Source organism: Streptomyces sp. NPDC040405 (assembly GCF_055595765.1).
Genome location: NZ_JBVIVI010000015.1, coordinates 127,897 through 185,567 on the forward strand (window position 1 = coordinate 127,897; position 57,671 = coordinate 185,567).

The window sequence follows — 57,671 nt, forward strand, 5'->3', positions numbered from 1 at the left end:
GAACTGCCCCTAAGAGAGGGTCCACTCAGAAGCGGACACAAGTCCTCCGGCCCCCCCCCCCCTCCCCCCCCGCCCCGCTTCGTGCTGCTGCGGGTGCCTGGTTGAATCCCTGTCATGAGCATTGTGGTATGCCTGGCGTACCTGGTATACCACTTGCCATGACGTCTTGGACCGCATCGACAACCACCCCTTTGAACAGCACCGATGAGGCATATCTGCGCATCCGCGAGCAGTTGCTGTCGGGGGCCCTTCCTCCCGGAACTCAGCTGTCGGAACGGCAGTTGGGGGCAGAGCTGAGCATGAGCCGCACTCCGGTGCGGGAAGCGCTGACCCGGCTGGAGCGCGACGGCCTGGTGGTGCGCGGGCGGGGCGGCGCGGTCGTCGCGGGCCTGAGCGCCGCCGAGGTGCGGCACATCTACCAGTGCCGCGAGGTACTGGAGGGCCTGGCCGCGGAGCTGGCCGCGACCCGTTCACGCGATGGCGAACTGTCCCGGGTCCAGCTCACCGAGCTGACCGGGCGCGCGCAAGCGGTCGAGACGTCGTCGGCCGCCGGGGACCAGCGCGGCGCGTCGGCCGCGAATCTGCGGTTCCACCAGTGGATCTGCGAGCTGGCCGCGAACCCGTATCTGACCGACGCGCTGAACCGGCTGTGGGACCGGATCGAGGTGTCCAGCCTGAGCAACCTCACCTCCGACGCCGCGTGGAGCGACGAAGTTCACGACCACCACCAGGAGTTGTGCCGGACGATCACCACCGGCGACGCCCCGGCGGCAGCGGCCGCCGCCCGCCACCACATCCACCGTGCCGCCGAGGTCTACAGCGGCAGCCATCCCCAACCAGAGAGGTGACACATGAACTCCCTCATCGGCCTCAGCGGCCTCATCGACCTCAGCGTCGAGGTGACCGCCGGAACCCCTGGACCGCCGTCGACCAGCCTCACCCTGGAGCTGGAGGAGCACCACCGCGGCCCCGGCTTCTGGCAGGTGAGCACCGCGCGGGTGATGCCCATCCACCTCGGCACCCACATCGACACGCCACTGCACGTGTTCGAGGACGGCGGCACCACCAGCGACGTGGCCCTGCCGGACATCTGCGGCGAGGCCGCCCTGTTCGACCTGACCGGAACGGGTGCCTCGGAGCCGGTCACCGACGACGACCTGGCCAAGGCCGACCCGGGGCTGACGGCCGGCCAGGTCGCCGTGCTGCACACCGGATGGTCGGACCGGATGTGGGGCCACTTCCCCGACTACTACACGGCCTCCCCGTGGCTGGCCGAGTCGGCCGCGCACTGGCTCGTGTCCCGGCGCCCGCGCGCGGTGGTCTTCGACTTCTTCGAAGAGGAATGCGCGCGCAACCACGACTTCACCTCCGAGGAGTTCGTGGTGCACCGGATCCTGCTGGGCGCCGGGATCTACCTGGTGGAACACGCCACCAACCTCGGTGCGCTGGCGGACAAACGGGCCACCATCTATCCCGCCTTCACCCGGATCGGCAACATCGAGGGCGCCCCCGCCCGCCTGTTCGCCCGGACGGAGGACCACTGATGAGGCTCGCCACCGTTTCCCACCGCGGCGGGACCTCCGCCGCCCTGGTCAGCGGCGACACCGTGGCCCCCGTACGCGAGTTGCCCGGCCGCGACGACGCCACCGACGTCGCCGCGCTCATCGCCCGCCCCCTGACACCGGACGAGACCGCCGCCCTGCGCGACCGGGGCCGGTCCCTGGCCGACACGGTGTGGCTGCCACCACTGCCCCGGCCGCCGAAGAACATGCTGTGCGTGGGCAAGAACTACCGGGAACACGTCGAGGAAGGCGCCCGCGCCGAGGGCCTGACGACGGCCACGATGCCCGCCGAACCCATCTGGTTCACCAAGCCCCGCACCGCCCTGCTCGGCCACCGCGGCACCCTCGTCACCGATCCCGCCTTCACCCGGGCGCTGGACTACGAGGGCGAACTGATCCTGGTCATCGGCCGGACGGCCCGCCACCTCACCCGGGACAACGCGCTGGACTGCGTGTTCGGCTACACCATCGGCAACGACATCACCGCACGGGACGTCCAGCAGGGCAGGACCCAGTGGTTCACCGGCAAGAGCGCCGACGGCTACGCCCCGCTCGGCCCCTGGGTCGTCACCGCCGACGCCCTCCCCGACCCGCAGGACCTGCGTATCCGCACCCGCGTCAACGGAACCCTGCGGCAGGACGACACCACGGCGAACATGCTCTTCGGCCTGGCCGACCTGCTGGCCGACCTCACCCGGTCCCTCACCCTGGAACCCGGCGACCTCGTCGCCACCGGCACGCCCCAGGGCGTCGCCTGGGGCATGGCCGAGCCCGTCTTCCTCCGGCCCGGCGACACCGTCGAGGTCGAGATCGAGCACCTGGGCACCCTCAGCACCACCATCGCCGCTCCCGCCGCCGCGCGGCCGGACAGCCGATGGCAGACCCCCGAGGGAGTCTCCGCACCAGGCGGCACACCACGTTAGGACGGTCCTCATGGCAACCATCGCCGCCAGCGCCTTCACCCCGCATCGCCGGCACACCACGAAGCTGACGATGTTCGGCGTCCTCCTCACGGCCTACATCGTCAACGCCATGGACCGTCAAGTCTTCCCCGTCCTGCTCCCCAACGTCCGCTCCGAGTACGGCTTCAGCCCCGCGGACGCGGGCCTGCAGTCCACCATCTTCGCCCTGGGCATGGGCCTGTTCGGCATACCTTCGGGCTACCTCATCACCCGCATCCGCCGCCGGACCCTGCTGCTGGTCGGCACCCTCGTGTTCTCCGCGGCCACGCTCCTGACCACCGTCTCCATCGGGTTCTGGGACATGCTCGCCTGGCGGACCCTGTCCGGCGTCGGCGAGGCGATGCAGCTCACCGCGCTGCTGGCCATCGCCGCGACCGCGTTCCACAAGTACCGCAGCACGGCCGTCGGAACCGTCAACGTGGCCTTCGGCGCCGGGGCGTTGATCGGCCCCGCCATCGGCGGACACCTGCTGGCCACCTACGCCACCTGGCGCGTCCCGATGGTCCTCTTCGGCCTCCTCGGGGTCCTCGCCGCACTCGTGGTCCTGGCCACCGTCCGCTGCTGGTTCACCGAGATACGCGAACGGTCCGGCACCGAGCCCCAGCACACCGGCGGCGCCACACGCCTGCTGAACCGCAACACCGTCACTCTCGCCCTGGCCACCGTGGCGGGAGGGCTGATCGAGTTCGCCTACATCGGCGTATACCCGACGTTCCTGCGGGACCAGCTCGGCTACAGCCCCGGACAGGCCGGACTCGCGGTCGGCCTGGCCGGTCTGGCCGCCATGTTCTCCAGCCTCGGCGGCTTCCTCGGCGACCGGTACGACGCACGTCTGGTCCTCGGCGGCTGCTTCCTGTTCAGCGCCGCCGCCGCGGCCGCCCTCTTCGCGGGCCCGGCCGCACTGTGGTGGCAGTCGGCCTGGTCCTTCGTCCTCGGCGCGGCCTTCAGCGCGGGCGCCTTCGTGAACCTCGCCGGGTACCTCATCATCTCCGTACGCTCCGACCTCTCCGGCCGCGCCTCCGGGCTGTTCATCACCGCCATCTACATCCCGGCCGCGTTCGCGGGCTACCTCCTCAGCCAGCTGGCCTGGCACACCGGCTGGCGGACGGCCGGTCTGCTGCAGCTCTCCGCGCTATCCCTCCTTGCCGGGCTGCTGTGCGCCTTCGGCCTGCGGCCGGAGAGATTCAGCCGCCCCACCGCCGCCACCACACCGCCCGACCGGACACCGAGAGAACACTCCCACCCCGAACGAGGAGTCTGACCATGACCAGGCAATTCATCACCGCCGGAGCCGACCCCGACGAGATGCCCTTCTCCCCCGCCATCGCCACCGAAGGGGGACGGAGCATATGGCTGTCCGGCGCGACCACGTACCCACTGGTCCACAAGCACCCGCACGACGAGGAAGAACTGCGTGTCCCTGACAGCGTCGCCGATCAGACCAGAGCCTGTCTGACGAACCTGCGCACGGCGCTCGAAGCCGCCGGAGGGACGATCACCGACATCGTCGAGGTCACCATCTACAACACCGACATGACCACTCAGGACGAGGTCAACGCGGTCTACACGGAATTCTTCGGCGCCCACCGGCCCACCCGGACCCACATCGGCGTCAACGCGCTGGTCGGCCCCGATCTGAAGATCGAGATCAGCGCCCACGCCGTGCTCGCCACCTGACGCACCGGCGCGGTCCGCCGACCGGTGGCACGTACCGCTGTGAGGTCCTGTGACGGTCCCGCTTACCCTGACGTGACTCGTATTCTTCGATGATCTGTTCGGTCGAGCGGCGTGACAGGAGTGCACCATGGCCACCTCCACCGATGTGGAGCCTCGCCCCGAGGCCCCTGCGGGCGGGCGTCTGCGGGCCTGGCTGCTGGAGGGCCTGTCCGATATGGCCAAGCAGCAGCCCGGACCGCATGCCCAGGTTCCCGAGGGGCACCGGGGCCAGCGGTGGTGGCGGGTGATGTGCCTGACCGGCGTGGACTACTTCTCCACCCTCGGCTACCAGCCCGGCATCGCCGCCCTCGCCGCCGGGCTGCTGTCGCCGATCGCCACCCTCGTGCTGGTGGCCGTGACCCTGGCCGGGGCGCTTCCGGTGTACCGGCGGGTGGCCAAGGAGAGCCCGCATGGCGAGGGGTCGATCGCGATGCTGGAGCGGCTGCTGTCGTTCTGGAAGGGCAAGCTGTTCGTCCTGACGCTGCTGGGGTTCGCGGCCACCGACTTCCTGATCACCATCACCCTCTCGGCCGCCGACGCCTCCACCCACCTCGTGGAGAACCCGCACTTCACCAGCGTGCTGCACGGCCACGAGGTGATCATCACGCTGGGGCTGGTCGCCCTCCTCGGGGCCGTCTTCCTCAAGGGCTTCATGGAGGCCATCGGGGTGGCCGTGGTGCTCGTGGGCGGCTACCTGGCGCTGAACGTGGTCGTCGTGGCCGTCGGGCTGTGGCACGTGGCCACCGCGTCGCATGTGATCACCGACTGGTCGCAGGCGCTGACCGCGCAGCACAGCAATCCGCTGGTCATGGTCGGCCTCGCGCTCGTGGTGTTCCCCAAGCTCGCGCTCGGCCTGTCCGGATTCGAGACCGGCGTGGCCGTCATGCCCCATGTGGAGGGCGGCCCCGGCGACACCGAGGAGCGGCCCACCGGACGGATCCGGGACACCAGGAAGCTGCTCACCACGGCCGCCGTGATCATGAGCGCCTTCCTGATCACCACGAGCTTCATCACGACCGTGCTCATCCCGCAGGACGAGTTCAAGGCCGGTGGCCCGGCCAACGGACGCGCGCTCGCCTACCTGGCGCACCAGTACCTGGGCTCCCTCTTCGGCAGCGTCTACGACGCCGCGACCATCGGCATCCTGTGGTTCGCGGGCGCCTCGGCCATGGCCGGACTGCTCAACCTCATGCCCCGCTATCTCCCCCGCTACGGCATGGCCCCGCACTGGGCCCGCGCCGTGCGTCCCATGGTGCTCGTCTTCACCCTGATCGCCTTCCTGGTCACCTGGATCTTCGACGCCGACGTGGACGCCCAGGGCGGCGCGTACGCCACCGGCGTGCTGGTCCTGATGACCTCCGCCGCCGTCGCCGTCACCATCGCCGCCCGCCGCGCCGGGCAGCGGGGCTGGACCATCGGCTTCGGCGTGATCTCCGTGGTCTTCGTCTACACCACGGCCGTCAACGTCGTGGAACGCCCCGACGGTGTGAAGATCGGCGCCTGCTTCATCGGCGGCATCATCGCGGTGTCCCTGCTGTCCCGGCTCGCCCGCGCCTTCGAGCTACGGGTCACCGACATGGACCTGGACAACCTGGCCGAGCGCTTCGTCCGCGACTCCGCCACCCGCCGCATACGGTTCATCGCCAACGAGCCCGACCACCGGGACCCGGCCGAATACCGCGACAAGATCCAGCAGATCCGGGCCGACAACGACATCCCGGACGAGGAGGATCTGATCTTCGTCGAGGTCACCGTCCGCGACCCCTCCGACTTCGAGTCGGCGGTACGGGTGCGGGGCGAGGTGCTGCACGGCCGCTACCGCGTCCTGACCCTCGACGGCTCCAGCATCCCCAACTCCCTGGCCGCGCTGCTGCTGCACGTACGGGATGTGACCGGGTGCAGGCCGCACATCTACTTCGAGTGGACCGAGGGCAGCCCCTTCGCCCAGTTCCTGCGGTTCTTCCTGTTCGGCCAGGGAGAGGTCGCCCCGGTCACCCGCGAAGTGCTGCGCGAGGCCGAACCCGACCGCGCCCGGCGCCCCCACGTCCACGTCGGCTGAGCGCCGGGATCCGTCAAAGGCGCTCACCAGTTGGCGGGTTCCGCCAGGCTGTACGAGCTGGCGATGCGTGCCTGGTCGTGGAAGACGGAGAGCTCCCGGGGCCCGGCGGGCAGATTCTCGCGCCAGCCGGTGCAGTAGATGCCGGATGACCAGCGGACCGTTTGGGACGTCTTGGGCAGCACGGGGACCCCGGTCTTGCTGTACACCTTCGCGCCGTTGACCCAGATCTCGATGGCGCCGTCGGTCGCGTGGAACTTCAGGCGTGTGACGATCCGGATCCATGTGCCGCGCAGATTCGTGACCTTGGCGAGGTTCGCGCTGAAGCCACCGGAGCCGCCGATGCGCAGGTCGTCGTTCTGGATGAACATCAGCTCCCACGGGCCCTCGGGATCCTCGGGCGACCACTGCTGGAACGTCACGTTCTGGTTGTGGAACTGCCAGGTGGGGGCTACGTAGACGGCCTGGCCGTAGTAGCGGTCCTGGCCGACGGCCTGGGTGGACGCCTGAATGGTCTCGGAGTGGTAGCCGCCGCCCTCGTCGATGTAGGTCTGCTTGGCCTCGATGGCGTTGCCGCCCTTGTAGGCGGGGGTGGTCACGTTGCGGATGACGCCTTGCTTCTGGGGCTTCTGGGGATAGTTGGACCAGCCCTGGACAGTGCCCTCGTCCTGGAAGTACACCCCGGCGGGCAATGCCTGGGCTCTCGTCTCGACGCGTGTACCGGCTTCGGCGGACCCGCCGGTCAGGGCGAAGCCCGCGGCCACCGCGACAGCGCATACGGCGTGGAGCCATTTCCGAATTGGCTTCTTTAACATCCGATCACTTCCCTCCGAACCGCGAAACTAGGGAAGTAATCCTCATTAGTCCAGACCTCTGGAGCAGAAAGGTCCGATGAATGATTCAGGGCCTGCCATGTACGGAGACGGCGTACTTCCCGTCCGTGTAGGGGTCGCGGGACCAGGTCGCGTACCTGGCTTCGACGGTGAGCCCCGCCGCGCGGCAGTGCGCGTCGTAGTCGTCCAGCGTGTAACCGCGGTCCAGGGCGAAACCCGCGATGAGACGGCCCGCCGGACGCACATGGGCCGCCACCCCGGCCACCAGAGCCGCTTCCGTTCCCGGCGGGGTGAACAGGGGGACGTTGCCCGCCAGCACCACGACATCGAACGACAGCCCCAGATCGAGCTTGCTCAGATCCTGCTGGTGCCAGCGGATCTCCGGGGCCAGCCGCCGGGCGGTGGCGAGCATCGACTCGTCGATGTCCACGCCCGCCACGTCGATCCCGTGACGGGCCAGCTCGATGGCCACCCGCCCGGTGCCGCACCCCGCGTCGAGGACCGTGGCGGGCCGGAAGGAGCGGACCAGCGCGGCTTCGCCGTGGATGTCCCCACCCCCGGCGGCGATGCGGTCGAACCGGGACTGATACTCGTCGCCGTTCCACGTCATGCGGCCAGAGTGCCACATGCCTCCGACCCGGCTCGGCCCCTCCCCTCGACGGCCGCTTGGCACACTATTTCAGAGCGCGGACCGGGAGGTGGTGTGAGCCGTCCGGCCCCGGGTCAACGGCTGGTGATCCGTCCGTGGCCGGGCGAAAAGGCCGTCTTGCCCGGTGCATGCCAATGGTGCGAAACTTCGGAAACCAATGCCTGTCCGCGAGCCGTTCGGCGAAGCGGGCACGACCCACGCTCAGCCGGCTGGTCCCGACAGCAAGCGACAGCAAGGGAGTGGCGTGTTAGGCGCACCGAGGTTCAGGCATGTGTCCATGGCGGCGACGGCGGCCGTCCTCGCGCTCCTTCTCCCCGCATGCGGCGGCGACGGCCAACCGGGCGGAAGCGGCCCCGCCGCCTCCGCGTCGCTCGACCCCGAGGCGGACTTGTCCAAGCAGCGGCTCACCGTCTCGAACTGGGACGGCTATATGCCGAAGGACCTTCCCGCCCGGTTCAAGGCGGCCGTCGGCACACCCATGACCGTCGCCAAGCACAGCACCAACGAGGAGATCGTCGCCAAGCTGACCGCCTCCGCCGACAGCGGCATCGACGTGGCGTTCGTATCGGGCCAGTACGCGCAGGCGCTCGCGGCGCAGGGGCTGCTCGAACCCATCCACCACGATCTGGTCCCGCACCTGAAGAACCTGGACCCGCTCGCCGCCCGGCTCGCCCATGACAAGGGCAACGTCTATTCCGTCCCGTACACCTGGGGCACCACCGGGCTCTGCTACCGCAAGGACCTCCTCGGCTACACCCCCGACAGCTGGAACGACCTGCTGAAGCCGCGCGCCGCGGCCAAGGGCAAGGCCACCATGCTGAAGACCGAACGCTGGCTCTTCCTCCCCGCGCAGAAGGCGCTCGGCTACTCGGTGAACACCACCGACAAGCAACAGCTCGCCCGGGTCAAGAAGTCGCTGCTCACCGCGAAGGACGGGCTCCTCGCCTACGACGACACCACGTTCGGCGACCGGCTCATCTCCGGGGAGGCCGTGCTGGCGGAGGCATGGGACGGCTGGTGCCCGACCGACGACAAGAGGATCGGCTTCGTCGTCCCCAAGGAGGGCAGCGACCTCTGGACCGACACGATGGTCATCCTCAAGTCGTCGAAGAACAAGGAGGCGGCGCACGCCTTCATCGACTACGTCCTCGACGCGAAGACGCACTCCTGGGTCGCCTCGAACATCTTCTACAAGGTCCCCAACACCGCCGCCATGGCCGAACTCGACCCGGCCCTGCTGAAGCGCTACCCCGCACTCGCCATGACCCCCGGGCAACTGGTCAAGGGGGAGTCCGTCGTCGACCTCGGGAACGACGCGGCGGCGTACACCCAGATCGTCACGGAAGTCACCGCGGGCTGATGGCCCGTCGGGGGAAGGCGGCGGCAGGACCACGCGTGCGGGCCCGGCTCGTCCTGCTCGGCCCGGGCCTGTCCTACCTGGCCGTGCTGCTCGTGCTGCCGCTGGCCCTGCTGATCGGCTATACGGCCTTCCGGCGGGGCCGCTTCGGCGGGATCGCGTACGAGGACGGACGTACCGGCGAGAATTTCGCGCGGCTCGCCGACCCCCTCTACGCAGGCGTCCTCACCGACTCGCTGCGCATCGCCGCCGTCACCACGCTGCTCGCGCTCCTCCTCGGCTACCCGACCGCGTACGCGATCAGCCGACTGCCCGGCAGCTGGCGCACGGTCGCCCTGGTCCTGGTCGTGCTGCCGTTCTGGACCAACTTCCTGATCCGTACGTACGCCTGGATCGTGCTGCTGTCCGGCCAGGGCGTGGTCAACTCGGCCCTCACCGGCATCGGGGTGATCGACCGGCCGCTGAAACTCCTCTACACGGAACCCGCCGTGGTCCTCGGCCTGCTCTACGCCTATCTCCCGCTGATGGTGCTGCCGCTGTACTCGGCGATCGAGCGGGTCGACCCCCGGCTGTGTGAGGCCTCGGCCGATCTGGGCGCCCGCCCGGCCCGCACGTACTGGAGCGTGACCCTCCCGCACACCCTGCCCGGCGTGCTGACCGGCTGCCTCTTCGTCTTCGTGCCCAGCCTCGGCAACTTCGTCGTCCCCGAACTGCTGGGCGGCGGGCACACGGTCATGGTCGGCAACCTGATCAGGGACCAGTTCCTCACCGCACGGGACTGGCCATTCGGCTCGGTGCTCGCCCTCTCCCTCCTGGCGTTCCTGGTCCTGCTGCTGATGGCGCAAGCCTGGGCCGGGCGACGGCTGGGCGGCCGCTGATGCGCCGGGCGATGCTCCTCCCCCTGTGGCTGACGTACGCGTTCCTCTACACGCCCGTCGTGGTGCTCGTGGTGATGTCCTTCAACCGCTCGGCCAGCCCCTACCGGTGGTCCGGGTTCAGCACCGCCTGGTACGGCACCCTCGCCGGCGACGGCGAGGTCCTGCGGGGCCTGGCCAACACGCTGATCGTGGCCGCGGGCGCGACCGCCCTGTCCACCGTGCTGGGCACCCTGCTCGCCGTGGGGCTCGCCCGCCACGCGAGCCGGTCGCGGCTGCTGCCCGCCCTGTCGGTGCTGCCCGCCGTCCTGCCGGACATCGTGCTCGCGATCGGCCTCCTCGCCCTCTACTCGCTGGTCTCGGCCACCCTTGGCCTGCACTCGGTGCTGCTCGCCCACACCGTCTTCGGCCTCGCCTTCGTCACGGCCGTCGTGCGCACCCGGATCGCCCATGTCGACCCCGCCCTGGAGGAAGCCTCGCGCGACCTCGGCGCGGGAGAGGTCACCACGTTCCTCCGCATCACCCTGCCGACCCTCGCCCCCGGCATCGTGGCGGGCGCGCTGCTGACGTTCACGCTCTCGCTCGACGAGTTCGTCATCGCCTTCTTCACCGCGGGACCGAAGGATCCCACCCTGCCGATCGTCATCTACTCGATGATCAGGTTCGGCGTGACCCCGGAGATCAACGCGCTCGCCACCCTGCTGCTCGCGGTCAGCTTCACCGTGGTGATCGCCGCCCAGCGCGTCAGCCGGCTGACGGAGGCGCTGTGATCCGTATCCATGCCGTCACCCGGCGGTTCGGCGAGATCACCGCCCTGGACGGGGTGAGCCTGGAGATCGCGGAGGGCGAGTTCTTCGCCCTGCTCGGCCCGAGCGGCTGTGGGAAGACGACCCTGCTGCGCGTCCTCGCCGGGTTCGAGGCCCCGGACAGCGGCACGGTCACGCTGGACGGCCGTGACCTGCTGGGCGTGCCCGCGCACCGGCGGCCGGTCAACCTCATGTTCCAGTCGTACGCGCTGTTCCCGCACATGAACGTGGAGAAGAACATCGCGTACGGGCTGGCGCGGGAAGGACTCCCCCGGGCGGAGATCGGCGAGCGGGTCGCGGCCGTACTCGAAACCGTCGGGCTGACCGCGCAGGCCCGCAGACGGCCGCAGCAGCTGTCCGGCGGGCAGCGGCAGCGGGTCGCCCTGGCCCGTGCCATCGTCAAACGCCCGCGGGTGCTGCTGCTCGACGAGCCGCTGTCGGCGCTCGACAAGCAGGTCCGCGCCGAAATGCAGTTGGAGCTCAAGCGCCTCCAGCACCAGGTGGGCATCACCTTCCTCGTCGTCACCCACGACCAGGAGGAGGCCATGTCGCTCGCCGACCGGATCGCCGTCCTGGACGCCGGGCGCGTCCAGCAGGTCGACACCCCCGTCGAGCTGTACCGGCACCCTCGGGGCCGGTTCGTCGCGGGCTTCGTCGGCGCCAACAACGTCTTCTCCGGGCGGCTGCTGCCCTCCGGCGGACTCGATGTACCCGGCGTCGGCGTCCTGCCCGCCCCGGCCGGGAACGCGGCCGGGCTGGTCGGCGTACGCCCGGAGGACATCCGGCTCGCCGCCGGGGACGCGGACGCTTCGGTGCCCGGCACGGTGGTGGACGTCAGTTACTTCGGCGGCTCCTCAAGGATCGCGGTCACGGTCGCCGGTCTGGACCGGCCGGTCCTGCTGACCGTTCCGGGCCCGGCCACGGTGGTCTCGGGGGCCCGCGTCGCGCTGTCGTGGGACCCGGAGAGCGCGGTACTGATCGAGACGACGGGAGACACCCCTTGAGCGGACCCCTGACCATCCTCTTCGCGCCGGAGAGCGCCTACGGTCCCACCAACAACTGCATAGGAATTGGGGACGTGTTACGCCGCCGCGGCCACCGCGTGGTGTTCGCGGCGGAGGCGTCCTGGAAGGGCAGGCTCGCCCCGCTCGGCTTCGAAGAGGAGCTGGTCGACCTGGCCCCGCCGCCCGAAACGCCCCAGGAGGCGGGCCAGTTCTGGAAGGACTTCGTACGGGACACCGCCCCCGAGTTCCAGAAGCCCACCATCGAACAGCTGGGCACCTGGGTCAGGCCGGTCTGGGAGGAGCTGATCGCCGGTGCCCGGTACTGCGAACCCCAGCTCAGGGGAATCGTCGGCCGGGTCCGGCCGGACGTGATCGTCGAGGACAACGTCGTCTGCTTCCCCGCGCTGACCACGGCGGACGTGCCCTTCGTACGGATCGTCTCCTGCAACCCGCTGGAGGTGAAGGGCGAGCACGTTCCCCCGCCCTTCTCCGGGTACCCGGCCGGTGACCGCGCGGGCTGGGCCGAGTTCCGTGCCGCGTACGACCGCACGCACCGCGAGGTCTGGGCCGAGTTCAACGCCTGGGTCGTGGACCAGGGCGCGAGACCGCTGCCCGACCTGGAGTTCATCCACGACGGCGAGCTGAACCTGTACCTCTGCCCGGAGATCGCCGACTACGCCGAAGCGCGCCCGCTGAAGCCTTCCTGGCACCGGCTTGACTCCTCGGTCCGCGAGACCGACGAGGAGTTCACCCTGCCGCCGGAGTCGGCCGAACGGCCCGAGGGCAGCGCGCTGATCTACTTCAGCCTGGGCTCCCTCGGCTCCGCCGACGTCGGCCTCATGCGCCGGATCATCGCCTCCCTGGCGCGCACCCCGCACCGCTACATCGTCTCCAAGGGGCCGCTGCACGACGAGATCGAGCTGCCGCCCACCATGTGGGGCGCGGAGTTCCTCCCGCAGACGCGGATCCTCCCGCTCGTCGACCTCGTGATCACCCACGGCGGCAACAACACGACCACCGAGAGCCTCCACTTCGGCAAGCCCATGGTCGTGCTCCCGCTGTTCTGGGACCAGTACGACAACGCCCAGCGGGTCGCCGAACTCGGCTACGGCGTCCGCCTCGATCCGTACCGCTTCACCGACTCCCAACTCCACGGCGCCCTGGCGGAGTTGCTCGGGGACACCCGCCTGCGGCACACGCTGGCGGAAGCCTCCACGACCATCCGGGCCCGCGACGGGCTGCGCACCGCCGCCGACCTCATCGAGCGGCAGGGCCACGGCCACCGGCATGAAAGGTACGGAACATGAGACTGCCCTTACGGCTCGGCCTCGGCGTCGCCGTCCTCGCGTTGCTCTCCGCCTGCGCGGACGGGCCCTCGTCGTCCTCCGGCGGCGGCCCGGGCGCCCGGGCCACGCTCCGGCTCGCCGTCCCCTCGGCCGTGTTCGCCCCCAAGGAAGAGGTCGCCACCTACGCGGTGGGCGACGCCGAGGGTTATCTGGCCGAGGAGAAGCTGAAGGTCGACGTGCTCAACACCGACGGGTCGGTGGCAGCCGTCCAGGCCGTCGCCTCGGGCAGCGCCGACATCGCTCCGGCCGACGCGGGGGCCATCCTCGCCGCACGCGAGAAGGGCGTCCCGGTGAAGGCCATCGGGGGCCTGGTACGGAACTGGCCGTGGCGCATGGCCGTCCGGCCCGGCAGTGCGGTCCGGAACCCGGCCGACCTCAAGGGCAAGAAGATCGGGGTCATCAGCCTCGCCTCCGGCTCGGCGCCCTACGCCCGCGCGTACGCGAGCGACGCCGGACTGGACGCGGCCAAGGACGTCGACCTGCTGCCGGTCGGCGTGGGCGCACAGGCCCTGGCCGCCCTGGAGAACGGCAAGGTCGACGTGCTCGCCCTGTACACCCAGGCGTACACCACCCTCGAGAACACGGGCACCGAGCTGCGCTATCTCGACAACTCCGACGCGTTCGACGGCATCCGCTCCCTGACCTACGCGGTGACCGAGAAGACGTTGAAGGAGAAGAAGGACGTGCTGACGCGCTACCTGCGCGCCTCCTACAAGGCACTGCTCTTCTCCGCCGTCAGCCCCGAGGCCGCGATGCGCGACGGCTACCGGGCCTTCCCCCAGCTGCTGACGGGCAAGAAGGCCGACGACCGCGTCGCCGACGACACCAGGACCCTCAAGGCGTGGATCGAGACCGCGGTCCCCGCCACCGGTGAGCCCGAGAGCTTCGGGGACTGGGGGGCGATCAGCGACGTGGAGTGGGACAAGACGGTGGCCTACACCAGGACCGCCGGGCAGATCACCGGGGACGTCCCGCTCCCGGAGCTGTGGGACGGCGGCCTGCTCAGGGGCGCGAACGACTTCGACCCGGCGCCCGTGATCGCGAAGGCGAAGGCCGCCGGGCAGCGCGGGAAGTGAGGAAGGGAGGCAAGGAGACCGTGGACGAGGACCGCTGGATCGAGGTCACCGGACTGCACAAGACGTTCCGGCCGCGCAGGTCCGAGCCGACCCACGCGCTCTCGGACGTCACCTTCACGGTCCGACGCGGCGAGTTCCTGTCGGTCGTCGGCCCGTCGGGGTGCGGCAAGACCACCCTGCTCAAGATTCTCGCCGGGATCGTCGCCGGGAGCCGGGGAACGGTCCGCGTCGCCGGCCGCGACGTGACGGGGCCGCTGCCCGAGGTGGGCATGGTCTTCCAGACGCCCACCCTGCTGCCCTGGCGCACCGTGCTGCAGAACGTGATGGTGCCCGTGGAGGTGCGGAAGCTCGACGCCTCGGTGTACCGGGAGCGGGCCGAGCGGCTGCTCGCGATGGTCGGCCTCGACGGCTTCGAGGGCAGCCACCCGCATGAGCTGAGCGGCGGGATGCAGCAGCGCGCCGGAATCTGCCGGGCGCTGGTGCACGACCCGGCCGTGCTGCTGATGGACGAGCCCTTCGGCGCGCTCGACGCCCTGACCCGCGAGTCGATGAACGTCGAGTTGCTGAGGATCTGGCGGGCGAGCGGCCAGACCGTCGTGTTCGTCACCCACTCCATCCCCGAGGCGGTCTTCCTCTCCGACCGGGTCGTGGTGCTCAGCCCCCGCCCCGGCCGTATAGCCGAGATCGTCGACATCGGGCTCGAACGCCCGCGCACGCTCGGCGCGATGGCCTCGGACCGGGCCGGAGTCTTCGTGGAGCGGATCCGCGGGCATTTCCACGCCACCGGGGTGATCGACTCATGAAGCGGCCCCGCGAACGGCCCCGCGAACGGCTCCGCGTGGACCTGCGGGAGCGCCCCGAACTGCTGCTCGTTCCCGCCGTCTTCGTCGTCACGATGCTGGCCTGGGAGTTCACGGTCCCCGCCTTCGGTATCGACGACTACGTAGTGCCGCGACCCTCGCAGATCCTCGATGCCCTCCGCACGCAGCTGGCGGACCCGTTGTTCTGGGGGCATCTGAAGGTGACGGTCCTGGAGTCGCTCTACGGGTTTCTGCTCGGAGTGGCGGCGGCGCTGGTGCTGGGCACCGCGATCTCCCAGGTGCGGCTGATCGAGCGCACCTTCATGCCGTACGTCGTCGCCTTCCAGACGGTGCCCAAGGTGGCGCTCGCGCCGCTGTTCGTCGTCTGGTTCGGCTTCGGCATGACGAGCAAGGTCGTCATGGCGGCGGTGATCTCGTTCTTCCCCGTGCTGGTCAACGTCATCGAGGGGCTGCGCTCGGCCGACGCCGACCGGGTCCAGATGCTCACGGTGTTCGGCGCGAGCAGGTTCCAGGTGTTCCGGATGGTGCGGCTGCCGAGCGCGCTCCCCTTCCTCTTCGCCGGACTGGACATCGGGATCGTCTTCTCGATCCTCGGCGCCGTCGTCGGGGAGTTCATCGGCGCGAAGGAGGGCCTGGGATACCTCCTGCTGCAGACCAACTACAACTTCGACATCGCCGGGATGTTCGCCGTGCTGGTGGTGCTCTCCGCACTGGGGCTGATCGCCCACTTCCTCATTCAATTCGCCCGGAAGCGGCTCGTCTTCTGGGCCGAGGAGAACCGGACGACCGGCGCCTGACACGCCCCGCGAGGCGCGTCACGCGGCCGGTGCGGGCGGCAGGTGGACGGTCATGATCAGGTGGCAGGTCCCGGTGCCGCCACCGCGGTAGGTGTGCGGGGCGTCGCCGTCGAAGGTGGCGGTCTGTCCCGCGTCGACCGGGTACTCGACGCCGTCGACGACCAGGATCATCCGGCCGACGGTGACGCTGAGGGTTTCGACGACTCCGGCCTGGTGGGGGTGGCTGGGGTACTCCTCGCCCGGTTCCAGGCGCCAGCGCCAGACCTCGGTGGCCGCCGGACCGGCGGTCGTCAGCATGAGCCGGGCCTCGCCCCCGCCCTCCCCCTTCCACAGCGGCATGACGGCATCGGCGGACACGACCCGGACGCGGTCCTCGGGCCGTCCTTCCAGCAGGGCGGAGACGGAGACGCCGAGGGTGTCGGCGAGGCGGACCAGGGTGGCGAAGTTCGGGTTGCCCTGGGCCTTCTCCAGCCCGACCAGGGCGCCCTTGCTGACCTTGGCGCGTCGGCCGAGTTCGTCCAGGGACAGCCCGGCCCGGGTGCGGGCCGCCCTGACGTTGTGCGCGAGTGTCCGCAGGGCCGCTTCTGCCTCGGCCATCCGATTCCTCTCCTCGCAAGTGGACCAGTTCGCTGCACCGCGTGGTCGTTCGGTTGACGACCCCTGGTCGTTCCGTTGTACGGTTCGGTCGTTCCACTACATGATAAGGGATGTACGTACCGTGATCGCTCTGCTGCTGGCCCTGGGCAGCTCCCTGGCCTACGGGTGTGCCGACTTCCTCGGCGGCCTCGGCGCCCGCAAGGCCCATGTCCTGCGGACCGTCATGATCGCCGCCCCGGCCTCCCTGGTGGTCGAGCTGCTGCTGTGGCCGTTCCTCGGTGCCTCGTTCAGCGCGCGGACGCTGGCCTGGGGCGCCGCCTCCGGCATCGCCTCGGCCGCCGCGTTCGCCCTGCTCTACCGCACCCTGGCGATCGGGCCGATGAACGTGCTCTCGCCCGTCACCGCCTTGGTGTCCGCCATGCTTCCGGTCGGCGTCGGGCTGGCCCAGGGCGAGCACCTGGGGCCGGCCGGGCTGCTGGGCCTGCCGCTGGCGCTGGCGGCGGTGGTGCTGGTCAGCGCCGGAGGCGGCGCGAAGACGGCACGCCCCTCGCGTACGGCGCTGCTGCTGGGCATCGGCGCGGGCGCCGCCATCGCCCTCCAGCTGATCTTTCTGCACCAGGCGCCCGCCGACAGCGGTGTCGGCCCGCTGATCACCGGCCGGGCCGTCTCCTCCGCCGTCACCCTGGGCGCGGCCGCCCTGCTGCACCGCGGGCTCGGCCCCGACAGGCCCGCGTACGCGATGTCGGCCGGCGCCGGTGTGCTGGACTCGGTGGCGAACCTGCTGTTCCTGCTCGCCGCCCGCAGCGGTGACCTCGCCGTCGTCGCCGTGGTCATCGCCCTCTATCCGGTCGGCACCGTCCTGCTCGCCCGCGGCGTGCTCGCCGAACGCATCCACCGCGGCCAGCTCGTCGGGCTCGGCACCGCCGCCGTCGCCGTCAGCCTCCTGGCGCTCACCTGACCCATTCCGCCGTCTGCCGCCGCACCGGCCACGCGCCGCCGCACCGACCGCGCAAGGAGCACCGCATGTTCATCCAGCCCTGGGACGCCGCCCTGGACGACGCCGAATGGCAGACCTGGATCGCCGACGGCCATGACTTCGGCCAGCTCAGCGTCAACGGCTCGGCCGGGCAGGCGCCCATCGTCGTGCCCACCCACTTCACCGTCGAGGGCACCAGCCTGCTGATCCACCTCGCCCGCCCGAACCCGGTCTGGAAGACACTCGAAGCCGACCCGAACGTCACTTTCACCGTCATCGGCGACTACGCCTTCATCCCCGGCACCTGGCGCGCCAAGGCCGATGTCCCGCCCACCGACGGCGTGCCCACCAGCTATTACGCGGCCGTGCGGTTCACCTGCCGGGCCACGGTCATCGACGACCCCGAGGCCAAGGCAGAGCTGCTGCGCCGCCAGCTGGCCCACTTCCAGCCCGAAGGCGACCACGCCCCCATCGACCCCGGTCAGCCGCCCTACGGGCGGATGCTGCCCGGCATCCGCGGCCTGCGCCTTGATGTCACCGAGGTGCGGGCGAAGTTCAAGTACGACGACCACAAGCCCGTCGAGCAGCGCACCGGCATCGCCGACCGGCTCACCGAACGCGGCCAGGGACTGGACGTGCCCACCGCGCGCCAGCAGCTGCGCCGCCTGGACCGCATGGGCCCCTTCACCCCCTGACCCCTCCCCCTCCCGAGGAACGGAGCCTTCCCTCATGACCGCCTTCCGCATCAGCCCCGCCGTCGCCGACGCCTTCCCCGACACCCTCATCGCCCTGGTCACCGCCACCGGGCTGCGCGGCCACGAAGAGTGGCCCGGCACCTCCGCCGCCCTGCGGGACCTGGAACAGCGGCTCGCCGACGGCACCTGGCAGCCCGCCGACGAGAGCGACCCCCGCATCGGGACATGGCACAGCGCCTACCGCTCCTTCGGCACCAACCCCCGCCGCATCCGCCCCAGCGTCGATGCCCTCGGCCGCCGCATGGCCAAGAAGGGCACCCTGCCGCGCATCTCCCCCGCCGTCGACTCCTACAACGCCGTCTCCGTCCGCCACGCCCTGCCCGCCGGTGCCTTCGACCTCGACCACGTCACCGGCGACGTCAGCATCCACTACGCCGACGGCGGCGAGACCTTCACCCCGCTCGGCGAACCCGACACCACCGAGAACCCCAAGCCCGGTGAGATCGTCTACTCCGACACCACCGACGTCCTGACCCGCCACTGGAACCACCGCGACGCCCACCGCACCCGCGTCACCGAGGGCTCCACCCACGTCGCCTTCATCCTCGAAACCCTCGACGCCGCCCGGGACGGCCACCACCTCAAGACCGCCGCCCACGACCTCCAGAACCTCCTCGCCCCGCACGCCAGCGAGACCCGAGTGCACTACCTCACCCCGCAACAGCCCCAGGCCGTAGTCTGACCCCGTCCTGGCGGGGCAACATCGGATCACCAGCCGAACGAGGACCGGTGGCGGGTCCTCAACGACCCGGCGGGGCACCCTTTCTGCCTGGTCAGGAGCTGATGGACGCCACCGGTTGGGTCGGCCGCCCCGACCTGCCGGACGGTCTAGGAACGCCGCCGCCCCGTCCTGGCGAAGACCGTCCCGATCCCCGCGCTCAGCAGCCCGATCCCACCGAAGATCAGCGGCAGCAGCCACAGCGAGGCGAAGCCATTGATGCGCGCGTCGTCGGGGGAATCGGCGTGGTAGAGGACCTCGACCCGCTCACCCTGCTCGTAGGACGGCGGATTGGAACCCGTCGAGCTCCGGAACGTCCTCGGCGCGCCGCCCGACGGCGTGAACTCGACCACCGGGTACGCCGTGGGCTCGTCGTCCTGCCCGTTCTTCTTGCGGGAGGCGCCGCTGTCGTCCTTCTCCCACTCCAGGCTCACCACCGTGCCCTGGGCGCGGTCCGCATCCGCCAGGAACGAGACCGACACTCCTGCCAGGATCAACCCGGTGACCAAGAACACCGTCCCGAAAGCGATCGCCCCGAAGGCGATCCACCCATGGGCACCCCGTCCACGCACCTGAAACCGCACGGCTCCCCCTTTTTTCACTTGCTGCCGTGGGAGAGACGCTATCCCAGCGCCTGTTTCGCGTGACCGGTGGGACCTCAGTCCTTGACGGCCTCCACGATCTGCCGGGCGGCCTGGGCGGGTGTGAGGTGCGTGGTGTCGACGACCTCGGCCTCGTTGTGGAGCCATGTGCGCGCCGCCTCGGCGTACGGCTCGAGGTACTTGAGACGGAACGGGGAGTCGGGTCCGAGAACGGTGTCGCCCGCGATGCGCCCGCGGAGGGTGTCCTGGTCGGCGTGAAGGACGAAGTGCCGTACCGGGATGCCATGTTGGGCGAGGCCCGTGCTGATCTCGCGCCAGTACTGCTCGACCAGGACGGTCATGGGCACCACCAGGGTGCCGCCGGTGTAGTCGAGTACGCGGCGGGCGGTCTCGACGACGAGCGGCCGCCACGGCGGCCAGTGCTGGAAGTTGTCCGTCACGGGCAGCCCTGGCGTGATGTCCATGAGCGTCTCGCCGACCTTCTCGGCGTCGAACACCCGTGAATCCGGGATCAGTGGCTGCGCGAGCGCACTGGTCGTCGTCTTGCCCGCACCGTGGGTGCCGTTGAGCCATACGATCATGGGAGCCCACGCTAGCGCCGCGCGGCCGCCTTTGTCCGGTTCATTCGCCGCCGGAGGCGGCATCCCCGGTTCGTGCGGCGGCCGCCGCTTCCAGCAGGGGCCAGCCGTCGAACTCCACCGCCCGCCGCTCCGGCTGCCACCCGCGGGCCGACGCCGCGTCGAGCAGGGCCCGGACGGCACCCGGTTCGTGCAGGTTCAGAGAGCCGCCCCGGACGTACCCCACGTCCCCGGAGCCCAGGGGGAACCCGCCCGGGACGTACCGGCCCGGGCCCTCGGCGAAGACGATGCGCAGCGGGCCGCCGGTGCCGGGCGGCTGCGGGTACAGCGTGAGGGTCTGACGGCAGTCCGCGGCCCGGCCGCTGTCCAGCACACGGTGGCTGTGGCGCAGCGTCCACAGGTACGCCCGCCCGTCGGCGACCAAGCGGCGGGGCTTCTTCGGATGGCGGGACACGGAAACGAGGGTACGGCTTCGGTGTCCGGCGGGAGCGGGGTGGCCGGGATGACCGGTCCCGCTCAGCAGAGCCAGCTTGGCGGCGGACTCGCTGCCCGGCGCGGCGGTGCAGAGGACGACGTGGAGATCGCTGTCGGGCACGCCGAGGACATCGCAGTCGAGGGTGAGCGGCCCGACATCGGGGTGATGGACACTTTTGGTGTCCATCGTGTGGCTGCCGACCGCGTGGGAGTCCCACAGGCGGGAGAACCGGTCGCTGGCGGCCCTGAGGGCGGCGATCAGCGACCGCAGCTCCGCGTCGGCGGGGTACCGGGCCCCGGCTCCCCGCAGGTCGGCGACCGCCGCCGCCTCGAAGCGGGCCTCCTGCTCGGGGGTGTGCCGCACCCGGTGCGGCCCTCCCGTGAAGTGGCGCCACAGGACATTGCGTTCGCGCTCGGGCCAGCCGGACGGGTCGCCGTGGAGCGCCGCGTACAGCGGGTTCCAGACGATCAGCGTCCACGCCGCGTCGTACACGCCCACCGGGCCGGTCAGCTGGTCCAGCAGCCGCCGTACGCCGGGGGTGAGCCGGGCCGTCATCCGGCCCGCGTCGGGCGGCACTTGCCCGGCCCGCCGGAACAGATGGCGGCGTTCGGGCTCCGACAGCCGCAGCGCCCGGGCGAGGGCGGTCACGACCTGCGCCGACGGCGCGGTGGCCCGCCACTGCTCCAGGCGGACCACGTAGTCGACGGACACCCCGGCGAGCAACGCCACCTCCTCGCGGCGCAGCCCCGGGGTGCGACGGACGCGCCCCGCGGGGAGGCCGACCGCCGCCGGGTCCAGCCTGTCCCGGAAGCGGCGCAGCGCCGCGCCGAGTCCGTCGTCCGGGCCATCGCTCATCGCCCCCGTATCCGCCGGTCGTCGGACGGGGCGAGCCGATGGCGGAACGGCTGTTCCGGGCGTACTTCACCGACGGCCTGCGCCTCTCCGACCGCCCCACGCTGACCCGGCTCGCCGCCGAGACCGGCGTCGTGATGGACGACACCGGAGCGGACGAGCCGCACGCCGCACTCGACCGCGTACGCACCCCCGGCGTCGACGCCGACTCGATCCCCGTCTTCCGCTTCCGCGACGGCACCGTCCTCCGGGGGGGGAACAGCCCGAGGAGGCGTACACGGCCGCGCTCGCGCGTACGTACGTGTGACGGGCACCCCGGCAGCGAAAGCCGGGCGGCCACCGGCGGGCTCCTCAGCGGGCGGTGTATCCGCCGTCCGCGTAGACCTCCGAGCCGGTCATGAAGGTGGAGTCGTCGCTGATCAGGAAGGCGACGACGGCCGCGATCTCCTCCCCGCGGCCCAGCCTGCCGATCGGGGTGCCCGCCAGCATGGCTTCGTGGCGGGCCGTTCCCTCGTACCTTTCGAGCAGCTGCCGGGTCCCGATGAATCCGGGGTGCAGGGAGTTGACGCGGACACCGGAGTCCGCCCAATGCAGCGCCGCGTTCTTGGTGAGCGTGCGCACGGCCCCCTTCGCCGCGTGGTAGGCCGCGCTGTTCCCCATGCCGCCCACCGTGCCGAGTATCGAGGAGACGTTGACGATCGATCCGCCTCCCGAGGCGGCGATGAGCGGGCCGAGGTGCTTCATGCCGAGCCAGACCCCGGTGGAACCGATCGACATGACCGCCTCCCAGCGCTCGACCGTCTCGTCCTCGACCGTGGCGATGCTGCCGATGGCCGCGTTGTTGACCAACCCGTCCAGTCGGCCGTATTCACGCCGGACGAAGCTCGCCACGTCGGTCCACTGCGACTCCTCGGCCACGTCGAGCCGCGCCGTCACATGCCGTCCCGGCGTGCCGTCCAGCTCGGCGGCGAGGGCGCCGCACGCCTGCTCGTCGAGGTCGGTGAGCACAAGGTGGGCGCCCTCCTCGGCGAGCCTGGCGGCGGCGGCCGCGCCCAGTCCCCCGGTGGCGCCGGTCACGCACACGACCTTGTCCCTGATGCGTTCATCCACCGCTGGCACAGCACACCTCATTCATCGGGTCAGCCGAGGCTGACGAGCGTCTTTCCAGCCGTCCGGCCGGCGATCATCTCCGTCAGCGCGTGGGGAGCCGACTCCAGGCCCGCGAAAACGGTCTCGCGGTATTCCAGCGCGCCGCCGCGAAGCCACCCGGTCATCCGGCGCCGCATCTGCCCCATGAGGGGCAGATTGCTGCTCCCGCGGAATCCGCGAAGGGTCAGGTCCTTGGACACCGCGAGGAACAGGTTCCGCGGCCCGGCCGGGCCGGACTCGTACTCCGAGACGGAGCCGCACATCGCCACGCGGCCGCCCCTCCTCAGGTGTGCCAGGGCGGCTTCGAGGTGGGTCCCTCCGACCGAGTCGAAGTAGACGTCGATTCCCTCGGGCGCGAGGTCGCCCAGCCTTGCCCCGATATCCCCCGCCCGGTAGTTGAAGGCGTCGGCGCCCAGGCGGTCGCGCAGCCAGTCGACCTTGTCGTCGGTGCCCGCGCTGGCCACGACCCGATTGCCCACGAGCCGCGCGATCTGCACGGCCAGGCTGCCCACCGCCCCCGCGGCAGCCGAGACCCAGACCGTTTCCCCACCTCGCAGCGCGTCAACGACGTGCAGACCGGCGTAGGCCGTCAAGCCCATGCCGCCCAGCGGGCCGAGATACCACCGCGGCTCGCATCCATCGACGTCCAGGCGTGTCAGGGTGCCGAGTCCGCTGAGCTGCTCGGCGCCCGCGTCCACGACGGCGTACTCGCGCCAGCCCTGGGCGTGCGACACGACGTCACCCGGGGCAAAGCCCTCGGCCCGGGACTCGACCACCTCCCCCACCGTCATGATGCCGTCCATGGCGCGGCCGACAGGGAAGGCGGCGAAGTAGCCGGAGGGTGCGTCGGGACGCAGCCGCAGCCGAAGGCCGGGGTCCACCGATGTCCACGTGTTGCGTACGAGCACCTCCCCCGGCCCGGGCCGGGGCACCGGGACCTCGACCACCTCGAAGTCGTCCGGGCGGACGCCACCGGCCGGGTACGTCCTGACCCGGATCTCCCGTCCAGTCCGCATCACGCCGGCACCGAGAACCATACCAAACCAATATCAGTTTACTTTGACCGGACGCAACAGGTGCAGCGCATATTCGCAGCTGCACGCCGTCGCTGCCGACTCCGTAGCGTCATGAATCGACTTCAATCCATCGTCGTGAACTAATCCCGCATGACCTCGGGCTCGTGCCGACGCAGCAGCCGGGCCACCACGAAGCCGCAGACCAGCCCCATCGCCAGGAGCACGCCGAGGTCGATGCCCCACTGGGTGACGGTGTGGGCCCACAGCGGGTCGACGTCGTCCGGATTGTCGAGATCCCAGGGCGGCATCGTGTGCGCGAGGTCGAGCGTGGTCCCGGAACCGGCGACCGCCCAGCGGGCGGGCATCAGCCAGCCGACCTGTTCAATGCCCGGAGAGTCGAACAGCTGGAAGAGGACTCCGGTGAAGACGACCTGGACGACGGCGAACATCACCAGCAGCGGCATGGTCTTCTCCGAGGTCCTCACCAGCGAGGAGATGACCAGGCCGAACATCATGGCGGTGAAGCCCAGCGCGCTGATGACCACGCAGACCTCGACGGCCGTGGGCATGAGCAGCCCCTGGGCGGGCAGTTGACGGACGGAGAAGCCGATCGCGCAGATGACGACACCCTGCATCGCGGTGATCAGACCGAGGACGATCACCTTCGACATCAGATACGCGGACCGGGACAGACCCGTGGCTCTCTCCCGTTCGTAGATCACCCGTTCCTTGATCAGTTCACGTACGGAGTTGGCCGCGCCGGAGAAGCACATCCCGACGACCAGCACCAGCAGAATGGTTCCGGACTCCTGGTTGTAGCGGAAACGGCTGTCGGGCGGCGGCGGGGCGAGTCCGAATGTCGCCGGAATCAGACAGCTCACTCCGCCCAGCACGGCCGGGAGCAGCAGCATCAGCGCCATGAAGCCCTTGTCGGAGGCGATGACCGACACATAGCGGCGCATCAGCGTCCACAACTGGACCAGCCAGTTCTGTGGTTTGGGCCGCAGGGCCCGCGCGGGCGGCTGCGCCGCGGGGGTGCCCGGCGCTTGCGGCGGTACGGCCGAGTCGGTCTCCGCGGCGCACCGGTCGTACTGGTGGGAAGCCCGCCAGCGCCCGCCCCAGTCGTCGTCGCGATGGTCCTCGAAGGCGGAGAAGACATCGGCCCAGCTTTCGTGACCGAAGAAGTCCAGGGCCTCGTCCGGGGGGCCGAAGTACGCCACGGAGCCTCCGGGCGCCATGACCAACACCCGGTCGCACAGGGGAAGTTCGGCGACCGAGTGGGTCACCACCAGCACGGTGCGGCCGTCGTCGGCGAGCTCCCGCAGCAACTTCATGACGGAACGGTCCAGGCCCGGGTCCAGACCGGAGGTGGGCTCGTCGAGGAAGAGCAGGGAAGGCTTGGTCAGCAGTTCCAGGGCAACGGACACCCGTTTGCGCTGACCGCCGGAGAGCGAGGCGACCTTCTTGCTCCGGTGGACGTCGAGCCTGAGCTCCTGGAGCACCTCGTCGATACGGGCCTTGCGCTCGGCCGCCTTGGTGTCACCGGGAAAGCGCAGCCTGGCGGCGTACTTCAGAGCGACGTCGACGGTCAGCTCCTTGTGCAGGATGTCCTCCTGCGGGACGAGCGCGATGCGGTGCCGCAACTCGGCGAACTGGGCGTAGAGATCGCGGTGGTCGTAGTACACCTGGCCACGGTCCGCGGGCCGGTAGCCGGTGAGCGCGCGCAGCAGGGTGGACTTCCCGGAGCCCGACGGCCCGATCACCGCGACCAGCGACTTCTCGGGGACGCCGAAGGACACGTCGTCCAGGATGGTCTTGCCGCGCCCGACGGTCACGGTCAGGTTGCGGGCGGCGAAGGAGACCTCGCCGGTGTCGACGAACTCCTCCAGCCGGTCTCCGGCGAGACGGAAGGTGGAGTGGCCGACACCGACGATGTCGTGCGGACCGATGATCCGGCGGTCGACGGGCTGCCCGTTGACATACGTGCCGTTGTGGCTGCCGAGGTCGACGATCTCGAAGCGGCCGCCGGGCAGGGGCCGGAACTCCGCGTGGTAGCGGGAGACATACGGGCCCTCCACCATGAGTTCGTTGTCCTGCGCGCGGCCGATGCGCAGCCGTTGCCCCAGGACGAGCCGGTGCACGCCCGAGGGGTCCCGGTCGATGGAAAGGGCCGCGGCGGCTCCACGGGGACCGGCCGTGGGCCCTTCGGGCCGGTGGACATCCCGGGCGTCACCCGCGTCCCGATCCGCGGCCCGGGCCTCGGGACGATCCGCGGGACGGACCTCGGGACGGGCCTCAGGACGGGGCAGCCCCGCGTCTGCCCGCACGTCGGCGCGCGGCTGATCGTCGCTCACCGCCGCCGAGGCCCCGGTGAAGTCCAGCCGCGTGCCGGTGGAGACGTCTCCCAACCGGACGATCGATCCGTGGCCGATCTCGATCCGCTGGATACGGCGCCCTTCGGCGAACGTGCCGTTCGCGCTGTCGAGATCCTCGATGACCCACGTTCCTCCGTCGCAACGGATCACGAGGTGCCGCCGGGAGACTCGGCGGTCGATGCACGAGATGTCGGCCTGCTGGTCGCGCCCGATGGTGTAGCTCCTGGACGCGTCCAGGTCCCAGGTGCGTCCATTGGTATGCAGTACAAGTTCCGGCACGTATGCCCCAAGTCGGTCGTGTGCGCCGAGAGCGTCTGCGCGGGGACAGACGACGGCTCGGACGGTTCCTGCGGTTCCGGCGTGCGCCCGGAGGTCCCGGGCGCGGATGAGCGTCATACGGTATGCGGCGCGCGGTGGCGAACCACCACCGGTCGGTTGTGCGGCCCGGACCGGGGCACGTCGGCGCGTACGATCATGGCCGCTGTGGAAGAGGGCGCAGGGCATGCGGAGGTTGCGCGTCATGGCGCGAAGCCCGAAATCCGAAGCGCACGCCGCCGCCGACAGCGCGGTGCACCGGGAGGCGCGGCGGGGCGGCCGCGCTCGGCACAGTAGCCGCCTGCGTCGCGATATCGCACGCTAACCCGATACTTGAAGAGCTGTCATTCCCCCTTGCTATCCCCCTATGTGCCCCCTTGTGATGGCAGCCATATCCATTACCGGTGTAGGCGCGCTCGGGCGCGTGCTAGAAAGGCACTTCCCCAGTGGTCCCGCATCGGGAAAGGTGCGCATTGAGCAGGCTCCTGTTGTCGAACGGGCCGAATCTCGGCATGCTCGGAAGCCGTCATCCGGAGATTTACGGAACCGAAACGCTCGCCGGCATCGAGAAATGCGTCGCCGAAGGCTTCGCGGACCACGGCTGGAAAGTGGAGCGCGCGCTGCCGGAGAAGGTCGCCGACCACTGACGCGGCGCCGCCCGCCGCGATGGACGTATCCCCTGGTTCAACACGGAGCCGCCCCGGGCGACTTCGCCGCGGACCCGAATGAAAGCCGAGGACAGGACACCATGCCCCAGGGACAGACGGCGGAATCCGTACTGACCGCCCACCGCGACCGGCTGCGCCCCGTGGACCGGATGATTCCGGAGGCCGCCCCGCTGCCGGAGCCCGCCGACGGCCAGGAACTGCTGGAGGCCGACGGCGCGTACGGCCTGCTGACCCACACCCAGGTCGACGTCGACAGCCTGGAGGCGGTGCTCGGCCCACTGAACCGCTGGGAGCTGGAGCCCCGGGTCTCCGGGCCCGACGAGATGGCCGCCCTGCTCACACGGCTGAACCAGCACATGGATGGCCTCGCGGAGCGCCCCGGCGCGGACTCCATGGCCGCCATCGAGTGGCCCAGCCGTGACGTCGCCATGACCAGGGTCCTGCGTTCCTTCGGCTTCATCCCCGAGTTCGTGATGATCGGGCAGCTCAAGGGCAGCCCGCTGATGCCCGAGCCGGGTCACGTCCTGGTGCGCCGGGCCACCGCCAAGGACACCGAGGAGGTGTGCGAGCTGCAGATGGTGGAGACCCGCTTCGACGCCGCCATCAGCGGTGCCGTCGAGCGCTCCAACACCGAGGCGCTGCTGCGCGCCGAGATCGTCGGCCAGCTCGCGCTGGACGATCCGCTGGTCTGGGTCGCCGAGTACCAGGACAAGATCGTCGGAGTGCACCGGGGCCAGGAGCCCTCCGAGCCGCAGCAGGCATGGCTCGCCACGAAGATCGCCACCACGCCCGTCGCCCATCTGGTCGGCACGGCCGTCATGGAGGAGTACCGCGGTCTGGGCGTCGGCACCTCCATGGCCAACCACGCGCACGCCGAGCTGAACGCCATGGGCATCGGCGCTGCGGTCGGCTACCACGCGATGTTCAACCCGATCTCCGTGCCGTTCTGGCACCGCCACGGCTGGCGGCCGTTCTGGCACCGCTGGATGCGCACACCGGCCGTCTGACCGGCACCGAGACGAGAATCCGTACGAGCCCTGTGGAGAAATTATGCTGGTCAAGGCGCTGGAGGAGCGGGCCGACGCCGTTGCGGACCGCATCGCCCTCGAATGCGAGGGCGTGGAGCTGACGTACCGGGAGACGCACGAGCGGGCCAACCGGCTCGCCCGTCACCTGGTCGCCCAGGGAGTGGGGCCCGACCGCGTCGTCGCGGTGATGCTGCCCCGTTCCACGGATCTGCTGGTCACGCTGCTGGCGGTGCTCAAGGCGGGCGGAGCCTACCTCGCGCTCGACTCGGAGTACCCCCACGAGCGGCTGGCCTTCCAGGTCCGCGACGCCGCCCCGGTCGTTCTGGTGACGTCGTCGGACATCTATGCCGAACGCTCCGAGCTGGGCGTTCCGCGCATCGTGCTGGACGACCCCGCGACGGCCGACACGCTGGCCGCGCTGCCCGCCGGTCATCTGACGGACGCCGAGCGGACCTCCCCGCCGGACCCCGAGGACCTCGCGTACGTCATCTACACGTCGGGCTCCACCGGCACTCCCAAGGGCGTCGAGATTCCCGTACGCGCGCTGCACAACCTGATGGAGGCGATGCGGGAACGGTTCTCCCTGGGCCCCGGCGACCGCATGCTGTCGGTCACCACCGCCACCTTCGACATGTCGGTGCCCGAGCTGTTCCTCCCGTACTACACCGGTGCCTGCGCGGTCATCGCGCCCCGGGCCACCGGGCAGGAGCCGCGGGAACTGGGCGACCTGATCGTCCGCCGGAAGATCAGCCTGGCCCAGGCCACCCCCACCCACTGGCACATGCTGGCCACGGTCACCCCCGAGGCGCTGCGCGGCCTGCGCATCATCATCGGCGGAGAGGCGTTCTCGGAGAAGCTGGCGGCGACGCTGCTGGACCTCGGCGCCGAGATCATGCAGGGGTACGCGCCCACCGAGACCACCGTATGGTCCACGGTGCATCCGGTCACCGCGCCCGAGGAGGCTTCCGTCGTCGGCAGCCCCTTGCGCAACACCCGCCTGTACGTCCTCGACGAGGAGCTGGCGCCCGTCGAGAACGGTGTCGAGGGCGAGCTGTTCATCGCGGGCGCGGGTGTCGCCCGCGGCTACCTCAACCGGCCCGAACTGACCGCCGAACGCTTCCTGCCCGACCGGTTCGGCGACGGCGAGGGTGAGGGCGGCGGCAAGGCCCTGATGTACCGCACGGGCGACCTGGTGCGGATGCGCCCGGACGGCGCCGTGGAGTACATCGGCCGCACGGACCACCAGGTCAAGCTGCACGGGTTCCGGGTGGAGCTCGGCGAGATCGAGGCCGTGCTGGAACGCTCCGGGGACGTCGGCCAAGCGGTCGCGACGGTCCGCGAGGACCGGCCGGGCGACCGGCGCCTGGTGGCCTACGTGACGCCCGCGCCCGGCCGCGCGCCCGACACCGCGCAGCTGCGGATGTCCGTGGCGGACACGCTGCCGCTGTACATGGTGCCGTCCGCCGTGGTCGCTCTGGACGAGTTCCCGCTGACCCCTCACGCGAAGATCGACCGCAAGGCCCTGCCCGCCCCCGTCGTCGAGCAGACCGCCATGGTCGAGACCCACCTCACGCAGTCGGAGCTGATGCTCAGCCGGCTCTTCGCAGAGGTGCTCGGAGTCGAGCAGGTGGGCCCGCGCGACAGCTTCTTCGACCTCGGCGGCTCCTCGGTCCTCGCGGCACGGCTGCTGGCGCGGGTGCGCTCCGAAATGGGCCTGGACCTCTCGATCCGGATGCTCGTGGAGTCCCCGGTGCCGGCCGAGCTGTCCCGGCGGCTGACCGGCGAGGAGCCGCAGGACTCCTTCGACGTCCTGCTGCCCCTGATGACCAAGGGCGCCGAACGGCCGCTGTTCTGCATGCGCCACCTCGGCGGCACGGCCTGGTGCTACGGCGTCCTCGCCCAGCACTTCAGCCTGGACTACCCGATCTACGGCCTCCAGTCGCACACCTTCCAGGAGTTCGACACCCCCGTCGACACCATCGCGGCCATGGCGGCGGACTACGCCGACCGCATCAGCACCGTGCAGGCCCGCGGCCCGTACCGCCTCCTGGGCTGGTCCTTCGGCGGCGTCCTGGCCCACGCCGTCGCCACCGAGTTCCAGAAGCGCGGTGAGGAGGTCGAGTTCCTCGGGATCTTCAACATCGACCCGCACCTCACGGAGAAGGAGGACCGGGACGAGCAGGGCCTCATCGAACTGATCCTCCGGATCAACGGCAAGGACCCCGCCGACTACGAGCATCCCCTTCGGTACGAGGACGTCGCCGAGTTCGCCGACATGGCCACGAACTACGCCTGGCGGGGCCGGAAGAGCGCGGCCGAGACCTTCGTCGGGACCATGCTGACCGACCTGGGCGCATGGCGGGAGCACCGGCCCGAGAAGTACAGCGGCACCATGCACCTCTTCGCCGCCGACCCCAGCCCGGTGGCCGAGGCGGCCTCCAGCGAGGCATGGGAGCCGTACGTCGCGGGCGGGATCGTCCGCCACGAACTGGGCTGCGCACACGAGGAGATGCTCAGCAGCCCCCGCGTGCTCCGTCAGGTCGCCGAGATCGTCAGCGGCCACCTGACGGACTGACCGGACCGGGCGCCACCCCGTCCCGTTACCACCCACTATCACCCATTACGACCCGTTACCACCTGGGCATCGACGTCGGCCGGCAGCCGACGCTGGCGACCCGCCGCGTGCGCCGCGGCGGGTCGCTTCCTTTTCCGAATTCGCCATGTCCACAGGTGGCACCTTCCCCTGCCGGAAAGGAATTCCGACTCCCGGGCATTCACGGAAACCATGGCCCGTCTATTACGAGCGTATTTCGGACGGACGGAGGGTAACGCCGCCGATCCACTACTCCAAATGTCTCCCGGGTAATCCTGATCACTCTTCAATTTAGGGATGCCTAGGGGGGTGATCAGGGGGTCCGGAGAGCGGTCGGGCGACAAGACTGGGCCGGTCATCCCCTAGCCGTTTCGAGGATCCGTGTATGTGTCCCAACGCCACGAAATCCGGAGTTGATCCTGTGAAAGCCGTCGGAGCTCAAGACGTGGACGTAGAGCTCCGGCGCAAGGAGACGCCCGGGGTCGAGAGCGTGACCCACTTCAACAACGCCGGTGCCTCACTCATGCCCCACCCCGTGGTGCGGGCGATGACGGCACACCTGGAGCTGGAGGCGCGGCGCGGCGGGTACGAGGCCGCCGAGATCCGGGAGGAGGCGCTGCACCTGCCCTACGCCGCCGCCGCGGAGATCCTGGGCTGCGAGCCGGGAGACATCGCCATCACCGACAGCGCCACCCGCGCCTGGAGCCTGGCCTTCTACTCCATTCCCTTCCAGCCGGGCGACCGCATCCTCGCGTCCTCCGTCGAGTACGGGAGCAACTACCTCTCCCTGCTGCATGTGGCGCGCCGCGCCGGAGCCAGCGTCGAGGTGCTGCCGAACGACGAGTTCGGCCGCGTCGACGTGGCCGCCCTGCGGGCGATGCTGGACGACCGGGTGAAGGCCGTGGTGATGACACACGTGCCGAGCCATTCCGGCATCGTCAACCCGATCGCCGAGATCGGCGCCGCGGTCCGGGAGACCGGCGCCCTGTACCTGGTGGACGCCTGCCAGTCGATCGGGCAGCTGCCGATCGACGTGCGGGAGGTGGGCTGCGACTTCCTCTCCGCCTGCGGGCGCAAGTACCTGCGGGGCCCGCGCGGCACCGGGATGCTGTACATGAGCCCGCAGGCTGCCGAGAACGTCGATCCGCTGATGGTCGGTCTGGACGGCGCGCGCTGGCTCGGGGGCGGCCGCTACGCGATCGCCCCGGGCGCCAAGCGGTTCGAGACCTGGGAGGTGAACGCCGTGGCCCGGGTCGGCCTCGGCGCCGCCCTCGACTACGCGCTGGAGGCCGGGATCGAGGCGAGCTGGGCGCGCATCGCCGAACTGGGCCGGACCCTGCGCCGGGAACTGCACGCCCTCCCCGGCGTCGAGCCGCTGGAGCGGGTGGACGACGAGGGCGAGCTGGCCGGGATCGTCGGTTTCACCGTCGACGGCCACGAGCCCGAGGAGATCCGGCAGGCGATGCGCCGATTCGACGTCAACCTGTGGGTGTCGAGGTCGAATACCGCCTGCGTGGACATGGAGGACCGCAAGCTGGAGCAGACGCTGCGGGCGTCCGTCCACTACTACAACACGCACGCGGAGATCCAGCGGCTGACCTCCGCCCTCGGGTCCTTCCTCGGCGACCCCCGCAAGCACACCGGCCGGATCGCGGCCGCGAGCGGTTCGTGAGCCCGGCGCCACGCGCCGTGTGATCCTGCCGCATGTCGGTCGGCGTGGACGCGGGACTACGCCCGGGTCAGCCGGGGCCGCTGCTCCGGGGTGGTCCGCCGGGAGTCGAGGAGGCCGCTGCGGCGGAGGCTGGAGAGGTAGCCGTCGAGGAGCGTGTCGTCGACGGGAGGGCACGAGTCCCGCCACGCGGGCCAGATCTGGTCGGTGCGGGTGCGCGCCACTTCGGGGAAGACGGTGTCGAAGTACAGCTCCTTGACGCTGTGGTCGCTCTCGTTCGCCGGGGTGACGAAGAGTGGCGCGAAGGGCGCGATGGGGGCCTCGGGGTTGCGGCGCACATGACTGACGAGAGCGTCGGTCCAGTCCGCGTAGCCGATGTCCTCGATGGCGTATCCGGCGGCGCGCATGCGGTCGACCATGTCGCCGAGCCGGGCCGGTCGGGGGTTGGTCAGGTGGACCACTCCCCCGAGATGCGGGAACCGGGTGGCGATGCCGACGATCGCGTCGGTGACGGTGTCGACGGGCACGAGGTCGAGCGGCAGCGGGACCGCGGGGGCCGATCCCATGTGCGCGATGGCGTCGAAGACCGCGCAGATGGCGCTGGAGGTGTTCCAGGCGCCGGTGCGGCTGTGGCCGGTGATTTCGTAGGGCCGGTGGATGGTGACCGGCAGGCCCGCATCCGCCGCGTGGCCGAGCATGCGCTCGGCCACCCACTTGGTTTCGGGATACCCCATGCTGATCAGCTCGGGATGGCTGAGCGGGGTGCTCTCGTCGACGTACCGGATACCACCGGCGCCACTTCCGGAGAGCACGGCGGTGGTCGACACGTAGTGGAGGGGAATGCGTCGCCCTGCCGCCAGGTCGAGGAGGGAGCGGACGGCTTCCACGTTCGCGTCCCTCAACTGCTGGTACGGATAGAGGAAGTTCACGTGGGCGGCGCCGTGCACGATCAGGTCGACGTCGTCCGCCAGACGGTCGAGGACACCGGGGGCCATCCCCAGCCCGGGGCGGCCGAGTTCGGCCGGTAGCGCATGGACCCGCACGGGTTCGCCGCAACGGAGGCCGAACCGCCGCATGGTGGCGTGGATCCGCCGCATCGCCTGCGGGCCGTCGGCGGCGCGCACCGGGCAGTGGATGGTCGCCTCGGTGTCCCGGAGCAGCCGTTCGAGCAGGAACGCGCCGACGAATCCGGTGGCTCCGGTGAGCAGGATGTGACGGGCCCGGGTGGGCTGCGGGGCGGCGGCCGAGCCGGGGCCGACGTTCAGCTCGATGCGGGCCTCGGCTTCGTAGTCGGGCAGTGTCCGGTCGGCGACCCCGGACGGCAGGGGGCCGGACGGCAGGGCGCCGGTCGCCGCGCGGTACGTGGCCAGGGCGGGGGCCGCCAGCAGGCGCCGCAGCAGCGGCGCGAAGTGCTCGGCGGTCAGGCCGAGGGCGGCGATGGTGCGGGTGACGGCCTGGGCGGCGAGGAGGGAGTTGCCGCCCTCAGCGAAGAAGTCCGTGCTGTCGGACACGGGTGTGCCGAGCACCTCCGCCCAGATCTCCGCGACGGGGTCGCCCGGCCGTCCGGCGGGCGGCTCGCCCGCGCGGTGCGCGGCCGGGGTGGCGGTTCGGGCGCGCAGCACCGCGTAGTCGGTCTTGCCGTTCCCGGTGAGCGGCATGCGTTCCAGCAGGTGAATGGGGGCGGGTATGGCGTGCGTGGGCAGTCGGCTCGCCAGATGCGCGCGGAGTTGTGCAGGTCCCACCGGCCGGGTGGCGTCCGCGGAGGTGACGAACGCGCTGAGCCCCTTGCCGATGCCGTCGTTCCCCCGGACGAGCACCGCGGCGTCGGCCACGCCCGGGTGGGTACGCAACAGGGCCTCCACGGCGTCGAGTTCGACGCGGAAGCCGCGGACCTTGACCTGCCGGTCCACCCGGCCGCGGAATTCCATCAGCCCGTCGCCGCCCCGGCGGGCCAGGTCACCGCTGCGGTAGAAGCGCTCGCTCTCGCCGGTGCCGTTGCGCAGCATGACGAAGGCACGGGCGGTCTCCTCGGGCCGGTTGAGGTAGCCCAGGGCAAGACCCGCCCCGCCGATGCAGATCTCGCCCTCCTCGCCGGGGCCTGCCGGGCTGCCGTCGGCCCGCAGCAGATGGCAGCTGCTGGCGGCCACCTGCCATCCGATCGGGACCGAGGAGGCATCGGGCGCCACATGGCCGACGTCGTAGGCGCTCACCATGATGCCGCCTTCGGTCGGGCCGTATCCGTTGATCAGATGCCGCGGCCGTCCCGTCGCGCACACCGCCGCCACCAGCCCCGGGTCCATGGCCTCACCGCCGACCAGCACCATGTCCAGGTCGCCGAAGATCCCGGCCTTGGTCCGCACCGAGTGGTGGAACAGGCTGGTGGTCATGAAGGCGTGCGTGATGCGCTCGGCGCGGAGCAGCGAGCCCAGCGCCTCCGTGTCCAGGAGTACGTCCCTGCCCGCCACGACGAGGCAGCCGCCGTTGAGCAGGGTGGCCCACATCTCGAAGAGGGAGCCGTCGAAGGAGAGGCCGAAGGTCTGCAGGACGCGCTTGCCGGAGCCGGGGCACCAGGGAGCGCCGCCCTCCGCCAGCCGGGTCACGGCGCGGTGCGGGAAGAGCACCGGCTTGGGGCGTCCGGTGGTGCCGGAGGTGAAGAGCACATACGCGCAGTTCTCCGCCGAACGTTCCGTGAGGGTGGGGAAGTCCGGGTCGTGGTCCACGGTGGGCCGCGTACGCAATAGCGCGTCGAACTCCGCCCAGCCCACCGGCTCGTCGCCCGCCGCCGCCACCGGCTCGTGGCCGGGAAGGACGATGGCCAGTCGCGCACCGGCATCGGTGAGCATCTCCGCGGCCTGGGCCGACGGGTACTGCGCGTCCACCGGGACGCACACCGCACCGGCCCGCAGGATGCCGACGATGGCGACCGTCGCCTCCCAGGAGCGCGTGCCGAGGACCGCGACGGCGTCCCCGGGGCGTATCGCCCGGCTCAGGAGAGCTTGGGATATCGACCGCGACCAGTCGTCGAGCTCCTGATACGCATACGTTCTGCCGCCGTCCCGCACCGCCGGGGCGTCGGGGCCGCGCATCATCTGCCGGGCCAGCAGACCGGGAAGCGAGGCACTCCGTGGAGTAAGGGGAACGGGGCTCTTTCGGCTCTCGCCGGTGTGCGTGCTCGTATGCATGATCGCTCCACAGAGGCCGCCCTGAGACATAGGGGTGCGTCAGGGCACGAGGGGGGAGTTGGAGGGGATGGGGGCGCTCAGCGCGTCTCCCCGTCCCGGGCGCCGCCCGTCGGGGGCCGGGGGTGCGGCCGACCAGCGGCCGCGCGTGGGGGGCGGGCGGGCCGCGGGTCGGGACCGGTAGTTCGGGGGAGACGTCAAACGGCAGACGTCGGATGCCGGACGTCACATGCCGGACGTCAGATGCCGAACATCGGATGCCGGACGTCGGACCGCAGACGTCGGATGGCGGACGGAATCAGCGCGGTCCGGCGGCCCGGCGACGAAGCCGGTGTGCCGGAGCGGCGCCGATGTACGTCGCTCCTGCCGGGCATAAGCCTTCGCCCGAACCGGTGCCGGGTGCCCTGAATCGATGGGAGAGGTAATCCGGGTGCTGTTGGTTCGTCAAGGAAGTCGACGCCCTCCCGTACGGGGCCGGTGAGGATTCCCGCCACACACGCCCTTCTGTCTTCCCTACCATCACTGCCCACAACAGCATCAGTTGAATACAGGACTTTTGAGGGGACCTCGTCTCAGCCCTTCATCCGCCGCTTCACCCCGCGCCACAAGGACAGCCAGGACCGGTCGGCGGGAGCGGGGGCGGCCGAGAAGGCGGGCTTGGCCTCGGGCTGTGCCGTGGGCAGCTCGGTACGCAGCGCCACCGGCGGCGTCAGACCGGGTACCCGCGGCGCCTGGTGGCTGGGAGTGAACTCGACCGGCAGCCCTTTGAGGTGGCGGTACATCAGCGAGGACGTCCACTCCAGCTCGTCGGCCGGGACGGACAGCCGCAGATCGGGCAGGCGGGTGAGGAGGGTGTCGATGGCCGTGTCGGCGATCGCCCGGCCGATGTGCTGACCGGGGCATTCGTGCGGGCCGCCGCTGAAGGCGAGATGGGAGCGGTTGCCGTGCACGGAGGCCCGCGGATCGGGGCGGATCGCCGGGTCGACGTTCGCCGCGCCGAGGCCGAGCAGGATCATGTCCCCGGCCGCGATGGACTGTTCGGCCAGCACGGTGTCGCTGGTGGCCCACCGCCCCAGGAGAGTCATCATGGGTGGCTCGTCCCACATCACCTGCTCCATCGCGTCCGGCAGCGTCATGTGCCCGCCGGCCAGGTTCGCGCGGAAGCGGTCGTCGGTGAGCAGCGTCCGCAGTGCGTTCGCGATCAGGTTGACGGTGGTCTCGTTGGCGGCGGTGAGGATGAGCCGCAGATGCTCGCGGACCTCGTCGTCGCTGAGGCCGGAGGGGTGCTCGATCAGCTTGGAGGGGAAGTCGTGACCGGGGTTGGCGCGCTTGCGCTCGACGAGTTGCTGCAGGGTCCGGGTGATGTAGTCGTTGCTCGCCGCCGCCGTGTCCGTACCGGTGAGCACGTCCTGGACGGCGGCGGCCAGGGCCGGCCCGTACTCGTCCGGCATGCCGAAGAGCTGTGTCATGACCCGCAGCGGAAGCTGGGCGGCGAAGTGGCGCACCAGGTCGGCCCGTCCGCTGCGCTCGAACCCGTCGACGAGCTGATGGGTGAAGCGCGTGACATGGCGCCGGATGCCGCGCGCCTCGAAGCGGCCCAGGCTGTCGGTGACCGCGCCGCGCAGCCGCTCGTGCTCCTGGCCGTCGACGAAGACGCACAGCGGCTGCCAGGCCGTGATGGGCGCCAGCGGATGGTCGGCCGTCACCCGTCCCTCGGCCATGTCCCGCCAATACCGTGAATCACGGGAGAAGACCGTGGGGGTGCGCAGGACCTCGAGGTTCTCGCGATGGCCGAGGACCAGCCAGGCAGGCAGGTCGCCGTGGACGACTACGGGGGCGACGGGACCGTGCGCGGCCCGCAGCTTCTCGTACACACCCATCGGATCGGCCTGGGCCTCGCCGCTGTACAGGCGGTGAGTTGCGTCCGGAGTCATGCCGTGGGCCGGGCAGCCGGGCGGCGGAGTCGCCGGGCCGTCGGTCGTGTGCTCGGGGGTGTTGGCGGTCACGTGGACTCCGAGGTGTTCGCAAAGGTTCGCAGATAACGCATCAGGGAAATCAGCACGTCCCGGCTCGACGGTCGCTCGCGTGCGTCGCACACCACGATCGGCACGCTCTCCGGAAGGTCGAGTGCGCCGCGCACCTCTTCCGTGAGATAGGAGGTCGCGTCGGGGAAGGAATTGACGGCGATCACGAAGGGCACCTCGGCCTCTTCCAGACGCCCGATCACGTCGAAGCTGACTTCCAGACGCCGGGTGTCGACGAGCACGATGGCCCCCAGCGCGCCCTCGAACAGGCCGTTCCACAGGAACCAGAAGCGCTGCTGGCCTGGGGTGCCGAAGAGATACAGCACCAGCTCGTCGTTGAGCGTGATCCGGCCGAAGTCCATCGCCACGGTGGTCACGGTCTTGCGCTCCACCCCGGCGATGTCGTCGACCCCGGCACCGGCCTGCGTCATCGTCTCCTCGGTGGTCAGCGGCCTGATCTCGCTCACCGAGCGGACGAAGGTGGTCTTTCCTACGCCGAAACCGCCCACGATGACGATCTTGACCGCGGAGGAGGCCGACGCGGGCAGCCGGTCCTCTCGCCGGGGCTCCGTGACCGTGTCAGAGATTCTGGAGACCATCGATAACCGCCTCTATCAGTGCGATGTCGGGACGCGACGAGGCGGGCGTGCGGGCCTCGACCCGTCCGTCGGCCAGCAGATCGGCGAGGAGCACGCTGATCACACTGCTGGGCAGGGTCAAATGAGCGGAGATTTCCGCGACGGACACCGGAGACCGGCACACCCGGAGGATGGCGGCCAGCTCCGGCTGGATACCGGCCTTCGGCTCCTCCCGGGACACGATCAGGGTGACCAGGTCCAGGTCGGCCTGCTCCGTCGAGTCGGCCCGGCCCCCCGTGATGACGTAGAGCCGCTCGGGACCACCCTCGTCCCAGTCCCGGTCGGACGTGCTCACCGCACCTGTCCTTCGGTCCGCGGCGGGGTGGTGAGATGCGCGCCGATCCGGGCGACGAGGTCACGCATGCACTGACCGACCAGCCCCGCGTCCACCCCCTCGTCGGCGAGCACCGCCAGATGGGCACCGGCCCCCGCGGCCATCAGGTACATGAAGCCGCCGCTGACCTCGATGACGACCATCCGCATCCGGCCGTCGCTGTGCGGGAACTCCGAGGCGACCGCCACGGACAGGCTCTGCAGGCCCGAACCGACCGCGGCGAGACGGTCCGCGGTGTCCATGTCCGTGTCGTAGCGGGCCATGCACAAGCCGTCCGACGAGAGGACCACGATATGGCGAGTCTGGGGGACGCTCTCCGCGAGATCCCTGAGCATCCAGTCCATGTCCGCGTGCTGCTGCATTCGGTTACTCACCCTTGTCTGACGTGTCGCTGTTGGCCCGGGGAGGTGCTGCCCGGGGCGTGTCGGCTGAGAGACCGCTCTGCAACTCGGCCATCCAGACGCCGGGCGCGGGTTCCTCGTGCGCCGTCTCCGCCGGTCCCGGCAGGGGCGTGGTCCGCGCCGCGGGGCCGGACGCCGGACGACGGCGGCGCCGCTGGGGCAGCCCGCTCGCCGTCCGTTCGGCCACCTCCGGCGGCTCTTCCTCGCTACGGTCGTCCGCGCGCACCGGGGCGGACCGGTCCGGGGCCGTGGCCTCGTGCGTGTCCATGGCCCCGTGCGTGTCCACGGCCTTGTGCGTGTCCACGGCCGCACCGGCGTGCCGGTACGCGTCCGGGGACGCGTAGCGCGGTGCGAAATCTTCGGTTGCCGCCCGGGAGGGCGCGCCCTGTGGGGCGTCCGGCCCGTCCGCGAACCGGTCCGCCGACCGATCCGCCTGCCGGGGCCCGGACGAGGCGCCGATACCGTGTGCCCGCCCCGTCGCGGGTGCGGTGGTGAGCAGCCTCTTCGGCACGGTCAGCACCGCGCGCACGCCTCCGTAGACGGACGGCGGGAGCGCGACCTTGAAGTCGTAGGCCTGCGCGAGGCGGCCGACCACGGCGAGCCCCAGCCGCGGCGACTCCCCCAGGTCGTTCAGGTCGATACCGGCCCGTGCTTCCTTGAGCATCCCCTCGGCCCGCGACCGCGCCTCCTCGCTGAGACCGACGCCGCCGTCCTCGACCTCGATGGCGATGCCCATGTGCACCTCCACCGCCGTCAGATGGACGCGGGTCTTGGGCGGCGAGTACCGGCTGGCGTTGTCCAGCAGTTCCGCCAGCGCGTGGATGAGCGGCTCGACGGCGGTGCCGACCACGGCGACCTCGGCGACGGTGTGCAGCTCCACCCGCTGATAGTCGAGGATCCGGGACATGGCGCCACGCAGCACGCTGTAGAGGGGCACCGGCTTGCTCCACTGGCGGCCCGGCCGCGCCCCGCCGAGTACGGCGATGCTGTCGGCCAGTCGGCCGATCAGGGCCGTGCCGTGGTCGAGCCGGAGCAGGTCGGCGAAGAACGCCGGTTCCTTGCCGTGCCGGTCTTCCATCCCCCGCAGGTCCGTCGCCTGCTGGTGCACGATCGCCTGGACCCGGCGCGCGATGTTCACCACACCGCGCTGCGCCGAGTCCCGCATGCTCTCCTCCGCCTGCACGGCCTCGACGACGGACCGGAGCAGCGCCTGGTGCGCCGCCTGGGTCTGCGGGCTGAGCCCCTCGTCATGAGCGGAGAGGGACAGCAGGACGTCCTCGGCGAACTCGCCTTCCTGAAGCCGGGCGACAGCCGCCGGAAGGTGCTGCTCGGCCAGCCGGATCGTCGCGGCCTCCTGCCGCCGCAAGTCCTGGCGCAGGGCTGCTTCCCGCGCGGCGTAATCGGCCCGCAGCGCGGCGATCTCCCGGCCGCGGCGGGCCGCCTCGGCCGACACTAGGGCGGCGATCGCCGTGGCGACGACACCGCACCAGATGGCCGGTGCCCTCCCTCCCGCGGGCGCGATCGTCGCGATGACTGCCGTGACCACGGCCATCAGGACAGCGGGAGCCGACCACGCCGCGGCAAGGCCGGTCGAGGAGCCTCCGGGTGACGACGCAGTACGAACCATCAGCATCCTCAATCATCGAGAAATTCCAGAACCAAGGGGATACGCGGCACAGGCGACAATCATCGAGCTCATTGCGTGAACCAGCCTATTTCCGCGCCAAGTTCGCACAAAAAGTTCGCACCCCGATGCATTCGATTGACACTATAACCACACGTGATCTCCCCTCACGCACAGCCTCTGACCTGCCCGAAAGGCATCGCAGGGCCACTCGTGGAGCGGCTCACCACGATCATGGAGTTATCCGCGGAGAGGGTCTTCCGCATTGTGTGTCGAATAGCAACCCGATGCGCAGTGTGTCCGCTTAGCGGGCGAACCATTCGCCATCAATTGCCCGGACCGGCGGACGCGTGGTGACGGAGATGAATGTGGACGACTACGGTCCGCACGGACTTCCGGGCGCACGCGGCAACAAACGCCGGACTCCCACGGGTTCGCGCGATAAATGAACCCTGAGTGACTTTCAGGTAAACGAGACGGAGTCCGCTCCCCGCAGCACGCACTCCGGCTGCCCCCCGGTGCCGCGGGTGAATACACCCCCACAGCATCGGGGGGCAGCCGGAGTGAGATGCATCAGGCACACCTCTAGCGTGCGGGTATATGACGATGAAGCCGCACCGATCGGACCGGATCAACACCACGCGCCGGAGCGCGCTCGCGCTCGGCACCGCGGTGGCAGCCGCACCATTACTTGGCGAAGCAGCCCCCGCCCGGGCCCACTCCGCGACCGGAGAACTGGACGAGCTGGGCATCAGCGAGCTTCGCGCGCGGATGGACGACGGACGGCTCGACGCCGAACGGCTCACCCGCTACTACCTGGACCGGATCGAACGCATCGATCCGCTCCTGCGCGCGGTGATCGAGGTCAACCCCGACGCACTGCGGGAGGCCCGGCGCCTGGACGCCGACGGACATTCCCGGGGACCGCTGCACGGCATGCCCATCCTGCTGAAGGATCTGATGGAGACCGCGGACCGGATGCGCACCACGGCCGGATCACTCGCCCTGGAGGGTCTCCGGCCCACGGCGGACGCCACGGTCGCCGCCAGGTTACGCGCGGCGGGTGCCGTCATCCTCGGCAAGACCAACCTGAGCGAGTGGGCCGGTGGGATGTCGCTCACCCACCACGCGGGCTGGAGCGCCCGCGGTGGGCAGACCCGGAACCCGTACAAGCTGGACCGGTCGCCGAACGAGTCCAGCTCCGGTACGGCGGTCGCCACCGCAGCCAACTTGTGCGTCGCGGGAATCGGTACGGAGACCAACGGCTCGATCATCGACCCGGCTTCGGCGAACTGCGTCGTCGGGGTGAAACCGACCGTCGGACTGGTCGGACGCGGCGGCATGATCCCCGGCGTGCCCAGCCAGGACAGCGTCGGCCCGATCGCACGCACGGTCCGCGACGCCGCGATCCTGCTCGGCGCCCTCGTCGGCACCGACGACCGCGACCCGGCGACCGAGGCGAGCCGCGGTCGCTTCCACCGCGACTACACCCGTTTTCTGCGTGCCGACGGCCTCCGCGGGGCCCGCCTCGGCGTCCCGCGAACCGTCTACTTCGGCTACGACCACCACGCCGACCAGATAGCGGAACGGGCAATCGCCACGCTGCGCGAGGCAGGCGCGACAGTGGTCGACCCGGCCGACATCCCGACGGCCGACCAGCTCGAGGACCTCCCCAGCTCGATGGTGGTCCAGGTATACGAGATCAAGCGTGCGCTCAACGCCTACCTGGCCGACGCCCGCGGTGACCATCCGCGCAACCTGTCGGAGCTGATCGCGTTCAACCGCGCGCACGCCGACCGCGAACTCCGCTACGTGCGGCAGGACGGACTGGAAGCCGTACACCAACTGGACTTCACCGAGCACGAGTACCGCCAGGCGCTGGCCACCAACCACCGGCTGTCGCGCACCAAGGGCATCGACGCGGTGCTGCGCCGGTTCCGGCTGGACGCGCTGGTGATGCCGACCACCGGACCACCGGCCAAAATCGACCTGGTCCGCGGGGACAGCCACGGCGGCGGCGCGTCGACCCCCGCCGCGCTCGCCGGATACCCCGCGATCAGCGTCCCGGCGGGCTTCGCGTTCGGCCTTCCGGTCGGCCTGACGTTCATGGGCACAGCCTGGAGCGAGCCCGCCCTGCTCCGTATGGCCTACGCCTACGAGCAGGCCAGCCACGTCCGCCGGCCACCGACATACCGCCCCGCCGACATCGGCTTCTGAACACCACCACCACGCCCGCACCGAGCTTCCACCCGACGCTCACAAACAACCCGCCACAGCACAGAACGTCCACACCCGAAAAGTCGAGCGAACCCGGGTCCTCGGTGGCCTCATCGACGAGTACAGACGACCTGACGTGCAGGGATGGCTTTTCGAGGGGCACACGATAACGGTTTCATCGCATCATCTCGATTCGTTGTATCGTCCCTCGCGAAGGCCGAACATATGTGTGCGGCAGATGACTTGGTTTACCTCAGGGGGCGGTGCGCCATCTCTTTCGAAGAAGAATGGGCTCAACACAAGTCCGCGGCAGCCGCGCGGACACAGATGCAGCTGAACAGCTTCGACAGCGGAGGCGCTCCCTCGACGGGGGGTGACCATATGGCCACCTCCGTCGCCGACAAGAAGAAGGCCGCCAGGTACCTGGAACAGGACTTGCTTCCCGACGCGGTCAAGGCAGGTCAGCACGCCGGGGGCGCCACGCAGTCCGTCACCGGGCTGGCACCGGCCGGCCGAGTGGACACCGTCGTGTGGGGCGGCCCGGGCGAGTTCGACAAGTGGGAGATCAAGGCCGGCCTCAACGCGGCGATGAGGCACTGGGGCCAGCAGGTGAACAACCTGCTGGCTCGCCTCAACGGGGAGATGGCGGCGCTGCGTACCGCGAAGAACCTCTACATCGGCAACGATCAGTTGCAGGGCTCGCAGTTCAACGACCTCATTCCGGTCGGGCAACCGGGCAGCGGCGTCACCAAGGACACACCATCCGTTATCACTGCCCCCAAGCCGCCGGATCCCTCCACCGATCCCAACGGCCCGCTGCTGTCGCCCAATCCCTCGCCCACCTCGGAGTGACCCATGGCTCTCACCTACCAGGACGTGATGACCACGGACTTGTCCACACTCCAGAGCGCCTCCGAGGAGTGGAAGGCAATGGGGGACAAGTTCAAGACGCTCAAGACGGACTACGACACCCACGTGCGCGGAACCCTCGGCAACGGGAAGTGGGTCGGCCAGGGCTACAACGCCGCGGCCAAGAGCGGCGGTATCACGGCGCACGAGCTGTGGGGTGCCATGAAAGAGGCACACGCCGTCGCCGAGCAGCTCTCCGAGGCCCACACGGTGCTGACCCGGCTCAAGTCCGCGCTGGAGGACCTGGTCAAGCAGGCGCGTGAGGACGGCTACAAGGTCGACCCCGCGACGGGCAAGGTCACCACGGACTACGACTCCAAGCATTTCCAGGACATGACGCCCCAGGAACTGCGCGGGTACAAGAACGACCCGGCGGGCATCGCCGCGCGCGAGCAGAAGCGGACCGACCTCCTCATGGACCAGATCAAGGAGATCGACAAGGCCGACTTCGGCTACCGCACGGCCCTGGAGCGCGTCACCAAGGACGTCGACGGCAAGGGCGTCAACGGCGGCTTCAACTCCAGCGCCTCGGGCGACCCGGAGAAGTACGAGGGCCAGCGCGCCGAGGAACTGGCGAAGAAGGTCGCCGACGGCGACGACCTCGGCGACAAGGAGAAGACGGAGCTGCGTACGCTCCTCGACGGCAACAAGGGCGACAAAGCCTTCAGCCAGACGTTCGTCCAGGGCTTGGGCCCCGAGGGCACCGTCAAGCTCGGCCACGAGCTGCGTGGAATGGGCAAGGACGGTGACTGGCTGGAGAAGAGCGTCAGCACGACCATCGCCGCCGCCACCAACGTCCCCAAGGACATCGAGAAGCTCCCGGTGACCTCCAAGCGCTACCAGGAGTGGCTCAACAGCGCGGACGGCAAATTCAACAAGGAGTTCCTCGCCGGTCTCAAGAAGGTCGGCACGGAGAACTTCGCCAGCAACACCGAGCCCGTCTACGGCTATCAGGAATTCGTGACCCTGATGCAGAAGGGCGGGAAGTACGACGGCTCCTTCCTGCAGACCCTCGGCGACGACATCATGGAGACCGAGAAGGAGCACAAGGACCAGGGGCTGTGGGATCAGTGGAACGGCAAGCCCGGGCAGAAGGGCGTCGAGTACGACCCGCTGGACGGCGTGCTGGGCTTGATGAGCAAGGACCCGGACGCCTCCACCACCTACCTCGACCCTAAGGGCAGCGACCGTCTCGACTACCTGCTCAAGGACCGGGACTGGCCCGGCTACCTCCTCAACGCCGGTGGCGCGGCGCCATTCGACAACAAGGACCTCGCCGACCTGACCAACAAGGTCGGTTTCGGCCAGGCGCTCGAGGCGGCGGCCACCGGTGAGGTGCCCGGGACGAAGCATCCGCTGGGCGGCCACTCGGAGGCCGAGGCGCGCGTGATGCAGTACGCCGTCACCCATCTCGGCGACTCCATGTCCCCGAACCTCAGGCCTTCGATGGGCCACATCCTGACCGACTACACCCCGGACACGCACGAGATCCTCAGCCAGGCGAATCCCGCCTACGAGAGCGAGAAGCACATCGCTTCGGGGGTCTTCAAGGACGAGCAGGGGAACGTCCGGGTCGCCCTGGACCCGCAGGTCCTCGACAAGGCGATGCGCGGCGTGGCCGACGATCCGGGGGCGTTCGCGGACATGTTCAACGCGGAGCGGCAGTACTCGGCCGACAAGCTGGTCCAGAACCCCATCAACGGGGACACCAAGGCCATCGACCAGCGGAACGGCGCCATCATGGCTGTCGGCAACGTCTGGGGCCACTACGACGGCGTGATGACGGATGTCGCCCTGGACAAAAAGGATGCCGCGATCCAGTGGGCGCGCGACGTCAACCACCACGTCAACGCCGCCAACGCGGTGGTCGACTTCGTGCCTTCCAAGGCCCCTGGGGTCGTCGCTCCGGGCGTGGACATCGTCGGCCGCGTGGTGGACTTCGGCATGTACGACTGGACCAAGGAAGCCGTCGCGGACGCCACCAAGGTCGGGGGCGAAGAGGCGGCCAAGACGTTCAACACCGGCCACAAGCAGATGGACGCGCTCGTCGTGAAGTGGGTGGAGGCCCAAGGCGGCGACCCCGGCATCGAATCCGGCAAACCCTCTCCCGAGATCGGAGTGATCCAGCACGAGGGGCAGGGAACGTACAGTGACGGACGGGAGCAGGCATTGATCAACCTTGGGCGTCCCGGCGGGTGACGCACCGCTCGGTAGTGGTGCGGGGCCCGTTCCCTCTTGCTGGAGAAACGATCGAGAATGAGTGACAAGAGAATGAGCAGCACCGGCAAGAAGGTCGGCATCGCTCTGGGCGGGATCCTGGTCTGCCTCCTGCTGGTCGGCGGTGTGCTGTACGCGACCGGGACACTCCAGGGCTGGCGGGACTCCCGGGAACTGTCCCGTGCCTGCGAGGGAAGCCTCGCCACCCAGCAGGTCCGCGATGCCCTGGGCAGCGACGACGTGGGGGCCCAGGACACCTCGGGGGACGGGACGGGGGTGCTGGCCTCCTGCAGGGCGGAAGTCACCGGCGGCAGCAACGGTGGCCTGAGCATCCAGATATACCGAGGCTCACGGAGCGAGGGCGCCATGGCGTACCTCGACCGCCACGGGCTGGCGTCGTACAGCTCGCCGGTCTCCCCGCTCGGCACCTGGCCAGGGGTACTGCTGAACGACCCTGATATGCCCCGTGCCTCGCTCTGGCTGCGGTGCCGCGGCGAGAAGGACAAGAGTCTGCTGGTCAACGCCCGCCTGGAGGGTTTGGGCGGAAAGGCGTGGTCCGGCGACCGGCGCCGGGACTTCGCCGCCGCGGTGACGGCGACCTCCGAGAAGGCCGCCGGCGCCTTCGGCTGCGCGGATCCCGACACGGGTTCCCTCACGGGCCTGGCCGACAATCCCCGCGACCAGCCGGTCCCCGTCGCGGAGGCCACGGGTACCTGCGCCGCGCTGCGCCCGCACTCCCGCGCCGCCACGCGAGCGGGTCTGGACCACGTCTGGACCACGCGGTCCTCCGGATCGGCACCGGTGGAGGACTGCGTGGTCACCACGTCGGACGATCCGCAGCTGCCCGCGTATTCGATCTCGGCCTACTACGGCCCGTACGCCGAGAGTTTCGCGAACGAGGTCGCCGCCTCGCGCGTGCAGGGCGAACGGGGGCAGGAGAAGGATGGTTACCTCACGTGGGCGACCGCCGAGTGCCCCGGCACCGACCAGCGGGCGCTGTACGTCCTTCAGGGCATCATTGACAGCAGCGTGACAAATCCGGGAGAGGTGCCCGTGCGACATGACTCGGCCGCCCTTCGGGCCGACCTGCTCACGGCGTTCGCAAAGCAGTCCGCCGAGCAGCACCACTGCGGCGACCTGAAGGCGCCGTGATCCATCCGGTTCAGGGGCTCAGGGGTTCACCACCCTCCAGCGTTCGGCCGGGATGTCGTTGCACGTGGCGAGGCGGACGGTGCCGCTGTTGGCGTCGGGGCCCAGCAGGCACAGGTGGCTGGCTTCGTTGCGATAGCGGGTGGTGCCGTCCGCGTAGTTCTCGGCCTGCCAGCGCTGGCCTGCCCCGTCGACATCGCGCGGATCGTCACACGTCCGCGGCACGGCATCCGTTCGCGACCCGGCATGCTCGTCGCGAACGCCCAGGCACAGGTTGTCCTGGTTCCACCACTCGTCCTCGTCCGGATCGGTGAGCGTCGCCTTGGAGGGAGCGGGTGTACGCGCCGCTGGTGTGCATGCTCCAGTGCTGATCGGCGCTCTGGCTGGGGTGGGCGAGTGCGCGTGACGGTACGGGGCTGGTTGTGGGAGCGGGGCCCGATGTCGATCCGCCGGTAGTCGCTCGCGTGCCGGGTCGCCGCCGAGGGTGGCCCGGACCCGGTCTCCTGCAGCGCCAGCAGAGGGGTCCGGCGGGCCATCGGCGCCACTTCCGAGGTCCACCGGGCGCCGTTGTTGGTGCCGTCCACGTTGCACGAGGTGAACGGCGAACTGCCGTCCCCGTTCACGGCCTGCGCCGGGGCATCGGTCAACGGAACGACCAGCAGGGCCGCCACCGCACTCACAATGGCGGTCACGACGGTGATCCACCGTCGTGACCGCGGTCGCGTCATCGTAGTCCGCGAAGTGCCCCGGATCCGCGGACGTCTGTCCCTGCACGGCCATCGGCTGCCGCTCACCAGCGCGGCCAACCCGGGGTCGGTCGGTGTGCGCGTGCACCGGATGCGTCCCGCCCACTGGACACAGGCCCCTTCAGGACCAGGGGATGACGCGATGCCGTCGGGACGACAGGATGTGAGGTCAGGGGCGGGTACGCGCACTGTGGCCCCGTCCCTGACCATGGGGCCATGCCACAACCGGACCGGAGGGTGAAGCCCGTGACCACGTCGATCACCGAGATCGAGACCCATGGCGTCGAACGCATACCGGACGAGGACCGGTCGGCCCGCCCGATCGACCTCTTCCGGCTGGCTTTCGGCGGCGCCAACACCTTCGCGACATGCGTACTCGGCGCCTTTCCCGTCCTGTTGGGGCTGTCCTTCCCGCAAGGTCTCGCGGCGACCGTCCTCGGCCTGGTCGCCGGGGCACTGCTGCTCGCCCCCATGGCGCTGTTCGGCCCGGCGAACGGCACGAACAACGCGGTCTCGTCCTCGGCACACCTGGGAGTGCACGGCCGGATCGTCGGCTCGTTCCTCTCGCTGCTCACCGCGGTCGCGTTCTTCTCGCTCTCGGTGTGGTCCTCGGGTGACGCGCTCATCGGCGGGGCCCACCGGCTCGTCGGCGTACCGGAGTCGGAGGTTTCGTACGCCGTCGCCTACGCGGTGTTCGCGGTCCTCGTCCTCATCGTCTGCGTCTACGGCTTCCGCTTCATGCTGCTGGTCAACAAGGTTGCCGTGACGGCCGCGTCGGCGCTCTTCGTGCTGGGCGCCGTCGCCTTCGGCGGCGATTTCGACCCCGGCTACGCGGGCACCTTCACCTCGACCGCCGACCCGCTGTTCTGGCCGTCGTTCATCGGCTCCGCGCTGATCGTGCTGTCCAACCCGGTCTCCTTCGGCGCCTTCCTCGGTGACTGGTCCCGCTACATCCCGGCCGCGACACCGCGCCGCCGGGTGATGGGCGCCGCGTTCCTCGCCCAGCTCGCCACCCTGCTGCCGTTCGTCTTCGGCCTGGCCACTGCCTCGGTCATCGCCACGAAGGCCGCCAAGTACGTCGACCCGGCCACCCCCAACTACGTCGGCGGGCTGCTGGCGATCTCGCCCGGCTGGTACTTCCTGCCGCTGTGCCTGATCGCGCTGATCGGCGGCCTGTCCACCGGCACCACGGCGCTCTACGGCACCGGCCTCGACTTCTCCAGTGTCTTTCCGCGCTTCAGCCGGGTCCGGGCGACCTTCCTCATCGGGGGACTGTCGATCGTGTTCGTCTTCCTCGGCCGGTTCGCCCTGAACCTCACCCAGTCGATCTCCACCTTCGCGACGCTGATCGTCACCTGCACCGCGCCCTGGATGATCGTGATGGTTCTCGGCTATGTGACCCGCCGTGGCTGGTACGACGCGGAGGCGCTGCAGGTCTTCAACCGCCGTCAGCGCGGCGGCCGTTACTGGTTCACCCACGGCTGGAACTGGCGCGGGATGTCCGCCTGGCTGGTGTCCGCCGTCGTGGCCCTGCTCTTCGTGAACCTGCCGGGCCAGTTCGTCGGCCCGCTCGGCGACCTCGCGAACGGGGCCGACATCTCCCTGCCGGTCGGCCTCGCCCTCGCGGCCGTGAGCTACCTCGGCCTGCTGACCGCGTTCCCCGAACCGCGCGCGGTGTACGGGCCGGACGGCCCCCGCCTCGTACGGACCTCCGACGCCGACACCCCGCCCATCACCGCCTCCCCGAACAGCCCCGACGGCGTCTCCGCTACGGCTACCGAGCGCACCTGAGCGGCGACCGCGACGTCCTCCCTGATCCCTCCAGCCGAACGATTTACAGTCCCACTATGTGCTGGCGGGGGGCACCCCGGCACTCGTACACCACTGCAACCTTGCAGACCATGCCGACAGTGTGCGTAACGAGCCTGGAGTGAAATTTGCTTCCGAGTACACATCGCCTTCGGGCGCGAAGTACTACGGTCGCAATAAGCATGGCCAGCAGGCAGAAGGGCCGCTGGCGGAAGCGCTCGGACGAACAGACCACCATGGCGGGTGCGCGGAGGTGCACTGCCTTATTCAATCGCAGGCGATTGAAGGACCCGAGGCCATCAGGGGAGGAACCATGCGAACGGTAAAGACGCGGAATAACTCTATGCCGACATCGAATACAGTTGGGCATGGCGAACCAGCCCATCCCTGCGGCCGTTGTGGTCGACTACTGGAAGATCTGGGGATCAACTGATGTCCATGATTCGATTTGACTCGCTCAGCCAAGATCTGCTTGGGGCGCTTGTCGCGTCCGGATGGAACACAGAGAGGGCAGTTGACGCCGACCAATGGCTGAAGCCGCTGGAGGGCGAAGGGTACCGGTCCCACCCATTGGCTGAAGAAATCCTTGCGACAGTGGGAGGACTTTCGATCGAGCCGATCAATCGAGTTGGCCCGAATTTCAGTAACGACGAACCTTACAATTTCGACCCCTTCGCCGCTGGGCCAGGACAGCGGGATCTAGCCGCAGAGGTAGAGAATGCTCTCGGTGGAGATTACTTCCCTATCGGCGAGTGGCTCAGTTATTCAAGCGTATTCGTGGAGGCTGGAGGGAGGGTGATTGCTGCCGGCATGGGATGGATTTGGGAGCTCGGCTCAACCTTTGAAGAGTCTCTGGAGCTGGCAGTCTGCGCGAATCGCCCGCTGGTCTGCCTGCACTCCGATCCGGGACTCGATCCTTGGCCGCAATCTTATTCCCATTAGCAAATCTCGGCCAGACGGCGCGCCCCTCGCTGGCGAGGGAGAAGAGGTCCCCTCGGGGGCAGGCCGGGACATGTCCAGCCGCAGGCGGTCATACCCTCCAGGACCGCGTCCAAGTGCCGCTTACCCTGCGTCAAGAAGGGGACGTCCACGGGCACGGTGTCAAACGTGCTCAACCGGCCGGAGCGGGTGGCCGAGGCGACGCGTGCGCGCGGAGAAGGCAGTCGCCGAGCCGGAGCTAGTGCGCCGGCCGGGCCGACCAGGGACGGTGACCACTGGCGCCGCAGCGAGTTCTCCACGTGGCTCTTCGAGCCTGCGGCGTCGGCCCACTTCCCGAAGCTCGGTGTTGGCGAACTACTCGCACGTCACGTCTGAGATGCGGGCTCGTCTGCGCGAGCAGCTGACGGAGGTGTGGGAGGCGGCACTGGGCTCAGAGGCCCATCCCCGTGCTGGAGATGGGCCCCTGGCCTGCGTAAACACCGTCGGGACGACAGGATTTGGACCTGCGACCCTTTGACCTCCAGTCAAGTGCAAACGTCGAATTCCTCCGCGGAAGAGGGCAGTCGGCTGTGAAGCTGCGTTCAGGAGGTCGAGGGCAGCCGCTCGCCCACGGTTGAGCTAAGCGTCCTGAGTGCCCAGCAGATCGTCCAGCGCGGCCGTCATCCCGGCGACGAGGTCGCGGCTCGGGTCGATGAGCCATTGGAGCTGGAGTCCGTCCCAGATGGCGACGACGGACTCCGCGATCATCCTCGGGGCCCTGCCGTTGGAGGCACGGCCCTCGTCCTGATCCCGGCGCACGGCGATCTCGACGGCGGTGACCACCGCTTCGTACCGTTCGCGGAACCACTCGTGCGCGGGATGGTCCGAGGCTGAGGATTCCGCGGCCATGAGGGCAAGCAGCCTCAGCATCTCCGGCCGATCGAGGTTGCGACGAACGTATCGCAGGATGGCGTACTTCACTCCTTCCTTCCGGCTGTCCGAGTCGAAGGAGTCGGCCCTTGCGGTGTCGGCGTGATCGAGGACGGCCACAAGGAGCTCGCTCTTGGTGGGAAAGTGGTGCACGACGCTGGTCAGACTGAGACCGATCAGCTTCGCGATTTCCCGCAGAGACCCGCCTCGGTAGCCGCGCGCCGCGAACACCGATGTCGCGGCGTCGACGATCTCGGCCCGACGGCGCGCGCTCTTGGCGTACGGGCCCCGCCGAGTGGCTGGACGAGCACTCATCTCTTCGGTCATGGCGTCGACCCTATGGCGTGCCTCCCTCCGCCGCCTTCCCGGCCCGAGCCCTCACTCCTCCGGCGATCAGCGGCCCACGTGGCGGCGAGGGCGGCGACAAGGGCGGCGACAGAAGCACGGATTTTGGCCACGTCGAAACTATGGCACCTGTTCGGCTTTCGGAGTACCGTCTCGCTCACCCCACACCACGACATGCGAGGGAACGACGCACGCGTCCAAAGGGGAGAGGAAACAGGACAACGATGTTCACATCAAGGGTCGCGAGGACACTCCTCGGTGGCCTGCCCGCAGCACTGAGCCCGGCCAGTGGCCACGTCACCGTGTGGGCGATAGGTACCGAGAGGCCCGCCCCGTCTGATCGCACGCTTCGAGAAGGCGCAGCCCATACAAGGTGCAGGTCATGGCAGGACGTCCCGCTGCCTCGTCGGCCCCTCGTGGCACGAAGTACGACGTACGGCTGACGCCTCACGGCGCTCGCTGATCCACCCGTACCTCTTCAACACACCCTGACAGCGGGCCATCGGCGGGGACATCGAACTGCCGTCGGCCCCCGTCCGATCGCTGTCGCCGTCGCCATCGCCATCGCCGTCGCCGTCGCCGTCGGGCCCGTACCTCACCGCTTGCAGGCATCTTCCCGAGTGAGGAAGAACCGCGCCCTGCTCTTCAGCCCCCGGATTACGCCGGAACCCAAGGTCCGGAAGGTGGGGGCACTTCACTTGCCGGTGCTTCTTCCTCCATCCGGCTGCCACGGTCAGCCAAGCGGCCAGCCTCCCCTGTAACAAGGCAAGGAGTTGTCATGTCGGAAGCCGTTCAGGGCCCAGCCCAGCTACCCGGCGACAGCGTCAAACCGGTCCCCCGCACCGGCAACCAACCAAAGCCGAAACTCGGCGCCCTCGGGGCGCTGCTGTTCCAGGCGAACTTCGGCTGGATGTTCGCCTCGGGCATCTCCGGGACCCTGCTGCCCGCCCTCATGGAGCAGGTGGACGCGTCGGCCAAAGTCGCGCTGTACGGCACGCTGTCCTCGATCGGCGGACTCACGGGCCTGGTCGCGAACATCGTGTTCGGCTCCGTCTCCGACCGCACCCGCTCCCGCTGGGGCCGCCGCAATCCATGGATCCTCGGCGGCGGCCTGCTCGCCGGACTGTCCCTCGCCGCGATGTCGCTCGCGACCGCCTTTCCGATGCTCGTGCTGCTCTTCGTGGCGTACGAGATCGGGTTGAACATGCTGCTGGCGCCGCTGGCGGCCGTGTTGCCCGACCGGGTGCACCCGAGCAGACGTGGATTGGCATCCACGCTCATCGGGTGCGGCACGCTCCTGGCGCAGAGCCTCGGCGCGGTCGTCGGCGCGGCCTTCTTGAGCGACATTCGCCTCGGTCTGGGCACGATCCCGTTGATCGTCTGCCTTACCAGCGCGTTGTTCGTCGTCTTCGCCCGCGACACGTCCAACCGCGATCAGCCCAAGGTGGAACTCACCATTCGCGAGGTGCTGCGCACCTTCCGCATTCCGCTGGACCGCGACTACCTGTTCGCGCTGTTCGGTCGCATGCTGCTGTTGTTGGCCTTCAACTGCGTTCTGATGTACAAGCTTTACATCCTGCAGGACTACCTGCACCTGTCGAAGGCCGGTGTCGCCGGAGCCATCGCGATCAGCGGGACGCTCATGGCGGTGTCCGCGGCGATCGGCACACTGATCTCCGGGCCGCTGTCGGACCTCATCAAGCGCCGCAAACCCCTCGTGGTCGCCGCGTCCCTGGTGATCGGCGCGACCTTCGTCCCGCTCATCCTGTGGCCATCGCAGACCACGTTCCTGCTGTTCATCGGGTTCGCCGGGCTCGCGTACGGCGTCTACATCGCGGTCGACCAGGCGCTGATGACCGATGTCCTGCCGAACGACTCGGCCCACGGCAAGGACATGGGCATCCTCAACATCGCCAATACCGCGCCCCGGTTCGTCACGCCCGCGCTCGCGGCCCTCGCGTTCAGCACCGGCCTCGGTTACCGCATGTTGTTCATCCTGGCCGTCGTCCTCGCCGTCATATCCGCCGTGCTCATCGGGTCCATCCGCCGCGTCCGCTGAGAGGAATCGCCGTGTCTTTCCCCTACCTTTCGCTCGCGACCGCACCGGACGGGACACCGTTCCGCGATCTCAACGGCAACGGCGTCATGGAGCCGTACGAGAATCCGACGCTGTCCGTCGCGGAACGGGTCGCCGACCTGATCGGGCGGATGACGCTCGAAGAGAAAGTGGGGCAGCTGTTCCAGCGCAGCATCGAGGCGGGCGAGGACGGTTCCCTGGTCGAGGAGGGGGCGAGGCAGATGCCGGAATCCACCAGTTCCTTCGTCCGCGACCGGCTGATCACCCACTTCAACGTGGTTCGCCTGCCCGCGCCGGAACAGGCGGCGAGATGGCAGAACAATCTCCAGAAACTCGCCGAGAGCACCCGGCTGGGCATTCCGGTCACGCTCTCGACCGACCCGAGGCACGCCGTCCTGCCGAACGAGAACGAGGCAGCGGCCCTGCCCGCGGGAGCCTTCTCCGCCTGGCCGGAAGGGCTCGGACTCGCCGCGCTCCAGGACGTCGACGCGGTGCGGGAATTCGCCGAGTACGCCAGGAGGGAATACCTCGCGGTCGGCGTGCGCGCCGCCCTGCACCCGCAGGTCGACCTGGCCACCGAGCCACGCTGGGCCAGGCAGTCCACGACCTTCGGCCCGGATGCCCGTCTCACCAGCGCATACGTGCACGCCTACCTGGACGGCTTCCAGCAGCTGAACTCGGCCAACGCGCTCGGTCCCGACAGCGTGGCGTGCATGACCAAGCACTTCCCGGGAGGCGGGCCGCAGAAAGACGGGGAGGACCCGCATTTCCCGTACGGTGCCGAGCAGGTCTATCCCGGCGGCATGTCCGAGTACCACCTGGAGCCGTTCCGAGCAGCCGTCGCGGCCGGGACATCGGCGATCATGCCCTACTACGGGAAACCTGTCGGCCTGGTGGTACGGAATGGCAAGCCGATCGAGGAAGTCGCCTTCGGCTACAACAAACAGATCATCACCGGGATCCTCCGCGACGAACTCGAATTCGACGGGGTGATCTGCACGGACTGGCAACTCGTCACCGGATTCTCCCGGGCCGGGAAGCCAATGCCCGCTCGTGCCTGGGGAGTCGAACATCTCGACCGGGCGGAGCGGGTCGCGAAAATCCTCGACGCGGGATGTGACCAGCTCGGCGGGGAGAACTGCACCGACGTCCTGCTCCGGCTCGTCCACGATGGCCGGGTGGCGGAGTCGCGGATCGACGAGTCGCTCGCTCGCGTTCTTCGCGTCAAGTTCGAGCTGGGCCTGTTCGACACCCCCTACGTGGACGAGGCGGCAGCGGCGGAAAAGGTCGGCACGGCCGACGCGGTCGCGGCGGGGCATGCGGCCCAGAAACGCTCGTGCGTCATGCTGCGGGGGCGGAGCAGTCCGGCACTGCCGCTGACGGCTGGCACCAGCGTGTATCTCGACGGCATTGACGCCGGTGCGGCGTCCGGTCGCCGAGCCGGTGTTCCACGCGGGCACCCTGGAATACCCGCCGGAAGTCATCGACCGGGTGCGGAACCTGAGCACACACGGACCGGTAGCCCTCGTGGTGCGGCTGGAACGCCCTGCCGTCCTCACGCCACTCGTCGAGATCGCAGACATCGTCCTCGGCGAGTTCGGCACAACTGACCGAGCCATCTTCGACGTCCTCGCGGAGCCGGACGCCGCTCAGGGCAAGCTGCCGTTCGACCTGCCCGCGACGGTGCGGGCCGTCCACACCAGCAAACCTGACGTGCCACACGACCTGGAAGACGTGCTTTTCGAGCACGCGGGAGAGGAAACACCGTGCTGAAGCCCATCAGTACCGCCACCCGGGAAACACTGCCCCTGGATGGCCTGTGGCGATTCGCACCGGACACCGTCACCGGCGATGAGCCCTGGACCGGTGTCCTGCCCGGCACACTGGAGGCTCCGGTTCCGGCCAGCTACAACGACATCTTCGTGAACCCGAGCCTGCGCGAGCACGTGGGCTGGGTCTGGTACCAGCGTTCTGTCCGGGTGCCGCGTGGCTGGCATGACCAGCGCATCCTCATCCGCGTAGACGCGGCCACTCACCGCGGCCGCGTCTACGTCGGCGATCAACTGGTCACTGAACACGTCGGCGGATACACCCCGTTCGAGGCGGACATCACCGCACTCGTGACGCCCGGCACCGAGTTCCGCTTGACCATCGGCGTCGAGAACGTGCTGACCAACGAGACGATTCCACCGGGTTCGGTCACCACGAGCGAGACCGGCCGTCGGCAACAGCGGTATCTGCATGACTTCTTCAACTACGCCGGTCTCGCACGGTCGGTGACGCTGTTCAGCACGCCGCGGGCCAGAATCGACGACGTCACGGTCGTCACCGATCTCACCGGCGCCACGGGCATCGTCGACTACCGGATCGACGCCGCCCAGCACGGCTGCACCCTCCACACCGAGCTGATCGATGCTGAGGAGCGCGTTGTCGCCAGCGGCACTGGTGACAACGATCGGCTCGTCGTACCCGACGCACACCCGTGGCAACCCGGCGCCGCCTACCTTTACCAGCTCCGCGTCCAGCTCCGCGATGGCCGTGAAGTCATCGACACGTACCAGCTTCCCGTCGGCATCCGGTCCGTCCGGGTGGACGGCCTGCGGCTGCTGATCAACGGCGAGCCGTTCTATTTCACCGGGTTCGGCAAACACGAGGACACTCCGATACGCGGCAAGGGCCACGACCCGGCCTATATGGTGCACGACTTTCAGCTGATGCAGTGGATGGGCGCCAACAGCTTCCGCACATCCCACTATCCCTACGCCGAGGAAGTCCTGGAATACGCCGACCGCCACGGCATCGTCGTCATCGACGAGGTCTCCGCCGTCGGGCTGAACCTCAACATCGGTGGCGGAATTTTCGGATCCAAGAACGAGCAGACCTTCTCACCGAGCACCATCAACGACCGCACCCGGGCCGCTCACGCGGACACGATCCGCGAACTCATCGACCGCGACAAGAATCACCCTTCCGTGGTTCTATGGTCGATCGCCAATGAACCGGCGTCCAACGAGGACGGCGCCCGCGAGTACTTCGAGCCGCTCGTCGAACTCACCCGACAAGCCGACCCCAGCCGCCCCGTCATGTTCGCCAACCTCGGCATGGCGCCGCCCGAGTCCGACCGCATCGCGGATCTCTTCGACGTCATCGGCATCAACCGCTATTTCGGCTGGTACGAGGACACCAACGACCTCGACGCCGCAGAGCTGCACCTTGAGGACGAACTGAAACGCTGGGAACGACTGCTCGGCAAACCACTGATCATCACCGAATACGGCGCCGACACCCTCGCCGGGCTGCACTCAGTGCACTCGCAGCCGTGGAGCGAGGAGTACCAGAGCGCGTTGCTGGACCTGTATCACCGGGTGTTCGATCGCGTCGACGCCGTTATCGGTGAGCAGGTCTGGAGTTTCGCCGACTTCCAGACCTCTGCGGGGATCTTCCGCGTCGACGGAAACAAGAAAGGCGTGTTCACTCGCGACCGCCGCCCGAAGGGGGCCGCACATCTGCTTCGCACCCGATGGACAACCGGCCAGCGCCGCGGAGGCGAAGGCCCCCGCTGATCCACCGTAACGCCCCGCTGACCGCGACCGGCGGGCGGCGTCCGGCCCGGCCCCCTGCGGCCGGCCGCCCGTGCCGCCGTCGCGGGATCAGGGCTTGTGCCGAGATTCCGGAGGGAAACGGCCGGGGCCAGACCCAGCGTCTCGGCGAGAGCAAAGCCCTGGCAGGAGTCCTACGCCTACGACCCGGCGGGCAATCAGACCCACGCCACCTGGCCGCAGCAGCACCCCGGCTCGGACACGACGGGCGAACGCGACTACACCGGCACCCGAATACGGGCCGCGGGCACCACTCGCTACGAATACGACGCCGCTGGCCGCACCACGCTGCGTCAGAAGACCCGCGCATCGAAGAAGCCCGACACCTG

At 69.6% G+C, this 57,671-nt stretch carries 46 protein-coding genes and 3 pseudogenes (1 of these 49 running past the window's edge); 32 read left to right on the plus strand and 17 right to left on the minus strand.

The annotated features are described in order from the left end of the window. Window positions 1-191: 191 nt before the first annotated feature. From ACZ59A_RS39020 to ACZ59A_RS39045, 6 genes are all read left to right on the plus strand, one after another. Window positions 192-848 (plus strand): GntR family transcriptional regulator, encoded by a 657-nt coding sequence (locus ACZ59A_RS39020; protein WP_470969023.1) that lies wholly within the window; start codon window positions 192-194, stop codon window positions 846-848. A gap of 3 nt (window positions 849-851) precedes the next feature. Continuing rightward, window positions 852-1,544: a cyclase family protein gene (locus tag ACZ59A_RS39025; protein ID WP_470969025.1), complete on the plus strand. Its 693-nt coding sequence runs from the start codon at window positions 852-854 to the stop codon at window positions 1,542-1,544. Continuing rightward, window positions 1,544-2,485: a fumarylacetoacetate hydrolase family protein gene (locus tag ACZ59A_RS39030; protein WP_470969028.1), complete on the plus strand. Its 942-nt coding sequence runs from the start codon at window positions 1,544-1,546 to the stop codon at window positions 2,483-2,485. The genes ACZ59A_RS39025 and ACZ59A_RS39030 overlap by 1 nt, the downstream gene beginning before the upstream one ends. Before the next feature lie 10 nt (window positions 2,486-2,495). Continuing rightward, window positions 2,496-3,785, plus strand: coding sequence for an MFS transporter (locus ACZ59A_RS39035; protein WP_470969031.1), 1,290 nt, complete (start codon window positions 2,496-2,498; stop codon window positions 3,783-3,785). A 2-nt stretch (window positions 3,786-3,787) separates the two neighbouring features. Then, the gene (locus ACZ59A_RS39040; protein ID WP_470969033.1) at window positions 3,788-4,201 is read left to right on the plus strand and encodes a RidA family protein; all 414 of its coding nucleotides are present in this window, start codon (window positions 3,788-3,790) and stop codon (window positions 4,199-4,201) included. A gap of 127 nt (window positions 4,202-4,328) precedes the next feature. Then, the gene (locus ACZ59A_RS39045) at window positions 4,329-6,299 is read left to right on the plus strand and encodes an APC family permease (protein WP_470969036.1); all 1,971 of its coding nucleotides are present in this window, start codon (window positions 4,329-4,331) and stop codon (window positions 6,297-6,299) included. 23 nt (window positions 6,300-6,322) lie between these two features. On the opposite strand, the gene ACZ59A_RS39050 is transcribed toward ACZ59A_RS39045, so the two are convergent. After that, on the minus strand, window positions 6,323-7,060 hold the full coding sequence (locus tag ACZ59A_RS39050) for a heparin lyase I family protein (protein ID WP_470969038.1): 738 nt from the start codon (window positions 7,058-7,060) through the stop codon (window positions 6,323-6,325). 136 nt (window positions 7,061-7,196) lie between these two features. Further along, window positions 7,197-7,739 (minus strand): class I SAM-dependent methyltransferase, encoded by a 543-nt coding sequence (locus ACZ59A_RS39055; RefSeq protein ID WP_470969040.1) that lies wholly within the window; start codon window positions 7,737-7,739, stop codon window positions 7,197-7,199. A gap of 316 nt (window positions 7,740-8,055) precedes the next feature. On the opposite strand from ACZ59A_RS39055, the gene ACZ59A_RS39060 reads away from it, so the two are divergent. Genes ACZ59A_RS39060 through ACZ59A_RS39095 form a run of 8 tightly spaced genes read left to right on the plus strand, consistent with a single transcriptional unit; the run spans window position 8,056 to window position 15,860 of the window. Beyond that, window positions 8,056-9,138 carry a polyamine ABC transporter substrate-binding protein gene (locus ACZ59A_RS39060; RefSeq protein WP_470969043.1) on the plus strand — a complete coding sequence of 361 codons (1,083 nt, stop codon included), beginning with the start codon at window positions 8,056-8,058 and terminating at the stop codon, window positions 9,136-9,138. A 35-nt stretch (window positions 9,139-9,173) separates the two neighbouring features. Continuing rightward, window positions 9,174-10,013 carry an ABC transporter permease gene (locus tag ACZ59A_RS39065; RefSeq protein WP_470969045.1) on the plus strand — a complete coding sequence of 280 codons (840 nt, stop codon included), beginning with the start codon at window positions 9,174-9,176 and terminating at the stop codon, window positions 10,011-10,013. An 11-nt stretch (window positions 10,014-10,024) separates the two neighbouring features. Continuing rightward, window positions 10,025-10,780, plus strand: a complete 756-nt coding sequence (locus ACZ59A_RS39070) for an ABC transporter permease (protein ID WP_470969048.1) — start codon at window positions 10,025-10,027, stop codon at window positions 10,778-10,780. After that, on the plus strand, window positions 10,777-11,820 hold the full coding sequence (locus ACZ59A_RS39075; RefSeq protein WP_470969050.1) for an ABC transporter ATP-binding protein: 1,044 nt from the start codon (window positions 10,777-10,779) through the stop codon (window positions 11,818-11,820). The genes ACZ59A_RS39070 and ACZ59A_RS39075 overlap by 4 nt, the downstream gene beginning before the upstream one ends. Further along, window positions 11,817-13,127, plus strand: coding sequence for a glycosyltransferase (locus ACZ59A_RS39080; RefSeq protein WP_470969053.1), 1,311 nt, complete (start codon window positions 11,817-11,819; stop codon window positions 13,125-13,127). Before ACZ59A_RS39075 ends, ACZ59A_RS39080 begins: the two co-directional genes overlap by 4 nt. Continuing rightward, on the plus strand, window positions 13,124-14,242 hold the full coding sequence (locus tag ACZ59A_RS39085) for an ABC transporter substrate-binding protein (RefSeq protein WP_470969055.1): 1,119 nt from the start codon (window positions 13,124-13,126) through the stop codon (window positions 14,240-14,242). Before ACZ59A_RS39080 ends, ACZ59A_RS39085 begins: the two co-directional genes overlap by 4 nt. Window positions 14,243-14,262: 20 nt before the next feature. Then, a complete protein-coding gene (locus tag ACZ59A_RS39090) occupies window positions 14,263-15,045 on the plus strand; it encodes an ABC transporter ATP-binding protein (protein ID WP_470969058.1) in 783 nt (260 codons plus the stop codon). Beyond that, entirely contained in the window at window positions 15,042-15,860 is an 819-nt protein-coding gene (locus tag ACZ59A_RS39095) for an ABC transporter permease (protein WP_470969060.1), read from the plus strand. The genes ACZ59A_RS39090 and ACZ59A_RS39095 overlap by 4 nt, the downstream gene beginning before the upstream one ends. A gap of 18 nt (window positions 15,861-15,878) precedes the next feature. Here the strand turns inward: ACZ59A_RS39095 and ACZ59A_RS39100 are convergent, their stop codons facing one another. Further along, a complete protein-coding gene (locus ACZ59A_RS39100; protein WP_470969064.1) occupies window positions 15,879-16,457 on the minus strand; it encodes a helix-turn-helix domain-containing protein in 579 nt (192 codons plus the stop codon). A 121-nt stretch (window positions 16,458-16,578) separates the two neighbouring features. On the opposite strand from ACZ59A_RS39100, the gene ACZ59A_RS39105 reads away from it, so the two are divergent. The 4 genes and pseudogenes from ACZ59A_RS39105 to ACZ59A_RS39120 all read left to right on the plus strand — a co-directional run. Next, window positions 16,579-17,415 (plus strand): EamA family transporter, encoded by an 837-nt coding sequence (locus ACZ59A_RS39105; protein WP_470969066.1) that lies wholly within the window; start codon window positions 16,579-16,581, stop codon window positions 17,413-17,415. A gap of 65 nt (window positions 17,416-17,480) precedes the next feature. Continuing rightward, complete coding sequence (locus tag ACZ59A_RS39110; protein ID WP_470969068.1) at window positions 17,481-18,128, plus strand: FMN-binding negative transcriptional regulator; 648 nt, start codon at window positions 17,481-17,483, stop codon at window positions 18,126-18,128. Between the two features lie 34 nt (window positions 18,129-18,162). Continuing rightward, window positions 18,163-18,870 (plus strand): B3/B4 domain-containing protein, encoded by a 708-nt coding sequence (locus tag ACZ59A_RS39115; RefSeq protein ID WP_470969071.1) that lies wholly within the window; start codon window positions 18,163-18,165, stop codon window positions 18,868-18,870. A gap of 24 nt (window positions 18,871-18,894) precedes the next feature. Then, window positions 18,895-18,972, plus strand: a pseudogene (locus tag ACZ59A_RS39120) (VOC family protein); the annotation flags it as partial. Window positions 18,973-19,016: 44 nt separating this feature from the next. Here ACZ59A_RS39120 and ACZ59A_RS39125 read toward each other — a convergent pair. From ACZ59A_RS39125 to ACZ59A_RS39150, 6 genes and pseudogenes are all read right to left on the minus strand, one after another. Further along, a complete protein-coding gene (locus ACZ59A_RS39125) occupies window positions 19,017-19,388 on the minus strand; it encodes a DUF3592 domain-containing protein (RefSeq protein WP_470969073.1) in 372 nt (123 codons plus the stop codon). A gap of 176 nt (window positions 19,389-19,564) precedes the next feature. After that, window positions 19,565-20,089, minus strand: coding sequence for an AAA family ATPase (locus ACZ59A_RS39130; RefSeq protein ID WP_470969075.1), 525 nt, complete (start codon window positions 20,087-20,089; stop codon window positions 19,565-19,567). Window positions 20,090-20,591: 502 nt separating this feature from the next. Beyond that, window positions 20,592-21,416 (minus strand): annotated as a pseudogene (locus ACZ59A_RS39135) (helix-turn-helix transcriptional regulator); the annotation flags it as partial. A 348-nt stretch (window positions 21,417-21,764) separates the two neighbouring features. Beyond that, window positions 21,765-22,523: an SDR family NAD(P)-dependent oxidoreductase gene (locus tag ACZ59A_RS39140; protein WP_470969078.1), complete on the minus strand. Its 759-nt coding sequence runs from the start codon at window positions 22,521-22,523 to the stop codon at window positions 21,765-21,767. 29 nt (window positions 22,524-22,552) lie between these two features. Beyond that, window positions 22,553-23,578, minus strand: coding sequence for an NADP-dependent oxidoreductase (locus ACZ59A_RS39145; RefSeq protein ID WP_470969080.1), 1,026 nt, complete (start codon window positions 23,576-23,578; stop codon window positions 22,553-22,555). A 140-nt stretch (window positions 23,579-23,718) separates the two neighbouring features. Further along, complete coding sequence (locus tag ACZ59A_RS39150; protein ID WP_470969082.1) at window positions 23,719-26,232, minus strand: FHA domain-containing protein; 2,514 nt, start codon at window positions 26,230-26,232, stop codon at window positions 23,719-23,721. Between the two features lie 509 nt (window positions 26,233-26,741). Between ACZ59A_RS39150 and ACZ59A_RS39155 the strand changes: the two genes are divergently transcribed. From ACZ59A_RS39155 to ACZ59A_RS39170, 4 genes are all read left to right on the plus strand, one after another. Next, complete coding sequence (locus ACZ59A_RS39155; protein WP_470969085.1) at window positions 26,742-26,915, plus strand: type II 3-dehydroquinate dehydratase; 174 nt, start codon at window positions 26,742-26,744, stop codon at window positions 26,913-26,915. A gap of 101 nt (window positions 26,916-27,016) precedes the next feature. Then, window positions 27,017-27,943: a GNAT family N-acetyltransferase gene (locus tag ACZ59A_RS39160; RefSeq protein ID WP_470969087.1), complete on the plus strand. Its 927-nt coding sequence runs from the start codon at window positions 27,017-27,019 to the stop codon at window positions 27,941-27,943. A gap of 43 nt (window positions 27,944-27,986) precedes the next feature. After that, window positions 27,987-30,539, plus strand: a complete 2,553-nt coding sequence (locus ACZ59A_RS39165; RefSeq protein WP_470969089.1) for an amino acid adenylation domain-containing protein — start codon at window positions 27,987-27,989, stop codon at window positions 30,537-30,539. Between the two features lie 463 nt (window positions 30,540-31,002). Continuing rightward, a complete protein-coding gene (locus tag ACZ59A_RS39170) occupies window positions 31,003-32,229 on the plus strand; it encodes an aminotransferase class V-fold PLP-dependent enzyme (RefSeq protein WP_470969092.1) in 1,227 nt (408 codons plus the stop codon). A 56-nt stretch (window positions 32,230-32,285) separates the two neighbouring features. Here ACZ59A_RS39170 and ACZ59A_RS39175 read toward each other — a convergent pair whose 3' ends face one another. From ACZ59A_RS39175 to ACZ59A_RS39200, 6 genes are all read right to left on the minus strand, one after another. After that, window positions 32,286-35,408 carry a non-ribosomal peptide synthetase gene (locus ACZ59A_RS39175; protein ID WP_470969094.1) on the minus strand — a complete coding sequence of 1,041 codons (3,123 nt, stop codon included), beginning with the start codon at window positions 35,406-35,408 and terminating at the stop codon, window positions 32,286-32,288. Between the two features lie 569 nt (window positions 35,409-35,977). Continuing rightward, window positions 35,978-37,411, minus strand: a complete 1,434-nt coding sequence (locus tag ACZ59A_RS39180; protein WP_470969097.1) for a cytochrome P450 — start codon at window positions 37,409-37,411, stop codon at window positions 35,978-35,980. Then, window positions 37,408-38,028, minus strand: coding sequence for a GTP-binding protein (locus tag ACZ59A_RS39185; RefSeq protein WP_470969099.1), 621 nt, complete (start codon window positions 38,026-38,028; stop codon window positions 37,408-37,410). The genes ACZ59A_RS39180 and ACZ59A_RS39185 overlap by 4 nt, the downstream gene beginning before the upstream one ends. After that, entirely contained in the window at window positions 38,009-38,362 is a 354-nt protein-coding gene (locus ACZ59A_RS39190; RefSeq protein ID WP_468048195.1) for a DUF742 domain-containing protein, read from the minus strand. Before ACZ59A_RS39190 ends, ACZ59A_RS39185 begins: the two co-directional genes overlap by 20 nt. Continuing rightward, a complete protein-coding gene (locus tag ACZ59A_RS39195) occupies window positions 38,359-38,763 on the minus strand; it encodes a roadblock/LC7 domain-containing protein (protein WP_468048193.1) in 405 nt (134 codons plus the stop codon). Before ACZ59A_RS39195 ends, ACZ59A_RS39190 begins: the two co-directional genes overlap by 4 nt. 4 nt (window positions 38,764-38,767) lie before the next feature. Next, complete coding sequence (locus ACZ59A_RS39200) at window positions 38,768-40,429, minus strand: ATP-binding protein (protein ID WP_470969103.1); 1,662 nt, start codon at window positions 40,427-40,429, stop codon at window positions 38,768-38,770. A 597-nt stretch (window positions 40,430-41,026) separates the two neighbouring features. Here ACZ59A_RS39200 and ACZ59A_RS39205 point away from each other — a divergent pair. The 4 genes from ACZ59A_RS39205 to ACZ59A_RS39220 all read left to right on the plus strand — a co-directional run bounded on the left by ACZ59A_RS39205 (window position 41,027) and on the right by ACZ59A_RS39220 (window position 46,921). Continuing rightward, the gene (locus ACZ59A_RS39205) at window positions 41,027-42,643 is read left to right on the plus strand and encodes an amidase (protein WP_470969105.1); all 1,617 of its coding nucleotides are present in this window, start codon (window positions 41,027-41,029) and stop codon (window positions 42,641-42,643) included. A 381-nt stretch (window positions 42,644-43,024) separates the two neighbouring features. Then, window positions 43,025-43,495 (plus strand): hypothetical protein, encoded by a 471-nt coding sequence (locus ACZ59A_RS39210; RefSeq protein ID WP_470969107.1) that lies wholly within the window; start codon window positions 43,025-43,027, stop codon window positions 43,493-43,495. Window positions 43,496-43,498: 3 nt separating this feature from the next. Further along, window positions 43,499-45,751 carry a DUF6571 family protein gene (locus ACZ59A_RS39215; protein ID WP_470969110.1) on the plus strand — a complete coding sequence of 751 codons (2,253 nt, stop codon included), beginning with the start codon at window positions 43,499-43,501 and terminating at the stop codon, window positions 45,749-45,751. Between the two features lie 72 nt (window positions 45,752-45,823). Further along, window positions 45,824-46,921, plus strand: a complete 1,098-nt coding sequence (locus tag ACZ59A_RS39220) for a hypothetical protein (protein ID WP_470969112.1) — start codon at window positions 45,824-45,826, stop codon at window positions 46,919-46,921. Window positions 46,922-46,939: 18 nt separating this feature from the next. Here ACZ59A_RS39220 and ACZ59A_RS39225 read toward each other — a convergent pair whose 3' ends face one another. After that, the gene (locus ACZ59A_RS39225) at window positions 46,940-47,143 is read right to left on the minus strand and encodes a hypothetical protein (RefSeq protein WP_470969115.1); all 204 of its coding nucleotides are present in this window, start codon (window positions 47,141-47,143) and stop codon (window positions 46,940-46,942) included. 737 nt (window positions 47,144-47,880) lie between these two features. On the opposite strand from ACZ59A_RS39225, the gene ACZ59A_RS39230 reads away from it, so the two are divergent. After that, window positions 47,881-49,455 (plus strand): purine-cytosine permease family protein, encoded by a 1,575-nt coding sequence (locus ACZ59A_RS39230; protein ID WP_470969117.1) that lies wholly within the window; start codon window positions 47,881-47,883, stop codon window positions 49,453-49,455. A gap of 450 nt (window positions 49,456-49,905) precedes the next feature. Continuing rightward, window positions 49,906-50,415 (plus strand): SUKH-3 domain-containing protein, encoded by a 510-nt coding sequence (locus ACZ59A_RS39235; RefSeq protein ID WP_470969120.1) that lies wholly within the window; start codon window positions 49,906-49,908, stop codon window positions 50,413-50,415. 615 nt (window positions 50,416-51,030) lie between these two features. Here the strand turns inward: ACZ59A_RS39235 and ACZ59A_RS39240 are convergent. Beyond that, window positions 51,031-51,648: a TetR/AcrR family transcriptional regulator gene (locus tag ACZ59A_RS39240; protein ID WP_470969122.1), complete on the minus strand. Its 618-nt coding sequence runs from the start codon at window positions 51,646-51,648 to the stop codon at window positions 51,031-51,033. A 796-nt stretch (window positions 51,649-52,444) separates the two neighbouring features. On the opposite strand from ACZ59A_RS39240, the gene ACZ59A_RS39245 reads away from it, so the two are divergent. The 4 genes and pseudogenes from ACZ59A_RS39245 to ACZ59A_RS39260 all read left to right on the plus strand — a co-directional run. Beyond that, window positions 52,445-53,725: an MFS transporter gene (locus tag ACZ59A_RS39245; protein ID WP_470969125.1), complete on the plus strand. Its 1,281-nt coding sequence runs from the start codon at window positions 52,445-52,447 to the stop codon at window positions 53,723-53,725. An 11-nt stretch (window positions 53,726-53,736) separates the two neighbouring features. Beyond that, window positions 53,737-55,353, plus strand: a complete 1,617-nt coding sequence (locus ACZ59A_RS39250; RefSeq protein WP_470969127.1) for a glycoside hydrolase family 3 protein — start codon at window positions 53,737-53,739, stop codon at window positions 55,351-55,353. 156 nt (window positions 55,354-55,509) lie between these two features. Continuing rightward, entirely contained in the window at window positions 55,510-57,306 is a 1,797-nt protein-coding gene (gene uidA / locus ACZ59A_RS39255) for a beta-glucuronidase (protein ID WP_470969129.1), read from the plus strand. A 147-nt stretch (window positions 57,307-57,453) separates the two neighbouring features. Then, a pseudogene (locus tag ACZ59A_RS39260) lies at window positions 57,454-57,671 on the plus strand (hypothetical protein); its annotated part runs 16 nt beyond the window's last position; the annotation flags it as partial.

Bases quoted from the DNA above. Each gene is read 5' to 3' on its own strand.
- ACZ59A_RS39185 (WP_470969099.1), bottom strand. From the start codon at position 38,028: ATGGTCTCCAGAATCTCTGACACGGTCACGGAGCCCCGGCGAGAGGAC.
- ACZ59A_RS39130 (WP_470969075.1), bottom strand. From the start codon at position 20,089: ATGATCGTATGGCTCAACGGCACCCACGGTGCGGGCAAGACGACGACC.
- ACZ59A_RS39100 (WP_470969064.1), bottom strand. From the start codon at position 16,457: ATGGCCGAGGCAGAAGCGGCCCTGCGGACACTCGCGCACAACGTCAGG.
- ACZ59A_RS39165 (WP_470969089.1), top strand. From the start codon at position 27,987: ATGCTGGTCAAGGCGCTGGAGGAGCGGGCCGACGCCGTTGCGGACCGC.
- ACZ59A_RS39205 (WP_470969105.1), top strand. From the start codon at position 41,027: ATGACGATGAAGCCGCACCGATCGGACCGGATCAACACCACGCGCCGG.
- ACZ59A_RS39070 (WP_470969048.1), top strand. From the start codon at position 10,025: ATGCTCCTCCCCCTGTGGCTGACGTACGCGTTCCTCTACACGCCCGTC.
- ACZ59A_RS39030 (WP_470969028.1), top strand. From the start codon at position 1,544: ATGAGGCTCGCCACCGTTTCCCACCGCGGCGGGACCTCCGCCGCCCTG.
- ACZ59A_RS39055 (WP_470969040.1), bottom strand. From the start codon at position 7,739: ATGACGTGGAACGGCGACGAGTATCAGTCCCGGTTCGACCGCATCGCC.
- ACZ59A_RS39060 (WP_470969043.1), top strand. From the start codon at position 8,056: ATGGCGGCGACGGCGGCCGTCCTCGCGCTCCTTCTCCCCGCATGCGGC.
- ACZ59A_RS39195 (WP_468048193.1), bottom strand. From the start codon at position 38,763: ATGCAGCAGCACGCGGACATGGACTGGATGCTCAGGGATCTCGCGGAG.
- ACZ59A_RS39145 (WP_470969080.1), bottom strand. From the start codon at position 23,578: ATGCGGACTGGACGGGAGATCCGGGTCAGGACGTACCCGGCCGGTGGC.
- ACZ59A_RS39220 (WP_470969112.1), top strand. From the start codon at position 45,824: ATGAGCAGCACCGGCAAGAAGGTCGGCATCGCTCTGGGCGGGATCCTG.
- ACZ59A_RS39235 (WP_470969120.1), top strand. From the start codon at position 49,906: ATGTCCATGATTCGATTTGACTCGCTCAGCCAAGATCTGCTTGGGGCG.
- ACZ59A_RS39040 (WP_470969033.1), top strand. From the start codon at position 3,788: ATGACCAGGCAATTCATCACCGCCGGAGCCGACCCCGACGAGATGCCC.
- ACZ59A_RS39210 (WP_470969107.1), top strand. From the start codon at position 43,025: ATGGCCACCTCCGTCGCCGACAAGAAGAAGGCCGCCAGGTACCTGGAA.
- ACZ59A_RS39025 (WP_470969025.1), top strand. From the start codon at position 852: ATGAACTCCCTCATCGGCCTCAGCGGCCTCATCGACCTCAGCGTCGAG.
- ACZ59A_RS39160 (WP_470969087.1), top strand. From the start codon at position 27,017: ATGCCCCAGGGACAGACGGCGGAATCCGTACTGACCGCCCACCGCGAC.
- ACZ59A_RS39095 (WP_470969060.1), top strand. From the start codon at position 15,042: ATGAAGCGGCCCCGCGAACGGCCCCGCGAACGGCTCCGCGTGGACCTG.
- ACZ59A_RS39245 (WP_470969125.1), top strand. From the start codon at position 52,445: ATGTCGGAAGCCGTTCAGGGCCCAGCCCAGCTACCCGGCGACAGCGTC.
- ACZ59A_RS39175 (WP_470969094.1), bottom strand. From the start codon at position 35,408: ATGCATACGAGCACGCACACCGGCGAGAGCCGAAAGAGCCCCGTTCCC.
- ACZ59A_RS39240 (WP_470969122.1), bottom strand. From the start codon at position 51,648: ATGACCGAAGAGATGAGTGCTCGTCCAGCCACTCGGCGGGGCCCGTAC.
- ACZ59A_RS39115 (WP_470969071.1), top strand. From the start codon at position 18,163: ATGACCGCCTTCCGCATCAGCCCCGCCGTCGCCGACGCCTTCCCCGAC.
- ACZ59A_RS39110 (WP_470969068.1), top strand. From the start codon at position 17,481: ATGTTCATCCAGCCCTGGGACGCCGCCCTGGACGACGCCGAATGGCAG.
- ACZ59A_RS39215 (WP_470969110.1), top strand. From the start codon at position 43,499: ATGGCTCTCACCTACCAGGACGTGATGACCACGGACTTGTCCACACTC.
- ACZ59A_RS39200 (WP_470969103.1), bottom strand. From the start codon at position 40,429: ATGGTTCGTACTGCGTCGTCACCCGGAGGCTCCTCGACCGGCCTTGCC.
- ACZ59A_RS39045 (WP_470969036.1), top strand. From the start codon at position 4,329: ATGGCCACCTCCACCGATGTGGAGCCTCGCCCCGAGGCCCCTGCGGGC.
- ACZ59A_RS39085 (WP_470969055.1), top strand. From the start codon at position 13,124: ATGAGACTGCCCTTACGGCTCGGCCTCGGCGTCGCCGTCCTCGCGTTG.
- ACZ59A_RS39035 (WP_470969031.1), top strand. From the start codon at position 2,496: ATGGCAACCATCGCCGCCAGCGCCTTCACCCCGCATCGCCGGCACACC.
- ACZ59A_RS39230 (WP_470969117.1), top strand. From the start codon at position 47,881: ATGCCACAACCGGACCGGAGGGTGAAGCCCGTGACCACGTCGATCACC.